The following is a 57,491-nucleotide window of genomic DNA, read 5'->3' on the forward strand; positions in this document are numbered from 1 at the left end:
CGGCGGCGGGAGCCGCGGCAGCGGCGGCCTTCGGGGCCTCGGCGACAGCGGCGGCGGGCGCGGCGGTCGGAGCCGGCGCGGGGCTCTCGCCCTCGCCCGCCAGCTTGGCGATCAGCGCGTTGACCTTGACGTTCTCGGTCCCGGCGTCGACCAGGATGGCTTCGATCACGCCCTCATCGACGGCTTCGACTTCCATGGTCGCCTTGTCGGTCTCGATCTCGGCGATGACGTCGCCGGCCTTGACGGTGTCGCCGACCTTGACGTGCCACTTGGCGAGGGTGCCCTCTTCCATGGTGGGCGACAGGGCGGGCATCAGGATGTCGATCGACATTTGAGCTCTTTCCTCAAGCGTTCGGAACGATGTCGGCCCCGATGGTGTGCCGGGCCGTCGTCCTCGATACCCCGCCCTGGGGCGGGATGAATTCGTTGACCGAGACGATGCGGCCCCCGCCCGTCAGGAGCGGGGGCCGCGCCGGTCTCAGCGGTAGCAGACCGTCTTGGCCGCCTTGACGATCTTGTCGACCGACGGCAGCGACAGGGCTTCCAGGTTGGCCGCATAGGGCAGCGGCACGTCTTCCTGGTGGACCCGCAGCGGCGGGGCGTCCAGGTAGTCGAAGCCGAACTCCGTGATGCGGGCGACGATCTCGGCGCCGACGCCCATCGGGCCCCAGCCTTCCTCGACCGTGACCAGGCGGTTGGTCTTCTTGACGCTTTCCAGGACCGTGGCGTGGTCCATCGGGCGGATCGTCCGCAGGTCGACGACCTCGGCCGAGATGCCTTCGGCGGCCAGCGCTTCAGCGGCCTGCAGGGCGAAGCCCACCATGCGGCTGTAGGCGACCAGGGTCACGTCCGTGCCCTGACGGCGGACCTTGGCCTTGCCGATCGGCACGACATAGTCCTCGACGTCCGGGATGTCGAACTCGTGCCCGTACATCATCTCGTGTTCGAGGAAGACGATCGGGTTCGGGTCGCGGATGGCGGCTTTCAGCAGGCCCTTGGCGTCGGCCGCGTCGTACGGCGCGATGACCTTCAGGCCCGGGATGTTGCCGTACCAGGCCGCGTAGTCCTGGCTGTGCTGGGCACCGACGCGCGAGGCCGCGCCGTTCGGACCACGGAACACGATCGACGACTTGATCTGGCCGCCCGACATGTACAGCGTCTTGGCCGCCGAGTTGATGATGTGGTCGATCGCCTGCATGGCGAAGTTCCAGGTCATGAACTCGACGATGGGCTTCAGACCCGCCATCGCCGCGCCGACGCCCATGCCGGCGAAGCCGTGCTCGGTGATCGGGGTGTCGATGACGCGCTTGTCGCCGAACTCCTGCAGGAGCTCGCGGCTGACCTTGTAGGCGCCCTGGTACTGGGCGACTTCCTCGCCCATCAGGAACACGCGGTCGTCGCGGCGCATCTCTTCGGCCATGGCGTCGCGCAGGGCGTCGCGCACGGTGATCTTCTTGGTCGGCGTGCCTTCCGGCAGTTCCGGGTCCGCGAAGTTCGAAGCGGCGGCGATCGGGGCCGGAGCCGTCGAGGCCACCGGGCCGGCTTCGGCGACGACCGGGGCGGCGGCGGGAGCGGCCGACGCCGAGGCGCCGTCTTCACCGGCCAGCTTGGCGATCAGGGTGTTGACCTTGACGTTCTCCGAGCCGGCGGGAACGAGGATGGCCTCGATCACGCCCTCGTCGACGGCTTCGACTTCCATCGTCGCCTTGTCGGTCTCGATTTCGGCGATCACGTCGCCGGCCTTGATGGTGTCGCCTTCCTTGACGAGCCATTTGGCCAGGGTGCCTTCCTCCATGGTGGGGGAAAGCGCGGGCATCAGGATGTCCGTCACTCGGCGGCCTCCAGGTATACGTCGGTGTAGAGTTCGGAGGGATCCGGCTCGGGGCTGGTGCGGGCGAACTCGGCCGCTTCGGCCACGATGCGCTTCACTTCGCCGTCGACGGTCTTCAGATCGTCCTCGGTGACGCCGGCCGCGGCCAGGCGTTCCTTGATGTGGTCGATCGGATCGCGGGTCGTCTTGACCTCGTCGACCTCTTCCTTGGTGCGGTACTTGGCCGGGTCGGACATCGAGTGGCCGCGATAGCGGTAGGTCTTCATCTCGAGGATGTAGGGACCCTGGCCGCTGCGGGCGTGCTCGCTGGCGCGGGCGCCGGCTTCACGCACGGCCACCACGTCCATGCCGTCGACTTCCTCGCCCGGAATCCGGAACGAGACGCCGCGCTTGTGGAAGGCGGTTTCCGACGCCGAACGCTCGACGCTGGTGCCCATGGCGTACTGGTTGTTCTCGATCACGTACACGACCGGCAGCTTCCACAGCTGGGCCATGTTGAAGCTCTCGTAGACCTGGCCCTGGTTGGCCGCGCCGTCGCCGAAGTAGGCGTAGGAGACGTTGCCGTTGTTCTTGTAGTGGTTGGCCAGCGCCAGGCCGGTGCCGAGCGCCACCTGGGCGCCGACGATGCCGTGGCCGCCGTAGAAGCCGGTCTCGATGTCGAACATGTGCATCGAGCCGCCCTTGCCGCGCGACGAACCGCCAGCGCGACCGGTCAGCTCGGCCATGACTTCCTTGGGGTCCATGCCGGCGGCCAGCATATGGCCGTGGTCACGGTAGCCCGTGATGATCTGGTCGCCCTTGTGCTGGATCGACTGCATGCCGACCGCGATGGCTTCCTGACCGATGTAGAGGTGGCAGAACCCGCCGATCAGGCCCATGCCGTACAGCTGGCCGGCGCGCTCTTCAAAGCGGCGGATCAGCAGCATGTCCTGATAGAATTTGAGAAGCTCTTCCTTGCCGACGAAGGCGTTGACACCGGTGTCGGCGCCCTTCTCCGTCGAGGCTTCACCCTTGCGCGTTCGCGCCATTAAACTCTCCCTGGCCAATCACCATAACGGCCTTCATCTCAGAGGCTTCCGTCGCCGCCGCTGTGCGGCTTTCCGGCGCAGGATAGCGCTCATGTTGACGCCGAGACCGCCCTCCAGGCCGCAACCTGAAGTGTGGTCTACAAGACAGCCTCGGACCGGTGTGAACCGACCCAGCTCAGCGCTTGGTGCGGATCACGTAGTCCTTGGGATCGGCGTATCCAAGGAGGGAACGCGCGCGTTCCTCCAGGAGATCGGCCGACAGGCTGCCGCTGCGTAATAGACGAGCCCGAGCCTCCAGGTCCATCCTCTCAGCGCGGATCTTCTTAAGTTCCATCGTCTTGGCGGCCAAGTCCGCGTTGCGTTGAGACGAGGAAAGCAGGCCTCTCTCGCCCGTCAGAGCGTGAAAGACGAAGTACGTGATCAGGAGAAGGAGCGCCGCGGTCGGCAGGTAGGGTTGCAGTCGAGCGAACATCGGCGAATCCCGGACAGGGAGGTTCAGGCTGCCAGAACGTGCTTAACACGGTCTAAATCCCCAACCCTGCAAGGGGCTTGCAAATAGCTCGCGAGCAGGCTCAAAATACTTTCAAATGAGACCGTTTCAGGGGCATCGAGATACCGCATCGCGGCATTTCGTTCGCAGCCGCGAGAACGGTTAAAACCTCTGTTTTTCTAAAGGCGGCCGAGCTTTTAGAAAAAATGTGGTCGGTCTTTTTTGATCGAACACCGGTCACGCCTGTTTTGAGGGCGCCCTCGCCTCAGAATCGCCGCTGTGACGCTTCTGACTTGCCACTTAAGATTGATGCGCCGCGCGCGCCGCGTGTGAAATCAGCGTCGGCAATGCGTCTTGAGGGGGAAGAAACGACATGCTTCGCAGACACGCTCTGGCGGGCCTCGCCATCACCGCCCTGGCGCTGCCGGCGGCGGCCCGACAGCGCAGCGACGACGGCGTCGTGAAGGGCCGCAAGGGCGGACCCAACATGATCAAGGGCGACCCGCCCAGGCTCGACTTCGGCGGCGGGCTGTTGATCCCGATGAACGCCTCGATCTTCAAGACCCTGTGGGAGGGCGAGGACCGCTGGGTGACCTATGGCCGATCGGTGGCTCGCCAGGAAACACGAGCCATGCAGCAGGCCGAAGTCGCCGCCACCGGCACGATGAAGCTGATGCTGCTGACCCAGGCCTTCGCGCCCGAACGCCTGGTGCGGTTCGAGACCTGCGGCTGGCGCGGCAGGACGGGCGACGCCAAGGACCTGGTGCTGGGCGAGATCGCCCTGCCCGGCCGTCCGGTGATGCCGACCACCGACCGCGTCAGCGGCGCGGCGACCGGCGCGGAGACCGACGGCCTGGGCGAGGACGCCTGGCACGCGGTGACCGGCTACATGGTCATGAAGAAGGACGTCACCCTGGCCGATGTGAAGGCCCGGGCGCAGCTGATCGAGGGTTGAGACGCTCGCCCTATCCCATGGTTGGAGACGCCTTGATGGACCGCGACTGGAATCGCCGCCGGCTGATGGCGGCCGGCGACGCGCTGGCCTTCGGCGCGGCAAGCGCGGCCAGAGCCGAGACCGCCCCGGAAGTCCTGCCCCTGTGGCCCGGCTCCGCGCCGGGTGGAGAGCGCGTGACGGGCGAAGAACGGCGCGTGGCCTACAACTGGCCTGATGGCCGCGTCGACTACAGCATCGAGGGCGTCACGCGCCCGACGCTGACGCTCTATCCGCCGGCCAGGACCGCCAAGCCGAAGGCGGCGGTGCTGGTCATTCCCGGCGGCGGGTTCAGCAAGGTGGTGGCCGACAAGGAGGGGCACGAGGTCGCCCGCTGGCTGGCCGCCAACGGCGTTTACGCCGGCGTACTGGTCTATCGGCTGCCGAAGGATCCGTGGGCGGCCCGCTTCGACGCCCCGTTGCAGGACGCCCAGCGCGCGCTGCGGCTGCTGAGAAGCCGGACCAGCGCTCCCATGGTCGGCGCGCTGGGCTTCTCGGCCGGCGGGACCCTGGCCGCGGCCCTGGCCTCGCGCGGAGCCGCCGCCCTCCATCCGCCGGTCGATGGCCTGGACGCGGCCCCTTCCCTGCCCGACTTCATCGGCCTGGGCTATCCGTGGCTGACCCGGCCCAAGGCCCCGCCGCAAGCGACGCCCTTCCACGGCTTCGACGGCCCCACGAGGGCCTTCCTGTTCCACGCCGAGGACGATCCCAAGGTCTCGGCGGACAACAGCCGGGACGCCGCTCGCGACATCGTCGCCCGGGGCGGGGCCGCCGAGCTGCACGTCTTCCCGACCGGCGGCCACGGCTTCGCCCTGCGCTCGCGCCCGCCGGCGCCGGAGACCGCCTGGGGCGGGCTGTTCCTGGCCTGGCTGGGCCGCCTGCCCGGCTGAAGCCTGTAGAGAGGCCTGTAGAAACGAAAAAGCGCGCCGGGCTGACCCGGCGCGCTCTTCTCGTTCAGTTGGACCGCGGTCCGCCCGATCAGCGGCCCTTGAGGGCGGCGCGACCGGCGTAGACGCCTTGGTCTTCCAGCTGCTGCTCGATGCGCAGCAGCTGGTTGTACTTGGCCAGCCGGTCCGAACGGGCCAGCGAGCCGGTCTTGATCTGACCGCAGTTCAGGGCCACGGCCAGGTCGGCGATGGTGCTGTCCTCGGTCTCGCCCGAGCGGTGGCTCATGACGCTGGTATAGCCATGGCGGTGAGCCAGATCGACGGCGTCGATGGTTTCCGACAGCGTGCCGATCTGGTTGACCTTGACCAGGATCGAGTTGGCCAGGCCCTGGTCGAGGCCGATCTGCAGGCGCTTGGGGTTGGTCACGAACAGGTCGTCGCCGACCAACTGGACCTTCTTGCCCAGGGTGTCGGTCAGCAGCTTCCAGCCGGCGAAATCGTCTTCGGCCATGCCGTCCTCGATCGAGGCGATCGGGAACTTGGAAACGAGGTCGGCCAGGTAGTCGACCATCTGCGACGGGTCGAGCGACTTGCCCTCGCCTTCCAGCTCGTACTTGCCGTTCTTGAAGAACTCGGTCGAGGCGACGTCGAGGCCCAGCAGGAAGTCGTCGCCGGCCTTGTAGCCCGCGGCTTCACCGGCCTTGACGATGAAGTCGAGCGCGGCTTCGGCCGAGGCGAGGTTCGGGGCGAAGCCGCCTTCGTCGCCGACGTTGGTGTTGTGGCCGGCGTCCTTCAGAGCCTTCTTCAGGCCGTGGAAGATCTCGGCGCCCATGCGCAGGGCTTCGGAGAAGCTGGCCGCGCCGGTGGGCAGGATCATGAATTCCTGGATGTCGATCGGATTGTCGGCGTGGGCGCCGCCGTTGATGATGTTCATCATCGGGGTCGGCAGGACGCGGGCGTTCACGCCGCCGATGTAGCGGTGCAGCGGCAGGCCGGCCGACTCGGCGGCGGCCTTGGCCACGGCGAGCGAGACGCCGAGGATGGCGTTGGCGCCCAGGCGGGCCTTGTTCGGCGTGCCGTCCAGGCCGATCAGGAGGCTGTCGATGCGGCGCTGGTCTTCGGCGTCAACGCCCGACAGGGCGTCGAAGATCTCGCCGTTGACGGTTTCCACGGCCTGGCGGACGCCCTTGCCGAGGTAGCGCGACTTGTCGCCGTCACGCTTTTCGACGGCTTCGTGGGCGCCGGTCGAGGCGCCCGACGGCACCGCGGCGCGACCGAAGGCGCCGTCCTCGAGGACGACGTCGACCTCGACCGTCGGATTGCCGCGGCTATCGAGGATTTCGCGGGCGATGATGTCGACGATCTCGGTCATGGGAGCTCCCGAAAGAAAAGGCGCTTCCCCTTAGCCGCGACGCCGCTTCGCCGCAACCAAGACCGGCGTTCGGCAGGATCGAAGTTCCGTTGCGTCAGCGCTTTGTCGTCACGCCCGCAGGACCGGCGGTCCGCCCGAACCGAGGCGGAACAGCAGTTGCTCCGCGCCGAAGTCGAGCTCGACCCGGGCGAACAGCTTCAGGACGTCCACCCCCAGCAGGAGCGCCGGCTTCTCGTTGATCTTCCAGTGATCGAAGATGTGCAGCTCGGCGAAGACCACGGCCAGGTTGGTCATCCGCAGGTCGCCCATGTTCATCGACCGCAGGACGCGGTACTCGCCGATCGTCTCGCCGCCCGCCACGCCCAGCAGGCGCACGGCTAGGGCCGGATCGGCGCCGCGCCGCTGCCTAGCCTGGATCGCTCGGGACAGGGCCATGTTGCCGATCGACGAGCCGGCGCCGGAATCGATGAAGGCCAGCGTTCGAATGTTGTTGACCCGGCAGTTGACCACGGTGAGCCGCCCGAAGCGCTGGTCGGCCTCGATCTGCACCTCCTGGTTCCGTCTGGAGAACCGATATTCCGGCGTGCTGTGACGGACCTCCAGACGCTTTCGCTTGAAGTCCATGACCACCGAGCGGTCCTGCAGGATGTCGATCCCCAGCAGGCCGTCTCCGCCGACCCGCTCGGCCGCCAGCACCGGCAGTTCGACATCGGCCAGGCGCGCGTCGCCGGTGGACAGGTGGGCGATGCGGGCCGTCGGGGTGATCGCCGAACCGCCGATGCCGTGGACGATGACGTCGCGACCACGCGGCAGGTCCAGGCGGGCGGCGAGCGTTTCGGAGATGACCGAGCGGTCGGCGCCGGAATCGACCACGAAGCGGTACTGGCCCTGGCCGTTGATCTGGGTCTCGACGGTCATCCGTTCCGATTCGTCGATGCCGGTGTCGATGACGTAGAGCGGCAAGGCGGGCGTCGCCGGGGGCGGGACGACGGTCGGAGAAGCCAGCGAAACGGCCTGCGGCGCCTGGCCGGGGGAGAAGGCGTGGACGAACGAGGGCGCGGCGGCGAACGATGCGCCGAGGCCGCACGCAAGGGTGCGACGCGTGAACATGGCGAACCTCCCAGTTCGCCCGAAGTCGAGCCGCGCCTTTGGCGCTGACCGCGCTCCTGGCTTGTTGGGACCGTCCCAGTGGCGGTCCGGAAGCCATGATAGCACCGCTTGGGGCGCCCCACGACGAAAAGCGCCGCCCAGGCGAGCTGGGCGGCGCTTTCGAAGCGTCAGACGCTAAATCCTGGAGCGCTCGCCGGTCTGGCGGGCGCGTCCGAGAAAGACCTTAGTCTTCCTTCGGGGTCAGAATCTGCTTGCCGTTGTACAGGCCGGTCTTCAGATCGACGTGGTGCGGACGACGCAGCTCGCCGGTGTCCTTGTCCTCGATGAACGAGTTAGCGCCCAGGGCGTGGTGCGACCGGCGCATGTTCCGGCGAGAAGGCGAAGTTTTTCTTTTGGGAACGGCCATCGAAGTGACTCTGCTCGCTGAGCGTGAAAATCGGAAGCGGCGACTCGGGAAAGCCCAGGTCGCCGCGTGAGGGCGCGCTTATGCCTGAATGTCGCTTTCAACGCAACAGGGTTAGAGCCGAGGTCCGTAATCGCTGCGTTCATCGAGAATTCTGACGATCACGACGCGTCCTGGCTCGTCGCGATAGAAGACGATGTGACGCCCCGATTTCACCCGCCTCATGCCCGGCCGCGACGCGCCGACCAGCGGGTGACGCTCGGGGTTCCTGCCGATGGCCAGCACCCGCCGCATGAGGTCGTCGAGATAGCGTCGATGGCGCTCCGGGCTCCAATCGGCGCCGCTCGCGCTTCGGACCGATTCGAGATCCGACCGCGCCAGGGCCGAGACGATGACCGGCTTCACAGGGCCTTGAAGAAGGCTTCGACCTCTTCGGCCGTCTTCAGTTCGGTGAAGCGGCCGTCGCGGATGTCGGCCTCGCCGGCGTCGAGCGCCCGCTGGACGTCTTCGGAAAGACCGCCGGAGCGCTCGTCCAGCAGGCTGATCGCGTCGGCGACCAGCTCGTTGGCGTCACGATAGCCGCGCTCGGCGACCTTCTCGCGGATCAGCGTTTCCAACTCGGGCGACAGGGAAAGGCTCATGAGGTGATGCTACCCCCTCGCCTTTCCCAAGCCAATGGCTGGAGCCCGAGGGGCTCAGACCAGTCGACCGTGCTCCTTGGCCGCCGCGATGAAGCTGGCGAACAGGGGGTGCGGGGCGAACGGACGGCTCTTCAGTTCCGGGTGGAACTGAACGCCGATGAACCACGGATGGTCGTCGCGCTCGACGATCTCGGGCAGCACGCCGTCCGGAGAACGGCCGGTGAGCTTGAGACCCGCCTCCTCCATCTTGTGGCTGTAGCCGATGTTGACCTCGTAGCGGTGACGATGGCGCTCGACGATGTCGGTCTCGCCATAGATCTCGGCGACCTTGGAGCCCTGCTGCAGGACGGCGTCGTAGGCGCCCAGGCGCATGGTGCCGCCCAGGTCGTCGCCGGCCTTGCGCGAGACCATCTCGTTGCCCTTGATCCACTCGGTCATCAGACCGACGACCGGGCGCTCGGTGGGACCGAACTCGCTGGATGAGGCGTCGGTGATGCCCGCGACGTTGCGCAGGGTCTCGATGACGGCCATCTGCATGCCGAAGCAGATGCCGAAGTACGGCACCTTGCGCTCGCGGGCGAACTGGGCCGCCCGGATCTTGCCTTCCGCGCCGCGCTCGCCGAAGCCGCCGGGCACCATGATGGCGTGGGCGTTCTCGAGACGGGCCGCGGCCGCGTTCTCGTCGCCCTCGAAGGTCTCGCTCTCGACCCAGTCGAGGTTGACCTTGACCTTGTTGGCCAGACCGCCGTGGTGCAGGGCCTCGATGAGGGACTTATAGGCGTCCTTCAGCACGGTGTACTTGCCGACGACGGCGATGGTCACCTCGCCGTCCGGATGCTGGACGGTGTGGTCGATGGCTTCCCAGCGCGACAGGTCGGGCTTGGGGGCGTCGTGCATGCCGAAGACGTCGAGCACTTCGGCGTCGAGGCCTTCCTTGTGATAGTCGATCGGCACCGCGTAGATCGAGGCGCTGTCCATGGCCTGGATCACGGCGCTGGGGCGCACGTTGCAGAACTGGGCGATCTTGCGCTTTTCCTCGACCGGGATGTCCTGCTCGCAGCGGCAGAGCAGGATGTCCGGCTGGATGCCGATGGAGCGCAGTTCCTTGACCGAGTGCTGGGTCGGCTTGGTCTTCATCTCGCCGGCCGTCTTGATGAACGGCAGCAGGGTGAGGTGGACGTAGCAGCTCTGGCCGCGCGGCAGGTCCTGGCGCAGTTGGCGGATGGCCTCGAAGAACGGCAGGCCCTCGATGTCGCCGACCGTGCCGCCGATCTCGACGAGCACGAAGTCGACGGCCTTCTGGCCGGTCTCGTCCATGGCGGGCGAGAGGACGAAGTCCTTGATCTCGTTGGTGACGTGCGGAATCACCTGGACGGTCGCGCCCAGATAGTCGCCGCGGCGCTCCTTCTCGATGATCGTCTTGTAGATCTGGCCGGTCGTGATGTTGTCGGCCTTCTTGGCCGACACGCCGGTGAAGCGCTCGTAGTGCCCCAGATCCAGGTCGGTCTCGGCCCCGTCGTCGGTGACGAACACCTCGCCGTGCTGATACGGGCTCATGGTGCCCGGATCGACGTTCAGATAGGGGTCGAGCTTGCGCAGGCGGACGGTGTAGCCGCGAGCCTGCAGGAGAGCGCCGAGCGCTGCGGAGGCGAGGCCTTTTCCAAGGGAGGAAACCACGCCGCCGGTGATGAAAATGTACCGCGTCATGGGCGCTCAGATTACCCGCGATTCGGCGATCGCGGCGAAAAGACCGACGTTCATAAACAAGTTTCGCTTCCGAGCCTGAGCCCCGCCCTTATTGGGCGGGGGTCTGAGCCGGAGCCGGAGCAGTCGTGACCGGAGCCGCAGGCGCCGGAGCGCCGAGCTGCGGGGTCGGAGCCTGGATCGGCGCCGGCGCGGTCGTGGCGGGAGCGGCCGGGGTCGCGGGCGCGTTCAGGGTCTTGGTGTCGAGATTGTCGATCTTCAGCTTATCGACGACCGAATCAGCGCTGCCGATGCGACCCGTCAGAATGGTCAGCACCAGGCTGATGACCAGAAACACCGAGAACAGGATCCAGGTCATCCGGGTCATGAAGTCGCCGGCCCCGCGGGCGGTCATGAAGCTGCCCGCCCCACCGCCGCCCATACCGAGCGCGCCGCCTTCCGAACGCTGGAGCAGCACGAAGCCGATCAGCGCGATGCAGACGATGATGTTGATGGCCAGCAGGATGGCGATGAGCATGACGAAACAGTTCTCGATTCAGTGCAGTCAGAGGACCGGCTGCGAAAAACGAAGCGGCCCCTCTACCACTACCGGCGCGCGCACGCCATAGGTGGGGCGACGGCCTGCCAACTCAAGTTCCCCAATCCAGTTTTAGGGCGCGCATGATTCTCGAGACCGAACGCCTCACCCTGAAGCCCCTGGTCGCCGAAGACGCCCCGCTGATCTATCCGTTCCTCAGCGATCCGGAACTGATGGCGCACTGGGACCGGGCGCCGCTGGAGGATCCCGACGAGGTCGCCGCCTGCGTGGTCGGCCAGGTCGAGGACATGCAGGCCGGGACCGCGCTCTACTGGACCATCCGCCTGACCGCGACCGGCGCCTTCGTCGGCGCCTGCGAGTTCGTCGAGATCGACGAGCGCCGCCACCGGGCCGAACTGCGCTTCATCGTGGCCCGCGAGGCCTGGGGCAACGGCTACGCCCAGGAGGCGGTCAGCGCCCTCCTCGCCCACGCCGCCGCCAGCGACCTCAAGCACGTGGTCGCCCGCACCCAGGTCGGCGACGCCCGCGCCGAGAAGCTGCTGGAACGCCTGGGCTTCAAGGGCGCGGCCTATCTGAAGGGCCAGGTGGATCGCGACGGCGAGCGCCGGGACGGAAGGCTGTACGGGTTGGAGCTGTAGGGTCCTTCTCCCCTTGCGGGAGAAGGTGGCGCCGACAGGCGTCGGATGGGGGGTCTCTCAGATGGGAGACGCCGCGCCCGGCCTGACCGCTGCACGCGGCTTTGAGGTTTGAGAGACCCCTCACCCGACCTCCCTCCGGGAGGCCACCCTCTCCCGCAAGGGGAGAGGGATCAGGCGGCCGCGCTTTCGCGGGGACTTTACGGGAGGGGGATGCGCAGAGCCCAGCCCCCCCTTTATCGCAAGCAGAAGCCTAGGCCGCCCGGATGATCGCCAGGAAGTCCGCGGCCTTCAGCGAGGCGCCGCCGACCAGGGCGCCGCCGACTTCCTCGGTGGCCAGGATCTCGGCGGCGTTGTCGGGCTTCACCGAGCCGCCATAGAGGATCGGCACGCTTGCGCCCTGGTCGCCGAAGCGCTCGACGAGGATGGCGCGGATGGCCTTGTGGATGGCGGTGATGTCGGCCGGGGTCGGGGTCAGGCCCGTGCCGATGGCCCAGACGGGCTCGTAGGCGACGGCGAAGGCCTGGCCCGCCAGACCGGCCGGCAGCGAGTTGCGAATCTGGCCGGTGACGATCGACTCGGCGTCGCCAGCCTCGCGCTGGGCTAGGGTCTCGCCGCAGCAGATGATCGGCTCCAGGCCGACCGCCAGGGCGGCCTCGACCTTGGCCGAGACCAGTTCACAGGTTTCTCCGTAGCCGCCGCGCCGCTCGGAGTGGCCGAGAATCACCAGCCGGGCGCCGGCGTCGACCAGCATCGCGGCCGAGACATCGCCGGTGTAGGCGCCCTGCGGGGCCGGATGGCAGTCCTGGCCGCCGACGATCACCGTTTCGCCCGAAAGCGTTTCGGCCATGCGGTGCAGCAAGGTGGCGGGCGGACAGATGGCGACACGGGCGGCCGGAGGGGCCTCGGCGACCGCCGCGGCCACGGCCCTGGCCTCGTCCAACGAGGCCTCGAGGCCGAACATCTTCCAATTTCCGGCGATCAACGGCCGGGGCGTCGTCAGAGAAACGGTCATGAGAGTGGCTTTGGGGACGTGGTCCCTTCGGAAGTCAAGTCCGCTTCGGCTTGCTCACTCGCCTTGGCCTCTACTATACCCGCTTGCTCGCATCGAGTGCGTCGCCGTGGCGGCCGTCCGTGCGAACGACATCGGGCGAAACTCAGAAGGTAGTTCCAACGTCATGCTCGCCGGTTTTCGCTCCCTCGCTAAATCGCCCTTCGCGGTCGTCCTGTTCGGCCTGCTGATCGTCAGCTTCGCCGTCTTCGGCATCAGCGACGTCTTCAAGCGCTCGCCCGCCGCCGACGTGGTCGATGTCGGCGCGCGCAAGGTCACGCCCGAGGACTTCAAGAGCCGCTTCGACACCTATCGCCGCCAACTCGAGAGCCAGGGCCAGAGCCTGACCCCCGACGAGGCCGTCGCGCGCGGCGTGGACCGCCAGATGGTCCAGGAACTGGCGCTGCAGGAATCGATGGCCGAGCTGATCGCCAAGATGGGCGTGCGCCCGTCCGAGACGCTGATCGCCACCACCCTGCACAAGCAGATGAGCGAGCTGCCGGCCGGCCAGCGCCCGTTCAACCCGATCACCGGCCAGTTCGACAAGGACGCCTATCAGCGCCTGCTGGCCGAGAACAACCTGACCCCGACCCGCTTCGAGGCCTCGCTGCGCGACGACATCGCCCAGTCGCAGTTCTACGCCAGCGTCGCCAACGGCCTGCGCACCCCGCGCATCTATTCGGCCCTGCAGGCCGTCTACGGCCTGGAAAGCCGCGACCTGGCCGCCTTCGCGATCAACCCGGCCAGCGTGCCCCAGCCGGCCGCGCCGACCGACGCCCAGCTGCAGGCCTTCATGAAGGAAAACGCCGCCGCCCTGACGCGTCCCGAGACGCGCCAGCTGGCGATCGTGCGCTTCAGCGCCAAGGCCCTGGAGCCGACCGTGAGCGTCGACCCGGCCGAGGTTCAGAAGACCTTCGACTTCCGCAAGGACACCCTGGCCGCGCCGGAAACCCGCTCGCTGATCCAGATCGTCGCCCCGGACGCCAAGGCCGCCGCCGCCATCGCCGAGCGCCTGCGCAAGGGCGAGGATCCGGCCGCCGTCGCCAAGGCCTATGGCAAGACCCCGGTGGTCATCGCCGACAAGCCCAAGACCGCCCTGCCCGACCGCAAGGTCGCCGACGCCGCCTTCTCGCTGGCCGAGGGCCAGGTCAGCCCGCCGATCGCCGGCGAGCTGGGCCAGTCGGTGATCAAGCTGACCAAGATCACCCCGGCCAAGGCCGCTTCGCTGGAAGCCGCCCGTCCGAAGATCGAGGCCGACCTGCGCGTCCAGAACGCCCAGGCCAAGGCCTATGAGCAGACCCAGACCTATCAGGACGCCCGCGACGCCGGCGCCAACGTCGTCGACGCCGCCGGCAAGGCCGCCGCCCTGGTGGTCACCAGCCCCCCGATCACGGCCCAGGGCACGGACCTGGCCGGCCAGCCCTTCGCCGGCCTGACGCCGGACGTGCTGAAGACCGCCTTCGCCCTGCCGAACGGCGGCGAGAGCGACCTGATCGAGGCCGAGAAGGGCGAGTACTTCGCCGTCCGCGTCGAGAAGGTGATCCCCGCCGCCCTGCCCCCGCTGGCCGAGATCAAGGGTCCGCTGGCCAATCAGTGGATGCTGCAGGAGCTGTCCAAGCGCCTGAAGGCCAAGGCCGACGAGCTGGCCGCGCGCGTCCGCAAGGGCGAGTCGCTGGACAGCGTCGCCGCCGCCGCCGGCTCGAAGGTGCAGAAGGTGGCCGGCCTGTCGCGCGAGAACGCCCGCCAGTACCAGGCTCTCGGCCGCGACCTGCTGATCGGCGCCTTCAACGCCAAGCCGGGCGAGGTGTTCACCGCCCGCGCCCCGGCCGCGCCGAACGCGCCGCAGCTGACCTATGTGGTCGGCCGCATCGAGGGCGTGCACACCGGCGACGCCGCCGAGATCGCCCGCGCCACCGAGACCCTGCGTCCGCAGACCAGCATGGCCTACATGCGCGACGTCGGTCAGGCCAGCCGCGTGGCCGCCATGGCCAAGCTGAAGCCGAAGACCAACCTGACCCTGGCTCGCCAGGCCCTCGGCGTCGACACCGACGCCCTGGCCAAGAGCGGCAAGGACACGGCCACGAAGCCGGGCGCGGCTCAATGAGCCTCGAGCCGGGCTACGACGCCTTCGCGGCCGGCTACGACGCCGGCCTCCCGCAGCTGGTCTGGACGCGACTGATCGACGACCTGGAGACCCCGGTCTCGGCCTATCTGAAGATCGGCCACGGCCGGCCCTACGCCTTCCTGTTCGAAAGCGTCGAGGGCGGCGCCTGGCGCGGCCGCTATTCGATCGTGGCCATGAAGCCGGACGTGGTGTGGCGCTGCCGCGGCGACCAGGCCGAGATCGCCCGCGACGGCGACATCGCCGCCGGCCGCTTCACGCCGCTGGAAGGCGGCGCGCTGGACAGCCTGCGCGACCTGATCGCCCAGTCGAAGATGGAGCTGCCGGCCGGCCTGCCGCCGATGGCGGCGGGGATCTTCGGCGCGCTGGGCTACGACACCGTGCGCCTGGTCGAGAAACTGCCGGACATCAATCCCGACAGCCTGGGCCTGCCCGATGGCATCATGACCCGGCCCTCGATCGTGGCCGTGTTCGACGCCATCGCCCAAGAGATCGTGCTGACCACGACGGCGCGTCCGACGCCCGGCGTGTCGGCCAAGGACGCCTATGCGGCGGCCCGCGAGCGCATCGAGACGGTGATGGTCGACCTGCGCCGTCCGCTGGCCCACGACGCTCCGCGCGTGCCGCAGGGCCCGATGGAGTTCACTACCCCGGTCAGCCGCGAGGACTATCGCGAGGTGGTCGAGAAGGCCAAGGAGTACATCCGGGCCGGCGACATCTTCCAGGTGGTGCCCAGCCACCGCTTCCGGGCCCCCTTCGGCCTGGACGCCTTCGCCCTCTACCGCTCGCTGCGCCGGACCAACCCGTCGCCGTTCCTGTTCTTCCTGGACCTGGACGGCTTCAACCTGGTGGGTTCCAGCCCCGAGATCCTGGTCCGCCTGCGCGACGGCAAGATCACCATCCGCCCGATCGCCGGCACCCGTCCGCGCGGCGCCACGCCGGAAGAGGACCTGGCGCTGGAGAAGGAACTGCTGGCCGATCCCAAGGAGCGGTCCGAGCACCTGATGCTGCTGGACCTGGGCCGCAACGACGTGGGCCGCGTGGCCATGCTCGGCCAGGCTGGCAGCAACAGCAGCTCCAAGGGCAAGCACGCCAACGTGCGCGTCACCGACAGCTTCACGATCGAGCGCTACAGCCACGTGATGCACATCGTCTCGAACGTCGAGGGCAATGCGCCCGAGAACGTCGATCCGGTGGACGTGCTGATGGCCGCCCTGCCCGCCGGCACGCTGTCGGGCGCGCCCAAGGTGCGGGCGATGGAGATCATCGACGAGCTGGAAGTCGAAAAGCGCGGCATCGGCTACGCCGGCGCTGTGGGCTACATCGGCGCCGACGGCTCGGTGGACACCTGCATCGTGCTGCGCACGGCCCTGGTCAAGGACGGCATGATGTACGTCCAGGCCGGCGGCGGGGTGGTGGCCGACAGCGACGCCGACGCCGAGTACGACGAGACCCTGCACAAGTCCCGCGCCCTCAAGCGCGCCGCCGAGGAAGCCTGGCGCTTCGCCTGACTTCCGGGTGTTCGGAAAAGACGAAGGCGGCGATCCTTTGCGGGTCGCCGCCTTTTTCTTGCGCACGTGGCCCTCATCCTTCGACGAGCTCAGGGTGAGGACCATTTCGCAGGCCGCGCAGTAGAACCCCTCATCCTTAGCCTGTCGAAGGACGAGGGTTTCCTTCCTCAGTGATCCATATGGCCCGGCGGGCGGGCCGCGCCTTCCGGCCCGGCGACGTCGGTGAGGCCATGGCCCAGGGCGATCGGCTTGCCGTCGGGACCGCGATCGGCCACGCGGACCATCTCCATCATGCCTTTGTCCTCGTGGTTGAGGATGTGGCAGTGCAGGACGAAGTCGCCGATGTAACGCGCGTAGTGGCTGCGCACCTTCACCACGACGCCCGGCTCGACGAACAGGGTGTCCTTGAAGACGCCCGTCAGGCCGAAATATTCCGAGTTCGGATCCTTGGTCAGGTCGACGCCGTCCTTGGTGGCCGATTCCAGCTCGAACGGATTGACGTGGATGTGGAACGGGTGGCCGACCTTGAAGTCGGTCTTCTGGACCGACAGCGTCCAGCGGTCGGTGTCGCCCAGCACCAGGGTGCGCGAGAAGTCGTTGGGATCGAAGCGCTTGACGTCGGTGTCGGTGCGGCCGATGCCCGGCCCCGACTTGCCGCCCGGCTTGGACGGCGGCGCCTGCAGCGAGAAGACCAGGGTCTGCTCGTTGTCGATCTTGTCGGCCAGCAGGGTCGGGTGCGGCGAGAACGACGTCAGGGTCAGGTCACGGCGCAGGTCGGCGACGACCTGCTCCTTAAGCGTCGCATCGGCGATGGGCAGGTTGCTGGCGGCGTTGACCAGCAGCGTCCTGACCTGGTCGGCCGGCGGCGCGACCGGACCGGCGCCCGGCGCGACTTCGACCACGAACAGCAGCTGACGACGCTCGGCGCTGCCCTCGACGCCCGACTGCTGGACGTTCACCAGCTCGTCGATGACGCAGTAGGAGCCGGGCTCGGCGAAGGCCACCAGCAGGTCGCTGCGATAGCCGGGCTGCATCACCGTGGACTTGCGCTCCAGCACCTTCTGGCGGGTCAGGCCGTCGGCGGCGATCTCGAATTGCGACACCGCCTCGCTGGAGGGCGCGCATTCCTTGGCGATCAGGGCGTCCTGGCCCAGTGGGCCGACCTTGGCCAGGGCGGCCAGCGGGCTGGTTCCGATGCGCTTGCGGATCGAGATCTTGACCGTGTCGGACACCCCGCCGTGGATGAACCGCCAGCGTTCCGGCGCGCCGGCCACGGCCTTCTGGTTCAGGGTCTCCAGCGTGGCGCCGTTGACGGTGGTGAAGCGGCCGGAGTTGGACCAGTTGCCGCCGCCGATGATGTCGTAGCTGTCGAGCACGCCGGTCTCGCCAGCGTCGCAGTACCAGTTCTTGCGCGTGGGCGCGACGATGCGGGCCTTGGGTTTGCCCTCGGCGTCACGGCAGGCGTACTGGATCTGCTGCAGCACGAAGACGTGGTCGGGCGACTTGGCCAGCAGCACGTCGATGTCGCCCGGAACCACCTTGCGGGCCGGCAGGTCGCCGCCGGCCTCGACCACGCGCGGCAGCCGGTCGCCCTTGATCACCAGCGCGCCGACCAGGCCGCTGGAGACCTGGATCGCCGTCGAGCCGTGGACGTGCGGGTGGTACCAGAAGGTCCCCGCCGGGTGGTCGCCGGGGATGTTGTACTCGTACTCATAGGTGAAGGTGGGATTGGGCGGCAGCTGGCGCAGGACGTTGTCGCTGATCCCCGCCGGGCTGACCCACAGGCCGTGGCTGTGCAGGTTGGTGGTGTTGAAGCAGTGCGGCTCATTGATGTCCTCGGGGTGGCCGGGACAGTTGGCCTCGGCCGGCAGCAGGTTGCGGATCTTGACCCGCACCGTCTGGCCCGGACGCGACACCAGGGCCGGCGCGACGTAGGGCCGGCCAGGCTGCGACGGATGCAGGCGGTCCTGATAGGCCCGCAACTCGACGTCGTCGAAGGCGCCCTCGTACTTGTCCTTGCCGATCTGTTTGCCGCTGTTGGGATTCCAGATCTTGGCCTTCAGCAGAACGATGTCGAGATTGGCCTCGACCTCGTCGCCCTTGGGAGGCGGGGCCGGCACGGCGCCGAACTGCTTCAGCGGCGACTCGGGCGGGGCTTCGCCCGGCGCGACCATGGTGAGGATCGGCGGATCGGAGACCGGCGCCGCCTGGCGGGCCAAGGCCGTTCCGGCCGGCAGGGCGAGGGCCAGCGCCGCTCCGCCCAAGAGTCCGAGTTGTCGCATGTGCACCCCCGTGCATCCCAAAGATGCGGGAGGCTGGGCGCATCGCTTCGGTAGATCAAGCCGGATTCACAACCTTGGGAACCCATTTTGAGCAGCCGAGGCCTTTAGTCGCCCAGGCGCTCCTTGGGCAGATGCTGGGTGACGGCCGGCGGGGCCAGGACCATCACGGCCGCGAAGCTGACGGCGGCGCTGGCCGCGAAGGCGGCGGCCATCAGCACGGGCATGATCCGCTGACGCCGGCGCGGCGCGCGCAGCAGGGCGCGGGCGTAGGACAGGGCGGCGGTGTCGAGGGCGGAATCAGCGACGGACATGCGGGAAATCATGCCCGATCGCGCCCCGGTGGCAACGGCCCGGCGGCGCGGCTGTTCGCCGCTGGGCCCCGAAAGAGAAAAACTCTCTCCGTAAAGGGATGACGCGCCGCCCCTGCCCGGACTAGAAGCGAGGCCTGAAAGGCGGCGTCATGATCCTGGTCATCGATAACTACGACAGCTTCACCTACAACCTCGTGCATTACCTGAACGAGCTGGGGGCCGAGACCGTCGTCCATCGCAACGACGACCTGACGGTGCAGGAGGCCCTGGGCCTGAAGCCGCAGGCGGTTCTGCTGTCGCCGGGGCCCAAGGCGCCCGACCAGGCCGGCATCTGCCTGCCGCTGCTGCGCGGCGCGCCCGACGACCTGGCGATCCTGGGCGTCTGCCTGGGCCACCAGGCCATCGGCCAGGCGTACGGCGGCGAAGTGGTGCGGGCCAAGGAGGTCATGCACGGCAAGACCAGCCCGATCCGCCACGCCAACAAGGGCATCTTCAAGGACCTGCCCGACCCGTTCACCGCCACCCGCTATCACAGCCTGGCCGTGCGCCGCGAAGACCTGCCGGCCGAGCTGGAGGTCACCGCCTGGACCGCCGACGGCGAGATCATGGGCGTGCAGCACCGCACCCGCCCGGTGCACGGCGTGCAGTTCCACCCCGAATCCATCGCCACCGAGGGCGGCCACCAGTTGCTGGCCAACTTCCTCGACCTGGCCGGCGTGCGCCGCGACGCCCAGATCTGGGTCTAGGACGGGGCCAAACAGATGTCCGACGCCTTCAAGCCCCTGCTGGCCAAGCTGGCCGACGGCCAGACCCTTTCGGAAGACGACGCCGAGGTCTTCTTCAGCGCCTGCCTGCGCGGCGAGCCGACCCCGGCCCAGGTGGCCGCGGCGGTGACCGCCATGCGCCTGCGCGGCGAGACCGTGGGCGAGATCGCCGCCTGCGCCCGCGCCATGCGCCGCGCCGCCGTGCACCTGGAACACCCCTATGACGTGGTCGATGTCTGCGGCACCGGGGGCGACGGCCTGCACACCCTGAACATCTCCACCGCCGTGGGCTTCGTCGCCGCCGGCGGGGGCCTCAAGGTCGCCAAGCACGGCAACCGCGCGGTGACGAGCAAGTCGGGCACCGCCGACGTGCTGGCGGCCCTGGGCGTCAATATCGACGCGACCCTGGCCCAACAGCGCGCCGCGCTCGACAGCGCCGGCATCTGCTTCCTGTTCGCCCAGTCGCACCACGGGGCGATGAAGCACGTGGCGCCGATCCGCCAGCAGCTGGGCTTCCGCACGATTTTCAACCTCTTGGGTCCGCTGACCAATCCGGCCGGCGCCAAGCGGCAGGTGGTGGGGGTTTCAGCCCCGCGCTTCGTCGAGCCGATCGCCCGCGCCCTGGGAGCCCTGGGCGCCGAGCGCGCCTGGTCGGTGCATGGCGGCGGCATGGATGAGCTGACCATCACCGGCGAGACCGAGGTGGCCGAATGGCGCGAGGGGGCGATCCGCCTCTTCACCATCACGCCCGAGGCCGTGGGCCTGCAGCGCGCCTCGCTGGCCGAGATCACCGGCGGCGATCCGGCCTTCAACGCCGCGGCCCTGACCCGCCTGCTCGACGGCGAGACCGGCGCCTATCGCGACATCGTGCTGCTCAACGCCGCCGCCGCCTTCCTGGTGGCCGACAAGGTCGAGACCCTGCGCGAAGGCGTGGAGCTGGCTGGGGCCGTGCTCGACGACGGCCGCGCCAAGGTCGCCCTCGCCGGCCTCGTGGCCGCCACCAATTCCGAAGTACAGCCAGCATGACCGACATTCTCGCCAAGATCGCCGACTACAAGCGCGAGGACGTCGCCGGCCGGAAGGCCGTGCGCTCGCAGGCCGAGGTCGAGGCCGCCGCCAAGACCGCTTCGGCGCCGCGCGGCTTCAAGGCGGCGCTGGAGGCCAAGCACGCGCCGGGCAAGCTCTCCTTGATCGCCGAGATCAAGAAGGCCTCGCCGTCCAAGGGCCTGATCCGCGCCGACTTCGATCCGCCCGTGCTGGCGAAAGCCTACGAGGACGGCGGCGCGGCCTGCCTTTCCGTGCTGACCGACGGCCCAAGCTTCCAGGGCGCCGACGAATACCTGGTGGCCGCCCGGGCGGCGACCGCCCTGCCCTGCATCCGCAAGGATTTCCTGGTCGACCCGTGGCAGGTGGCCGAGAGCCGCGCCCTGGGCGCCGACGCCATCCTGGTGATCCTGGCGATGATCGACGATGCGCTGGCCGCCGAACTGATGGCCGAGGCCGCGCGCCTGGGCATGGACGCCCTGGTCGAGGTGCACGACGAGGCCGAGACCGAGCGCGCTGGCCAGTTGGGCGCGACGCTGTTCGGCGTCAACAACCGCGACCTCAAGAGCTTCGTCGTTGACCTGGCCGTCACCGAGCGCCTGGCCAAGCTGGCCCCGGCCGGCTCGCTGCTGGTCACCGAGAGCGGCCTCTTCACCCATGCCGACGTGGTGCGGATGGAGGCCTGCGGGGCCACCGCCATGCTGGTCGGCGAAAGCCTGATGCGCCAGGCCGACGTCACGGCCGCGACCCGCGAGCTGATCGGCTAGACTTCCCATAACGGCGCTCGGCCACGTTTCGGCCAAGCTCGCGCTTCTCAATGCCCCTCGGTGTTCGACATCGAGGGGCTTTTCGCATGACCGCCGACAAGACGTCGCTTCGCGCGAAACTGGGCGCGCATCTGATCGACTGGGCCAGGACCCTGGCGCTGACGGCGGCCATCGTGCTCGTGCCGCGCACGGTGCTGTGCCAGCCGTTCGTGATCCCGTCGGGCTCGATGGAGCCGACCCTGCTGGTCGGCGACCGCATCCTGGTCAACAAGTTCGCCTATGGCTGGAGCCGCCATTCGGCGCCGTTCAGCCCGCAGATCGGCCATGGTCGGCTGATGGGGCGCGAGCCCCGGCGCGGCGACGTGGTGGTGTTCAAGAAGCCGGGCGATGGCCGCACCGACGTCATCAAGCGCCTGATCGGCCTGCCGGGCGACGAGCTGCAGGTGGTGGACGGGGTGCTGCGCATCAACGGCGCGCCAGTGGTTCAACAGCCCCTGGGGACGCGGATGGAGGACACCCCGTTCGGGGAGCTGCCCGCCGAGCGCTTCGTCGAGACCCTGCCGGGCGGCAAGACGCATCTGGCCAACAGCTACGGCCCGCGCACGGCGGCCGGCAACACCGCCGTCTATCGCGTGCCCGAGGGCTGCTACTTCATGATGGGCGACAATCGCGACAACTCGCTCGACAGCCGCTTCGACCCGGGCCCGATCCCGGCCGGCCAGGCCCGCTGCGCCTGGAACCCGGCGGTGGACGCCAATCTGCCGGCGCAGATCGGCATGGGCTTCGTGCCGTTCGAGAACCTGGTCGGTCGCGCCGAGATGGTGGTGTTCTCGTGGGAAAGCGGCGCCGGCCCGCGATGGAATCGGTCGTTCCAGCGGCTGTGAATCGGCGGTTGGGGTCCGGGAATCGCGGTCTCGGCGGCGATATTCTCGGAGCTTCCGGCGCGGCGCGATCGCACCGTCTACGGAAAATCGCGGCCCGGTCTGTTTTCACGGCAGCGTGCAGCCGACTGAGAACGGCGGACTTATCCGACGTAAAATCAGTCATTTAGGCCCCGCGTCCTGACATGAACGGCGCGAACGAACTGGCAGAACGCCGGTCGCCGTAATTCACTTGACCTTAACCAAGAACACCTAGAGAACATTCGCAAGGTTTGCGGTTTGTTCCGCGACGACTTGCGAGGCCGTCATGCTCACCCGCAAGCAGCACGAGCTGCTGATGTTCATCCACGAACGGATCAAGGAGACCGGCGTCTCCCCCTCCTTCGACGAGATGAAGGAGGCCCTGGACCTGGCGTCGAAGTCGGGCATCCACCGGCTGATCACCGCCCTGGAAGAGCGCGGCTTCATCCGCCGCCTGGCCCACCGGGCCCGGGCGCTGGAGGTGGTGAAGCTGCCGCAGCAGGCCACGACGGCCGCCCCGCCCAAGGGGCGCGGGGCGTTCCGGCCGCAGGTGCTGGAAGGCGGCGGCCCCGCCCCTTCGGCGCCCGCCCCGACCCTGCCGATCGCCAATGACAGCCGCGAGCTGCCGATCCTGGGCCGCATCGCCGCCGGTACGCCGATCGACGCCATCCAGCACGAGCGCGACCGCCTGCCGGTGCCCGAGAGCATGCTGGGCGGCGGCGAGCACTACGTTCTCGAGGTGCAGGGCGACTCGATGATCGAGGCCGGCATCCTGGACGGCGACTATGTGATCATCCGGAAGGGCGACACGGCCAACAGCGGCGAGATCGTCGTCGCCCTGGTCGGCGAGGAAGCCACGCTGAAGCGCCTGCGCAAGAAGGGCGGCTCGATCGCCCTCGAAGCGGCCAACCCCAAGTACGAGACCCGCATCTTCGGCCCCGACCAGGTCGAGGTGCAGGGCAAGCTGGTGGGACTGATCCGCCGCTATCACTGACGGTTAGGCCGGCACGACGGTTCGAGGGCGCGATCGCGAGGTCGCGCCCTTTTCCGTTTCGGGGGCGCGGCGATGGCCGCCCAATCGGCCAGTGTTGACTCAGTCAATAAATATCCAATATTGACACAATCAACATTGGAGGCCGCATGACCGATCGCCACGACACCGACGTCGCCACCCTGCGCGCCTTCAACCGCGTCTACACAAGCCGCCTGGGCCTGCTGGACGCCAGCTATGACGGCAGCCCGTTCACCCTGAGCGAGGCGCGGGTTCTCTACGAGCTGGCCAACCGGACCGACGCGATGGCCGCCGACATCGCCCGCGCCCTGCGGCTGGATCCGGCCCAGGTCAGCCGCACGATCAAGCGCTTCTCCGAACGGGGCCTGGTCACGGCGCGCGAGAACCCGGCCCACGGCCGCCACCAGCTGCTGAGCCTGACCAATGAGGGCCGCGCGACCTTCGCCGCTCTCGAAGCCAACACCCGCGCCAGCGTCGGCGCCCTGATCGAGGGACTGCATCCGCTGCAGCGGGCGCGCCTGCTCGAGGCGGCCGGCGCGATCAACGAGGTGTTCGAGGACGGCGCGCCCGAGGTCGTGCTGCGCGCCTTGCGCCCCGGCGACCTGGGCCTGGTCGCCTCGCGCCAGGCGGTGCTCTACGCCAGCGAATACGGCTGGGACGGCGACTACGAGGCCCTGGTGGCCGGCATCCTGGCCGACTTCCACCACAACTTCGATCCCGCCCGGGACGACGCCTGGATCGCGCAGGCCGGCGGCCGGATGGTCGGCTCGATCTTCCTGGTGCGCGGCGATGCGCCCGGCGTGGCCAAGCTGCGGCTGCTCTATGTGGAGGCGCAGGCCAGAGGCCTGGGCGTGGGCCGGCGGCTGGTCGAGACCTGCGTCGAACGCGCCCGGGCGCTGGGCTACCAGCGGCTCGACCTCTGGACCGTCAGCGTCCTGACCGCCGCGCGCCGGCTCTACGAGCAGGCCGGTTTCCAGCTGACCCACGAGGCGCCCGGCCGCCAGTTCGGCCACGACCTGATCGACCAGACCTGGTCGCTGGACCTCTAGACCGCCAGCGCTTTCGCCGCCGCGTCGAAGCCGGCCCAGGCCGCCGCGGCCAGGGCCGCGCCGGTGCTGGCGCGGCGCACGCCCAGGCCCGGCAGGTCGGCGAGCTTCATGTCCGGTCCCCACAGCAGCACGTTGACCGGCTTGGGCGCCACGGCCGCGACGATGGCGGCGATGTCGTCGTACTTCTTCACGCCCGGCGCATAGAGGCAGTCGGCGCCGGCCTCGGCATAGGCGACCAGGCGCTCGATGGTCGGGGCGAGGTCGTCGCGGCCGATCAGGAAGCCCTCGGTCCGGCCGACCAGGATCACGTCCTGGCCCGAGGCGTCGATGGCGGCGCGGGCGGCGGCGATGCGGGCGACGGCGTCGGGCAGGTCGTAGAGGTCCTTGCCGGTGCGATCCTCGATCGACAGGCCGGCGACGCCGGTTTCGACCGCGCGAGCGACATTGGCGGCGACGCCTTCGGGCGTGTCGGCGAACCCCGCCTCGAAGTCGGCGTTGACGGGCAGGTCGGTGGCGGCGACCAGCCCGCGCAGATGCTCAAGCACCTCGTCGACCGTGACCTCGCCGTCGGCCCGGCCCCAGGACCAGGCCATGCCGGCGCTGGTCGAGGCCAGGGCCTTGAAGCCCAGCTTCTGGAGCCGGACCGCGCCGCCGGCGTCCCACGGATTGGGCAGGGCGAAGAAGCCGTCGGCGTGCAGGGCGCGGAAGGCGGCTCGCCTTCCAGCGAACTTGGCGGCGAGCTCAGTGGCGTCGGTCATCGGGTCTTCCTTCAGTACGGGGCGCGAGTCCTTACGGCCGCCGGCCGCGACTATCCGCCCGGTTCTTGCGCATTCCTGTCAGCAGTCGCCACCCAGGGTCGCGCGCCGCGCAGGGGCTGGGCCCAGACGATCCACCAGCCGTCGCGGCGGCGCCAGAGCTCGGCCGAACCGCCAACCGCGAAATCCTCGCCCGCCAGCACGACGGCGTCGTGACAGGCCGCCGGCAGGACGGCGGGACGGGATCCGCGCACCACCACCACCTGGGCGCCGGCGCAGAGGCGCTGCAAACCCGCGAAGTCGGGCGCGCGGCGGGTCCAGGACAGGCTGACGGCGACAGGGGCGGACGGCAGCGGCGCGCAGGAGACGCGGTCGCAGGCGAAGTCCTTGCCGGCGATGGGCGTCAGACCCCGGCGGCGGGCCCAGAGATCGGCGCCGAAGCGGCGGGCGTCCGGGCGCAGCAGCACCGCCTCCCCGCCCCGGCGCGCGGCGGCCGTGGCGCCGTCGGCCGAAATCCACAGGTCGGGCGGCGCAGGGCGCGGCCAGAGGGCCACGGCCAGGGCCAGCGGGACGCCCAGCCAGCGCAGCCGGCCCTTCCACAGGCACAGCAGCATGATGCCGAGGAACGACAGGGCCAGGGTGAAGGGCGGGCCGCTGGCGACAACCTGCTGGGCGCCGTGGGCGCCGGCGAACCAGCGGGCGATGGCGGTCATGGCGTCGACGCCCCAGCCGGCCACGGCCAGGAACGGCGCGCCCAGACCCAGCGGCTCCAGCACGGCGCCGACCGCCAGGAACGGCATGATCACCAAGGACGACAGCGGCGAGACCGCCAGGTTGGCCGGCAGCCCCCAGACGGCGACGCGGTTGAAGTGCTGCATGGCGAACGGACCGGTGGCCATGCCGGCCACGAAGCTGGCGCCGACGCTGATGGCGAGCCAGCCCATGGCGGCCTGGGTGAAGCGGATCGGCCAGGGCACGGAGATCTCGCGCGGCTGGCGCGGCCAGGCCTCGGCCAAGGCGACCAGGGCGGCGGTGGCGGCGAACGACATCTGGAAGCCGGGCGCCCCGGCCGACTCGGGCTGGGCGACCAGGATGATCAGGGCCGCCAGGGCCAGGCCGTGCAGGCTGACAGCCTGGCGGTCGGCCAGGATCGCCAGGAAGGCCACGGCGGCCGTGATCGCCGCGCGCAGGGCCGGCGGCGGCGCGCCGGAGATGATCAGGTAGGCGCCGACGGCCGCGAGACCGGCGACGGCGGCGATCTTCTTGCCCGAGACCCGCAGGGCGACCCACGGCCAGGCGGCGATCAGCAGACGGACGGCCGCGAACACGAAGCCGCCGACGATGGCCATGTGCAGGCCGGATATGGAGAGGATGTGGGCCAGGCCCGAGGCGCGCATGGCCTCGGTCTGCTCCGGCGTCACCCAGGCCTCGTGGCCAGTGACCATGGCCGCGGCGATGCCGCCGCTCTCCGGTCCCAGCCGCTCGACGATGCGGGAGGCGAGATCCCAGCGCACGGCGTTGACCGCCATGGAGAGGCGCAGCCGCCAGGGCGGCGGGTCGAGCGCGGTCTCCTCGATCTGGCCGACCACGAAGCCGACGCCGCCCACGCCGTTGAACCAGGCGTCGCGGGCGAAGTCGTAGGCACCGGGCGCGGCCGGCGGCGGCGGGGCCGACAGCATGGCCTTCAGGCGCAGGGCAGAACCGGGCGGCGGCGCGACCTCGCCTTCGGCCAGGCTGACCCGGATTCGGGTGGGCGTCGCTTCTGGCGACAGCCGTGAGATCGACACCGGCGCGACCAGCAGGCGCGGTCCGGCGGCGCCGGGCGAGACCACATCGACGACGAAGCCGTCGATGACCCGCACGCTCCGCTCGACCGGCATGACCGGCGCGGCGACCCGGTCGCAGCGGACCTTTCCGGCCAAGGCTCCGCTGGCGGCGAAGGCGGCCAGGGTCAAGGGAATCGCCAGGCCGCTCCAGCGTGGCCAACCCCGGCTCCAGATGGCGAGCACGGCCAAGGCGAGCGCGACCAGGGCCAGCAGCGACCACGAAGGCTCGACCTTCAGCTCCAGATAGCCGGCCGCGCCCAGGCCGAAGGCGACCGGCGCCCACAGCATCCAGCGGCCCGCGTTGAGCCTTGCCTCATCGATCGCCTGTGAAGCGAGCGCTGCGGGACTAGGACACCTTCGAACGGCCGTGCTAAGACGCGCCGCCCAGCGGCCGGCGCCTGCGTCGCGCGCAGCCGCCGAGCCTCCCGCCGCCCCCGCGGCCTCCAGACCGTCAGCTTCGAAGCCTATGTCCAGTTCCTCCCCCGCCCCCAGCGGCGTCGTCACCCGCTTCGCCCCGTCGCCGACCGGCTTCCTGCATATCGGCGGCGCCCGAACGGCGCTGTTCAACTGGTTATATGCACGCCATACGGGTGGGAAGTTCCTTATTCGCGTCGAGGACACCGACCGCGAGCGTTCGACCGAAGCGGCCGTGGCCGCGATCTTCGAAGGCCTCGACTGGCTGGGCATGAAGTCCGACGAGGAAGTCGTCTTCCAGTACAGCCGCGCCGACCGCCATCGGGCCGTCGTCGAGGAGATGCTGGCGGCCGGCCGCGCCTATCGCTGCTGGATGACCGTCGAGGAGCTGGCCGCCGCGCGCGAACTGGCCCGAGCCGGCGGGCCGGCCCTGCGCTCGCCCTGGCGCGACGCCCCGCCGCCCAACGATCCCACCCTGCCGCACGTCATCCGTTTCAAGGGACCGACCGAGGGCACGACCCTGGTCGACGATCAGGTCAAGGGTCCGGTGACCTTCAACAACGCCGACCTGGACGACCTGGTCCTGCTGCGCGCTGACGGCGCCCCGACCTACAACCTGGCCGTGGTGGTCGACGACCACGACATGGGCGTCACCCACGTGATCCGCGGCGACGACCACCTGAACAACGCCGCCCGCCAGACCCTGATCTACCAGGCCAATGGCTGGACCGTGCCGGCCTTCGGCCACATCCCGCTGATTCACGGCCCCGACGGCGCCAAGCTCAGCAAGCGCCATGGCGCGCAAGCCGTCGGCGAGTTCGCCGACATGGGCTACATCCCCGAGGGCATGCGCAACTACCTGGCGCGCCTGGGCTGGGGCCACGGCGACGACGAGGTGTTCAACGACGAACAGGCGATCAGCTGGTTCGACATCAAGGACGTGGTCAAGGCCCCTGCCCGCCTGGACTGGGCCAAGCTGAACTTCATCAACGGCCAGCACCTGCGCCAGGCCGACGACGCCCGCCTGACCGCCCTGACGCTGAAGGCCCTGACCGCCGCCGGGACCGACCTGCCGGCCGACGCCGAAGCCCGCATCGCCGGCGCCGTTCCGCAGGTCAAGGAAGGCGCCAAGACCATCCTGGAGTTGGGTGAACACGTGGCGTTCGCGCTCAAGGTGCGCCCGCTGGTCCTCGAAGAAAAAACCGCCAAGCAGCTTTCCGAGGAAACGGTCGCGCGCCTCGCACGACTTCGTGACCAGTTGGCCGCCGCCCCGGCCTGGGGCGTTTCGGAGCTGGAGACGCTGTTGAAATCGTTCGCGGAATCGGAGGCTGTCGGCTTCGGCAAGTTCGGCCCGCCGCTGCGCGGAATCCTCACCGGCGGGGCCCAGGCGCCCGACCTGAACAAGATCATGACCGCCCTTGGTCGTGACGAGTCGCTGGGGCGTCTTGACGACGCGCTGGCGTCGCGCGCATGAGGCGCTATAACGCAGCCGCGAAATACAAAACTGGACTGATCGTTCCATTATTGAAAGGGTCTCTCGCATGACCGACAAAGCCACGCTGACGATCGGCGATAAGAGCTACGACCTGCCGATCCTCAAGGGCAGCACGGGTCCGGACGTTCTGGACATCCGCAAGGTCTATGGCGAAAGCGACCACTTCACCTTCGATCCGGGCTTCACCTCGACCGCGTCGTGCGAGAGCAAGATCACCTATATCGACGGCGACGCCGGCGTTTTGCTGCACCGCGGCTATCCGATCGACCAGCTGGCCGAGAAGTCGTCGTTCCTCGAAGTCTGCCACCTGCTGCTGAACGGCGAACTGCCGACGGCCGCCGAACTGGCCAAGTTCGAGAACAACATCACCTACCACACGATGCTGCACGCGCAGTTCGACCGGTTCTTCGAAGGCTTCCGTCGCGACGCCCACCCGATGGCCGTCATGACCGGCGCCGTGGGCGCCCTGTCGGCCTTCTACGCCGACAGCATGAACGTCGACGACGCCCGCGAGCGTGAGATCAGCGCTCATCGCCTGATCGCCAAGATGCCGACGATCGCCGCCCGCGCCTACAAGTACACGATCGGCCAGCCGTTCGTGTCGCCGCGCAACGACCTGTCGTACTCGGAAAACTTCCTGCGCATGTGCTTCTCGGTCCCGGCCGAGGACTGGAAGCCGAACCCGGTCCTGACCCGCGCCATGGACCGCATCTTCATCCTGCACGCCGACCACGAGCAGAACGCCTCGACCTCGACCGTCCGTCTGGCCGGTTCGTCGGGCGCTCACCCGTTCGCCTGCATCGCCGCCGGCATCGCCTGCCTGTGGGGCCCGTCGCACGGCGGCGCCAACCAGGAAGCCCTGGAGATGCTCGAGCAGATCGGCACGGTCGACAAGATCCCCGAGTTCATCGAGGGCGTGAAGGCGCGCAAGCACAAGCTGATGGGCTTCGGCCACCGCGTGTACAAGAACTTCGACCCGCGCGCGAAGGTCATGCAGAAGACCTGCCACGAGGTCCTCGGCCAGCTGGGCATCAACGACCCGCTGCTCGAAGTGGCCATGGAGCTGGAAAAGATCGCGCTCAGCGATCCGTTCTTCATCGAGCGCAAGCTGTACCCGAACATCGACTTCTACTCGGGCATCACCCTGCGAGCGATGGGCTTCCCGACCAACATGTTCACCGTGCTGTTCGCCCTGGCCCGCACCGTCGGCTGGATCAGCCAGTGGAAGGAAATGTTCGAGGATCCGACCCGCAAGATCGGTCGTCCGCGTCAGCTCTATACGGGCTCGACCCAGCGCGACTACATCGACGTCGAAAAGCGCGGCTAAGCGCTTCTTCCGACTTCGGAATTACGGAAAGGCCTCGCGAAAGCGAGGCCTTTTTGTTTGCGCGCCAGCATTGCGCCGCGTTGCGGACGCGAGTGCATGCGACTAAGCGTTGATTGTTGTAGCGCTTTGGAAGGGTCGCGTAATGTCTGGTTTCACGCCGCTGCGGCTGTGCGGCCTGGGCGTCTACGAACCCCGACAGGCCCTGGCCTCCGACGAGCTGGACGCCCGCTACGGGCGTGAGGCCGGCTTCACCCAATCGCAGTTCGGCCTGACCTCGCGCCGCTTCGCCTCGCCCGACGAGACCGCCTCGATGATGGGGGCCGCGGCGGCGCGCGACGCCCTGGCCGCGGCCGGCTGGGCCGATGGCGAGTTCGACGTGCTGATCGGGGCCGGCGGGGTGATGGAGCAGCCGATCCCTGGCACATCGATCCTGGTGCAGCAGGCCCTGGGCCTGGGCCGCTCGGGCATCAGCGCCTTCGACGTCAACCAGAGCTGCCTGTCGTTCCTGGCGGCGCTGGACGTGGCGGCCATGGGCTTCGCCACCAGGCGCTGGCGGCGGGCCCTGGTGGTCTCCAGCGACATCGCCTCGGCGGGGCTGGACTGGCGCCAGCCGACGGCCAGCGCGATCTTCGGCGACGGCGCGGCGGCGGCCTGCCTGGAGGCGGGCGAGGACCCGGACGGTCCCGCCCTGCTGGCCCGCCGGTTCGAGAGCTATGGCGAGGGCCGGGACCTGGCCACCCTGAAGGCCGGCGGCTCGCGCGTGCGGCTGGAGGACGGGCTGGAGGCCTTCGAGGACGCCGCCAAGTTCCACATGGACCCGTTCGGCATCTTCAAGGCCGCCGCCAAGCGCCTGCCGCCGGTGGTCGACAAGGTGCTGGAGGACGCCGGCCTCGACCGCGAAGGCGTCGACCTGATCGTGCCGCACCAGGCCAGCCGGCCGGGCCTGGATCACCTGCGCAAGCTGGTCGGCGGGGATCCGGCCCGGGTGGTCGATGTGTTCGGCGAGCACGGCAACCAGATCGCCGCCTCCATTCCAACGGCGCTGCACAGCGCCTGGCGCGACGGGCGGCTGACGCCGGGCTCGAGCGTGCTGCTGGTCGGCACGGCCGCCGGCATCAGCATCGGCGCGATGGTCCTGCGGGTCTGATGCGCCAGGCGCTCGTCACCGGCGCCACGGGCGGGCTGGGCCTGGCCCTGACCGCCGCCCTGCTGGCGCAAGGCTACGCCGTGCGCGCGACGGGGCGCGACGCCGTGGCCGCGCGACGGCTGCGGGCCATGGGCGTCGAGACGGTGGAGGCCGACCTGGTCGCCGATCCGGGCCGGGCCGCCGAGCTTTGCCGGGACATCGACGTGGTGTTCCACGCGGCGGCCCTGTCCAGCCCCTGGGGACCGGACGAGGCCTTCGACCGGGCCAATGTGGGCATGACCCGCGACCTGCTGGCCGCGGCCCGCGCCGCCGGCTGCGAGGGGCTGGTCTTCGTCTCCTCGCCCTCAATCTACACCGAACCGCGCGACCGGCTGAACCTGACCGAGGCCGACGCGCCAGCCGCGCGGCCGATGAACGCCTACGCCCGCACCAAGCTGGCGGCCGAGCGGCTGGTGCTGGCGGCCAACGGGTCGGACTTCTTCACGGTGTCGGTGCGGCCGCGCGCCCTGGTCGGTCCCGACGACAAGGTGCTGCTGCCGCGCCTGCTGGCGCTGGTCGCCCGGGGACGCGCACCGCTGCCGCGCGGCGGGCGGGCGCTGGTCGAGCTGACCGACGTGCGCGACGCGGCCCAGGCGCTGGTGCTGGCCGACCAGCGGCGCGACGCTGTCGGCGGCCGGGCGTTCAACGTCTCGGGCGGGACGGCGATCAGCGTGCGGGACTTCGCGCTGGAGCTCGCCGCGACGACCGGGCGATCGCTGAGGCTGGTGTCCGCGCCCTGGCCGCTGCTCTTCGCCGGAGCCGCCTTGGCCGAGGGCGTCGCGGCCCTGCTGCCCGGCCGGCCCGAGCCGCCGATCACCCGCTACGGCGCGGCGACCCTGGCCTTCTCCCAGACCTTCGACCTGACCGCCGCCCGGCGAGACCTCGGCTGGACGCCCCGCCACGACGCCCGCGCCGCCGCCCTTGAACTGGCCCGGCGCTGGGCCGAAGGATCGCGGGCATGAGCGCCGTGCGCTGCGAGATCCACCTGCTGAAGGCCGGCGCCTGCGTGCATCTGGAGGCCGCGGCCTTGCGCGGCGGCAGCCTGTGCCCGGTCGACTTCCCGGCCCTGACCGCCCTGATCCTGCACCCGACGGCGGGGCCGCTGCTATGGGACACCGGCTACGACCCGGCCTTCTTCCGCGCCACCCGCCGCTGGCCCGAGAAGCTCTATGCGCTGGCGACGCCCGTGACCCTGGGCGAGGACGAGCCCGCAGCCCGCCAGATCGCGCGTTTCGGCCTGACGCCGGACGACATCCAGGGCGTGATCGTCTCGCACTTCCACGGCGACCACGTGGCGGGACTGCCGGCTTTTCCAAACGCGAAGATCATATGCGCCCGCGCGGGACTGGAGCAGATCCAGGGGCTGGGACGGTTCGCCGGCGTGCGGCGGGGACTGCTGGCGGGGCTGCTGCCGGGCGATGTCGAGGCGCGGGCGGTGTTCTTCGAGGACCGGCCGCGCTGCGCCCTGCCCGCGCAGCTCGCCCCGTTCGAGACCGGCGCCGACCTGCTGGGCGACGGAAGCCTGATCGCCGTCGAGCTGCCCGGCCATTGCCCCGGCCACTGGGGGCTGGCGGCGCGGGGGAGCGACGATCGACTGTGGTTCTTCGTCGGCGATGCGGCCTGGTCGCTGAAGGCGATCCGCGAGAACCGCCCGCCCCCGGCCTTCACGACCGCCCTGCTGGGCCGCACCGACCGCTATCGCGCGACCCTGGCGGACCTGCACGCCCTGCACGCGCGGGCCCCCGAAGTGGTGCTGACCCCGTCGCACTGCCGGGAGGCGGCGGCGACCGCGGAGGCTCCTTGAGCCTGGCCCGCGCCGGCCGGATCGCCGCCGCCTATCTGGACGCGCGGCTGGCCGAGCGGTCGTTGCGCGACCGCGCGGCCCTGGAGCGGCGGCAGGCCCGGCTGTGGCGGCGTCTCGCGCCGGCCCTGGCCCGCACGCCGGCGCTGGCGTCCCTGGTCGGGCGTCCAGTGGAAGACTTTCCGGTGCGCGAGCCGGCGCAGGTGCGCGGCGACCTCTCGGCCTGGAACAGCCTGGGGCTGGATACGGCCTCGATCCTGGCTGCGGCGCAGGCGGCCGAGGATGGGCGCGAGATCGCCCTGCCCGGCGGCGCCCAGGCGGGCTTCTCGACCGGCAGCGAGGGCGCGCGCGGGGTGTTCCTGACCACCCCGGCCGAGCGCGACCACTACATCGGGACCCTGCTGGGCAAACTGGTCGCGCCGGGACGACTGCTGGCCCCGATCCGCGCCGCCCTGATCCTGCGGGCCAATAACAGGCTCTACGAGGATATCGGCGGCGCGGGGGCGGCCTTCGCCTTCATCGGTCTGGACGAGACCCCGCAGGCCCAGGCGGCCGCCCTGCGGGCCTTCGCGCCGACCCATCTGGTGGCCCCGCCGCACGTGCTGGCCGGACTGGCGCGGCTGGGCGAGACCGATGGCTGGGCCGATCGGCTGGAGGGCCTCTATTACGGGGCCGAGCCGATGGGCGAGCGCGAGGGCGAGGTCCTGGCCCGGACCTTCGGCCGCCATCCCGCGCCGCTCTACCAGGCAACCGAAGGCTTCCTCGGCGCGCCGTGCCGCATGGGGACCCTGCACCTCAACGAGGAGAACCTGATCGTCGAGCGCGATCCCCTGCCCGGCGGAACGCGCTTTCGGCCCATCGTCACCGACCTGCGCCGCACGGCCCAGCCGGTGGTGCGGGTGCGGCTGGACGACCTGATCGAACCCGCCCCGCCCTGCCCCTGCGGCTCGCCGCGGCTGGCGATCCGGCCGGTGGAGGGCCGGGTCGGCGACGTCTGGCGGGCGGGCGAGACGATGATCTTTCCGCGCGAGATCGAAGCGGCGCTCGAGGCCGCGTTGCCGCCGCTGGCGCCGTGGCGGGCCGAGGCTTCGCCGGGCGAGGTTCGGGTGCTGGTCGAAGAGGTCGCGCACGTCGCGCCGGCCCGCGCGGCGACCGAGGCGCTGCTGGCGGCGCATGGCGTGGACTGGCCGGTGACCACGGAAGTCTCGGCCCAGGTCGAGAACCGGCCCAAGCGGCGGCGCGTGCGGTGGCGGGCGTGAGCGGCGCGCCGCTGGTCCTGATCACCGGCGCGCGGGCCCCGGCGGCGCTGGACCTGGCCCGCGCGTTCCGGGCGGCCGGCGTCCGCGTGCGCATGGCCGATTGCAGCCGGTCACGGGCGGCGCGGCTGTCGAAGGCGCCCGAGGCGGTGCACGCCTACGCCTCGCCGGTGACGCGGCCCGAGGCCTTCGCCCACGACGTCGAGGACCTGATCGACACGCTGACGCCGACCCTGGTCATCCCGACATGCGAGGAGGTGTTCCACCTGGCCGCCCTGGCCGAGCGGCGCCCTACCCTGGCCGCGACGCTGTTCGCGCCGTCGCTTTCGACGCTGCGGAGGCTGCATTCCAAGCGGCTGTTCGCGGCGGCCTGCGTCGCCGAAGACTTGCCGGTTCCTCGCACCTGGAGCTTGACCAACCCGGCCGATCTGGCCGGCCTACCGCCGGCGGGCGAGCTTGTGTTCAAGCCGGAATATTCCCGCTTCGGCGTTCACGCCCTGATCCGGCCGATGGCGCAACAGGTCGCGGCCCTGCCGATATCACCCGAGCGGCCGTGGGTGGCGCAGGCCTGCGTGGTCGGGACCGAGGTGTCGTTCTACGCCGTGGCGCGAGGCGGACGGCTGGCGGCGTTTTCCGCCTACGGCTCGGCGTGGCGCGATCGGGGCGGCGCCAGCTACGCGTTCGTCGCGCCGCCGGCCAAGACGGTCGCGGTGCTGCGGGACCTGGCCGCCCGGCTGACTGAGCGGATCGTCGGCGACGGACAGTTCGCCTGCGACGTCATCCTCGACGCCGAGGGGCTGCCGTGGCTGCTGGAGTGCAATCCGCGCGCGACGAGCGGCGTGCACCTGTTCCAGCGCAGCGCGGCGTTCGGCCGGGCCTTCCTGGCGGACGGGCCGCTCGTCGAGCCGGACGCCCCGCCACCGCTGCACGTCGCGCCGGCTCTGTGGCTGCTGGGATTGCCGGCAGCGCTACGGGAACGACGTCTGACCGAATGGAACGCTCTGCGGCGCGACGGCCGGGACGTGCTGACCGCGCCGGGCGACCGGGCGCCGCTGCTTGGGGCGCTGGTCGACAGCGCCGCCTTCGGCCTGAAGGCCCTGGCGACCGGCCGTACGCTGGCCGCCGCCATGACGGCCGACATCGAGTGGAACGGAGACCCGGCGTGAGCGCGGTGCGGGTCGCGACCGTGGACGATCCGGCGCTGGATTGGGGCGATCCGACGGTCGGCGCCTATGCCCGCGCCCTGGCCGCTCTGGGACCCGACGGCGCGCTGGAGAACGCCCGCTTCCACCTGGCTTCGCTGCAGTTGCGCGACCGGGCGCTGGCCCTGGTCGTCCCGGAAGGACGGCAGGCCTGCTGGCTGACCGCGCCGACGGTGACCTACGGACGAACGCTGCGCGAGGAGATCGATCGCGAACTGAAGGGCGGCGAGGCCTTGGCGGCCAAGGCCGCGTCCTGGCTGGCCGAGGGCCTGCTGCGGATCACCCGAGCCGACGACGCCGTCCATGTGAACCACCTGCTGTTCTCGACCAGCCTGCACGGCGGCTGGGACGGCGCGGAACTGGGCGAGGCGCTGACGGCGCTGCGTGTGGCCTATCCCGGCCGGGCCATCGTCTGGCGCAGCCTGAACGCCGTGGATCACGCCGGCCTGCTGGCGCGGATGCAGGCGGCTGGCGGGCGGCGGCTGCTGAGCCGGCTGATCTGGCGCCTGCCCGATCCGGAGCGGCAATGGGCGCCGCGCCGCGACGTCCGGCGTGACCTGGCTCTGACGGCGGCCGGCGGCTTCACGGTCGAGACCGACGCCAGGCCGACACCGGAGGAGATCGAGCGGCTGCTGGCGCTCTATGCCGGCGTCTACATAGCCAAGTATTCCGGCGCCAATCCGCGTTACACGGCGGCGGCGCTGGCGGCCGGCATCACGTCGGGTGTGCTGCGCCTGTCGCTGGTGCGCGCGCCGTCGGGCGAGATCGTCGCCTTCGCCGCCGACCAGACCTGCGACGGCGAACTGGCCACGCCCATGCTGGGCCACGACCGAACGCGGCCCGAGACCGAAGGCCTGTTCCGGATCGCCATGGCGCTGGCGGTCCAGCACGCCGTCGAGCAGGGCCTGGCGGTCAACGGCTCGGCCGGCGCGGCGGCCTTCAAGCGTCACCGGGGCGCGACGCCGGCGCTGGAGCACCAGATGGTGTTCGACGACCATCTTCCCCCCTGGCGGCGGGCGGGCTACGCCTTGCTGGCCAAGGCCCTCGACGCCCTGACCCCGACCCTGGAAAGGATCGCCGCCGGATGACGCCCTTCCCCGCCGGCCTGACCCGAACCTGGCTGCCCGTCTGTCTGTCCCGCGAGCTGACGGCAAAGCCCCTGGCGCGCCAGCTGGCCGGCGTGCCGCTGGTGCTGTTCCGCGACGCCAAAGGCGCGGCCGCGGCGCTGGAGGATCGCTGCCCGCACCGCAACTATCCGCTGTCGGACGGCAAGGTGGTCGATGGCGCGATCCGCTGCCCCTATCACGGCTGGCGGTTCGACGGTTCGGGCGGCTGCGTGGAGATCCCCGGGACCAGCGAGGCGGTGAACGCGGAGCGCCTGGGCGCGCGGCGGATCGAGCTGGTCGAGCGGCACGGGGCGGTGTTCGTGCGGCTGGAGCCGGATCCGGAGCAACCGGACCTCGTGCTGCCGCCGCTGCTGGGCGACCCCGACCACGATCATTTCTGGTGGAGCCAGCCGCCGTGGAAGGCCCGCGCCCTCGACGCGCTGGAGAACATCCTCGACCCGTTCCACACCAACTTCGTCCACGACGGCCTGATCCGGGTCAGCGGCAAGCGGCAGGCCGTGCGCCAGACGGTGATCCAGCACACCGACGGCGTCGAGGTGGTCTACGAGCAGGACGAGCCCGACCGGGGCTGGATGTCGCGGCTGCTGGAGGGCGATCGCCAGCGCAGCGTCGGCCGCTACTATCCGCCGGTGACGTTCCAGGGGCGCTGGGAGAAGAAGGACAGCCTGACCCTGTGCGCCACGGCCTTCTTCGTGCCCGAGACGCAGGACCGCTTCCGGGGCTTCGGCTGCTGGACGACGCCGAAGGGCCGCGCGCCGGCCTGGCTGAAACGCCAGGCGATCATGGCCTTCGTGCGCCCGGTCGCGGTCCAGGATCGCCGCGCGCTGGAGCGGCAGTACGCAACCATCGCCGCCTTTGGAGGCCCCCGGTTCAAGTCCGGCCCGACCGACCGCGTCACCACGCCCCTGACCCGGCTCTATCAAGGCGAGGCGCTGGAGCCGTCGATCGACGGTCCCAACACCATCTGGCTCTGAGCCTCCTCGCGGAGCATTTCGCTCCGGACGCGGCGTAAATCCAATCCGCGCCTCAATGCTCTTGCGATTTAATCGCAACAATCATGCGAACTGGACCTGAGGTCTGGTTGGCGGCGTCTATCGCGATGATAGGAACAATCAATTTTACCTATCGGCGGATGCGCGTTGACTACGCGCCGGGGGCAAGCAGCAGACATAAGCCAGGGAGGAAGGCGACGATGGATGGGAATGTCGAGACCGGCGCGAAGGGCCAATGCCCCGTCGGACACGGCCGCGGCCACGGCAATCGTGACTGGTGGCCCCAGAGCCTTCGCCTCGAAGGCCTCAATGCGCATTCACCGCGGTCCAATCCCCTGGGCGAGGCCTTCGACTACGCCGAGGCCTTCAAGAGCCTGGACCTCGACGCGGTGGTCGCCGACCTGCACGCCCTGATGACCGACAGCCAGGACTGGTGGCCGGCCGACTTCGGGCATTATGGCGGCCTCTTCATCCGCCTGGCCTGGCACAGCGCCGGCACCTACCGGATCACCGACGGGCGCGGCGGGGCCGGCGGCGGCCAGCAGCGGTTCGCGCCGCTCAACAGCTGGCCGGACAACGCCAATCTGGACAAGGCCCGGCGCCTGCTGTGGCCGATCAAGCAGAAGTACGGCGCCAAGCTGTCCTGGGCCGACCTCTACGTGCTGGTCGGCAACGTCGCGCTGGAGTCGATGGGCTTCAAGACCTTCGGCTTCGGCGGCGGCCGGGCCGACCAATGGGAGCCCGAGGAGCTCTACTGGGGTCCCGAAGGCTCTTGGCTGGGCGACGAGCGCTACAGCGGCGAGCGGCAGCTGCACCCGGCCCTGGGCGCGGTGCAGATGGGCCTGATCTACGTCAATCCGGAAGGCCCGAACGGCAATCCCGACCCGAAGGCGGCGGCGCGCGACATCCGCGACACCTTCGCCCGCATGGCCATGAACGACGAGGAGACCGTCGCCCTGATCGCCGGCGGCCACAGCTTCGGCAAGACCCACGGCGCGGGCGACCCGTCCTTCGTCGGTGTCGAGCCCGAGGGCGGCGAGATCGAGGCGCAAGGGTTGGGTTGGGCCAGCAAGCACGGCACCGGCATCGGCGCCGACGCCATCACCGGCGGTCCGGAAGTGATCTGGACCCAGACCCCGACCAAGTGGAGCAACCACTTCTTCGAGAACCTCTTCAAGTTCGAGTGGGAGCTGCACCAAAGCCCGGCCGGCGCCAAGCAATGGCGGGCCAAGGACGCCCCGGCCGACATCCCCGACGCCTACGACGGGTCCAAGACCCACGTCCCGCGGATGCTGACCACGGACCTGGCCCTGCGGTTCGACCCGGAATACGAGAAGATCTCGCGCCGGTTCCTGGAGAACCCCGACCAGTTCGCCGACGCCTTCGCCCGCGCCTGGTTCAAGCTGACCCACCGCGACATGGGCCCCAAGCCCCGCTACCTCGGCAAGCTCGTGCCGGAAGAGACGCTGATCTGGCAGGACCCGATCCCGGCGCCCGACCATCCGCTGGTCGACGCTTCGGACATCGCGGCGCTGAAGCAGAAGATCCTCGCCTCGGGCCTGTCGGTGGGCGAACTGGTCTCGACGGCCTGGGCCTCGGCCTCGACCTATCGGGGCTCGGACAAGCGCGGCGGGGCCAACGGCGCCCGCATCCGCCTGGCGCCGCAGAAGGACTGGGAGGTCAATGATCCGCCGGTCCTGGCCAAGGTTCTCGGCGTGCTCGAAGGGATCAAGAACGAGTTCGACGGCTCGGGCGGCAAGAAGATCTCGCTGGCCGACCTGATCGTGCTGGGCGGGGCTGCGGCGGTCGAAAAGGCCGCCAAGGACGCCGGCACGCCGGTCGAGGTGCCGTTCGCCCCGGGACGCGGCGACGCCAGCGCCGAGCAGACCGACGCCGACTCCTTCGCGCCGCTGGAGCCGCTGTCGGACGGCTTCCGCAACTATCGGCGGTCGGGCGAGCAGTTCATGGCCCCGGAAGAGGCCCTGGTCGACCGGGCGCAGCTGCTGCGCCTTTCGGGACCGGAGCTGACGGCGCTGGTCGGCGGGCTGCGGGTGCTGGGCGCCAACGCCGGCGGCTCGAAGGCCGGGGTCTTCACCAACCGTCCGGGCCAGCTGACGAACGACTTCTTCGTCAACCTGCTGGACATGGGCACGACCTGGAGCCCGACGGCGGTCAACGCCTTCGCCGGGCACGGCCGCAAGGACAGCCAGCCGCGCTGGACCGCCACCCGCGTCGACCTGATCTTCGGCTCCCACGCCGAGCTTCGGGCCCTGGCCGAGGTCTATGGCAGCGCCGACGCGCAGGGCAAGTTCGTCAAGGACTTCGTGGCGGCCTGGAACAAGGTGATGAACGCCGACCGCCTGGACCTGAACTGATCCTGTGAAACGGCTTTAGACGACAGAAGGGGGCCGTCCGCGAGGACGGCGCCCTTCCCTTTTCTGGCTTCGGGCCTTTTCAGCCTCCGGCCTTTTAGCTTCCCGAGAGGCGCTTGGATTCCGCGAGGTCGCGCGCCGCGCCGGCCGTGTCGCCCTGGCTGGCCTTGACCTTGGACCGCCACTCCCAGGCGTCGGCATAGGTCGCATCGCCCGCGATGGCCGCGTCCAGTTCCTCGGTCGCCCGGCGATAGTCCGACAGGTACCAGTAGACCGCGCCCTTGCGGGTCAGGGTCATGACGTCGCCCGGCGACAGCTTCAGCGAGACGTTGAGATCGCGGATGGCGCGGTCGTAGCGATCCTGCCGGATGAAGACGTCGGCGCGATTGTAGTAGGCCGGCTCGTAGTCGGGCTTGGCCGCGATGGCCGCCTCATAGGCCGCCAGGGCCGCCGCGTCGTCCTTGGCGGCGAAATAGGCAAGGCCGCGGTTGTTGTGCACGTAGGCCGACTTCGGATCGACGGCCAGGGCCGCGTCGAGATCGGCCATGGCGCCGGCGAAGTCGTCCTGGTTCCGCAGCAGGCTGGCGCGGGTCACCCGCAGGTCGATGTCGTTCGGGGCCAGCTTCAGCGCCCGGGCATAGTCCGCCAGGGCTTCGCGCGGGCGTCCCTGGTCACGGTGATAGTCGGCCCGCGCGGCCCAGCTCGCGGCCCGGTCCGGGTTCAGAGCGATGGCCTTGTCGTAGAGCTTGCGGGCGCCCTTGTCGTCGCCCTGCCACGCCAGCAGCTCGGCGATCGCGACCTGCAGGTCCGGCCGCTTTGGCGCCAGCTTGGCGGCGTTGCGATAAGCGTCCAGCGACCGCGGCCAGTCCTGCCGTTCGTTGTAGGCGATGCCCAGGTTGACATAGGCCTGGACGTTGGCCGGATCGATACGCAGGGCGGCGGCGTAGGCGGCCAGCTCCTCGTCGCCGCGCTTCAGTTCGCCCAGGGCCTCGCCGGCGCCGTTGGGGGCGTCGGGGTCCTTCGGGTCCAGCTCGGCGGCCTTGCGGTAGTCGGCCAGGGCCGCCTCCCACTTGCCCTGATCCTTCAGCAGCAGGGCGCGGTTGTAGTAGGTGGCGGCGTGTTCGACCTTGTCGGCGACCAGCACGTCGTAGTCGGCCATCGCCTTGGCGGGCTCGCCCTTGGCGTTCAGCAGCAGCGCGCGCTGGAAGCGGGCGTCTGCGTCCTTGGCGTCCAGCTCGAGCGCCTTGTTCAGCACGACCAGGCCCTCGTCATAGGCCTTGTTCCGACGCAGCAGCTCGCCCAGGGCACGGAGCACCCGCGCATAGTCGGGATCGATCTTCAACGCCTCGCGATAGGCGTCGCGGGCGGACTCGAACTGGTCGAGCTGATCATAGGCGACCCCGAGGGCGTAGAAGCCGCGGGACTCCTTGGGATCCACCCGCACGGCCTCCTTGGCGTCGCTCAGGGCGCCGGACTTGTCGCCCCGCGATCCCCGCAGGATCGAACGATAGCTCAGCGCGTAGCCGTCCTTGGGATCGGCCTTGACCATGGCGTCATAGAGCTTGCGCGCCTCGGCGTAGCGTTCCTGGCCTTCGTAGAGTTCGCCCAGGCGCAGCTGGGCGCCGTATGGATCGTCGGTCACGCCGATTGCCGTCTTCAGGTCGCGCTCGGCGGCGGCCGGGTCCGTGCTTTCCAGCAGGTCGGCGCGCTGCAGATAGGCGCGGTAGAACCGGGGATCGGCGGCGATGGCCGCGTCGTAGTCGGCGCGGGCGCCGGCCGCGTCATGCTTGGTCCACTGCTTGACGCGGCCGCGATAGAGCAGCGCGTCGGTATGCGCCGGATGGGCCTTCAGCACGGCGTCGAAAATGGCCAGGGCCTCATCGTCGCGGTCGAGATGGAACAGGGCCGCGCCCCGCGCCACCTGGGCCTCGACATCGCCCGGCGACAGCTTCAGCGCGGCGTCGGCGTCGGCCAGCGCATCGGCGTCGCGGTCGAGCCGCCAGCGGGCCTTGCTGCGGGCCACCAGCAGGCGGGTCTTGACCGACGCGTCCTGGACGCCGGCGTCCAGCGCCGTGGTGCAGTCGGCCGCCACGACCTCGCGGTCGACGAGGCGCTTGGAGGTGTCGGCCGCCAGGCACGCCTCGCGCGGATCGGCGGCGGCATGGGCGACGCCGGTCGCGGCCAGGGCGATCAGCAGGGCGGCGGGATGAAGGGCGCGGCGGATCATCGAGCGGCTCCCGTCGAGACTTCGGCGGTCTTGGCGTTGGCGGCGGGATAGGCGAAGCCGACGATCGGCGGCCGCTTGAGCCAGGTTCGCGCGGCCGCGCGCAGATCCTCGACCGTCAGCGAGGTGACCAGGGGCTCGACCAGCAGGGCCTCCTGCAGAACGGCCGGATCGGTCGCCGAACCGGCCATGGCGCCGGCCCACCAGGCGGTGGTCTCGCGATTGGCGCGGATGGTGGCCAGGATCGGCTGGCGGGCGTCTGTCAGCATCTGCTCGGTGATCTCGCCGTTGCGCAGGCGCGCGGCCACGGCCTCGGCTTCGGTCGCCAGATTGGCCAGGTCCTTCGGATCGGCCTCGATCGAGACCTCCAGCACGCCCTGGTCGCCATGGTCGGGCGTGGCGGTCGAGACGACCGGGGCGTAGGTCTTGCCCAGTTCCTCGCGGATGCGCCGACGCAGCGCGGTGTCGAACACCGAGGCCAGGAGCTTCAGGGCGTACTCCTCCTTCCGGCGCTCGGGCGAGGCCACGTACAGCGGCCAGATCAGCGCCGCGGCGGCCTTGTCGGCCGAGCCGCCGTGCTCGACGCGGATCGGCGGCACGGGATCGTCCGGATAGCTCAGGAAGTGGACGTCCGGACGCGCGCGGTCGGTCACCGGGCGGGCCGGCAAGGCGCCGAAGGTGCGGGCGGCGGACCGGATGGCGGTGGCCTCGTCGACGTCGCCGGCGATGGTCAGCTCCAGCGGCGCGGTGGTCAGGATCGGACGCAGCACGCGGGAGAAGTCGGACGAGCGGATCGCCAGGAGCTCGGATTGCGGCGGCAGGCTGCTGGCGCCGGTGGGATCGAACCGCTTGGCGATGGCGTCCGACAACGTGGACGGCGGCATGCTGCGCATCGAACGATAGGCCAGGTCGGCCGCCGTCGGCAGGCGCGCGTCGAGCGTGCTGCGGAAGCCCGGATCGGTCACGAACGCGGCCAGAATCTCCAGTTCCCGGCCCAGCGAGTCGCCGAAGATCGAGGTGTCGATCGAGAAGGTCGTGACCCCGAGATTGGTGTCGAAATTCACCAGGCCGCCGGTCGGGAACAGCGTCTCCAGGTCTTCGGCGCTGTGCTTGCCGAGACCCCCGCTGCTCATCATCGCCAGGCCGAACTCGGCGATGGTGTTGTCCTTGTCGGCGATCTCGCGGCGGCCCGCCCCGAAGTTGAGGCGCACCTCGATCTTGTGGGGCTGGACGTCGGTCTGCTTGAAGTTCAGCACGAGGCCATTGGCGAAGGTCAGCCGCACGAAGCCCGGATCGGCGATGGTCTCGCGCCGGACGACCTGCCCCGCCGGACCAAAGTCGCCATAGGCCCAGACGGCGTTGGAGGCCGGCTTGACGAGCGGCGCGTCGCTGACCGCGTCGCCGTTGCGGGTCCAGGCGGCCAGCAGGGCCTCGCGGGTCGGCGGCTTGGCGCCGGTGACCGACAGCAGCGGCCCGGTTCCCGACCAGTCCTCGGCCATGGCGGCGCGCATGTCGTCGACCGTGGCGTCTTCGACCGCGCGGTCGAAGACGTAGAGGGAGTCGGCCGGCGAGCGGGCGACCTGTCCGGCCAGGGCCTTGCTCAGCAGCCCGGACGCCAGGTCCGGCGACTTGCGCGAAGCGGCGTTGGTGCTGGCGCCGCGCACCAGCGAGCGGATCTTCTCGACGGCGGTTTCGAACTCGATGTCGGTCGGCGGCGTCTTGGCCAGGCGGTTGAACTCGGCCTGGCTCTCGGCCAGGGCGGCCTCCCAGGAGTCGTTGGTGGGCATGGCGACCATGCAGGTCGCCGACATTTCGCGGGTCTGGGCCCCGAACGCGAGGGCGCCCAGCAGGTGGGTCTCGCCGCCGGAGACCCGGCGGGCCAGGCGCAGGTTGAAGATCGTCTGCCAGACCTGGGACATGATCTCGCGACGCTGGAACTCGACGGTGTCGATCTGCGGCGGAACGCCCGGCCGCAGGCGGCAGACGCTGATCGCCGTCGGCAGGCTTTCGTGGCCGATGGCGAAGGCGTCCAGGTCACGCTTGGCGGGCGTGATCGTCACCGGGACCCGGACCGGCTTGGGCCCGCGCCCGCTCCAGTCGGAGAAGGTCTCGCGGACCAGCGCCTCCAGGGCCTCGACCGGCCGGTCGCCGACCACCGTGACCACGGCGTGCTCGGGCCGGTACCAGGCGTCGTAGAATTTCTTGAGGCTGACGGGCGTGGCCGCGTCCAGCGTCTTGCGCGTGCCGATCGGCATCCGCTGCACCGAGCGCGACTCCGGGGCCTGGAAGCGCGAGATCGCCTGCTGGGCGTCCATCTGCGGCCCGCCGCGCGTCTCCATCTCGGCCAGCACGACGCCGCGCTCGCGGGTCACGCCGTCGGTGGTGAAGATCACGCCGTCGGCCACGTCGCGCAGCCAGCCCAGGCCCGTCTTCAGTTGGGCGTCGTCCGGCTTGGGCATGTCGAGCATGTAGGAGGTCGAGAAGTAGTCGGTGACCGCGTTCTGGTCGCGGCCGAACACCACGCCCCACGGCGCGAACACCCGGTCGGGGCCGCCTTCCGGATAGCGGCGGGTGGAGCGGAAGGCCATGTGCTCGACGAAGTGGGCCGTGCCGCGCTCGGCGTCGCTCTCTTCCAGGCTGCCGACGTCGACGGCCAGGCGCAGCGACACCGCCCCGCTCGGCACGGCGTTGCGCATGACCAGGTAGCGCAGGCCGTTGGGCAGCACGCCCTGGCGGACGGCGGGATCGGGCGCGATGGTCGGGTCGACCGCCTTCTGCGCCGACTTGGCCTTGCTGGCGTCAGCCTTGTTCGCGTCCGCCTGGACGACCTGAGCCTTGGCCGGCTCCTCGCCGATGGCCGGCCCGCCCAGCAGAGCAGCCCCCATCACCAACGCCGCCCCCGCGACGCCTCCGTATCTCGACACTTTCACGCCCCCAAGACGCCCCGAAACGCTCACGAGAGCATACACGCTCACGCAACTCTGCGTGCTTATCGGTTGTGGGAGGTTTCGGCTAGCCGCCTCTTGCGTGACGGATCTCGCGCCGCTCAGGCCGCCTGCGAAGCGACCTCGGCCGAGAGCAAGGGCCGGGCTTGCGGCTGAAGAACCGGCAGGATCAGGGCGAGGAAGCGCCAGGCGGCCTCGTCGTGATCAAGATGGTGGGTCAGCAGCCCGATGGGCTCGTTCCAGGCCCGCTTGCGACGGCGCTCGGCCAGCAGGCGGCGGGCGCGATCCAGGAACCGGCGTGCGCCCCGGAACCGGGCCGTCGGCTTCCAGCGCATGATGTCCAGGTGGGCGTCGATACGCGGCGGCAGCGCCTCGGGCGCCAGCATCCCGTCATAGCCCGACAGGCCGACGCCACGGACGGCCAGGGCCGTCTCCAGGGTGCGGTGAACGTTGTTCCAGGGCGGCACGAACAGCGAGGGCCTGACCCCGGCTTTCGCGAAGGCGGCCAGCGCTGTATCGAGCGACGCTAGCACATCGGCGAGGCTGTCGCCGTCGATCACCTCGCCCGAAGCGCGTCCCGGCGAGGCGCGGTTCTCGTGCCGGAAGCCGTGGATGGCCAGCTCGACGCCCGGCGTCACGCCGCAGGCGCCGACCAGGGCCGGAAGGTCGCCGTCGGGGATCGCCGCCACGGTCAGGGGCGCCGAATAGCGGGCCGACATGCCCAGCAGCAGCGTCAGCGCCGGCCCGGTATGGCGAGCGTCGTCGTCGCGCCACCAGACCACGGGGCGGCGTCCGGCGCGGCGCCACAGCGCCAGCTCCGGGCCGAGCATGGCCAGGATGAGCAGACGATCGATCATCCGGCCGATCACCCGGCCTGGCCGAGAACCAGTTCGGACGCCGAGGCGCCGTTCGGCTCGGCGCTGATCACCAGGGTGCGGCGGGAAGCCATCAGTTCGCGCGCCTTCAGGTTCGACAGCAGCGGATAGAGGCCGGCCATCACGGCGATCGCAAAGCCGTAGTCGCCTTCCTTGTAGCCCTGGCGCGAGACGTAGCACTTGAAGAACCGGCGCACGCCGCGGAAGGCGTCGTCGGCCAGCCCCTTGACCTTGCCCTTGTCGGCCAGGTCCTGGGCGCGCAGGTCGGTGTAGCGGTTCAGGCGCTGGATCATGTCGGGAAGGTCGTCGTCGACCTTGTGGACGATGGCGGCGTGCAGGCGACCGCCGCATTCGCCGGTGAACACGGTGCCGGGGTGCACCCGGTCGTTCTTCCAGGTCTTGACGCCCTTGCGGAACAGGCGGGCCACCGACGAGGCGCCGAACGAGCCGCCCCAGCCGCGACGGACCAGGCGCTCGCCGATGTAGTTGTCGACCGGAACCTGGTACCAGTCAGCGCTGTCGGCGGCATTGACCAGGGTGCGGATCTCGCGGGCCAGTTCGGGGGGCACGCCCTCGTCGGCGTCCAGCTCGAACACCCATTGACCACGGCAGGCCGCCACGCCGGCCGTCTTGCGCACGCCTTCCACCGGGAAGATGCCCGAGACCACTCGCGCGCCCATGCGGCGGGCGATGGCTTCGGTGCGGTCCGAGCAGCGGTCCGCCACCACGACGATCTCGTCGCAGAACGACAAGGCGGCCAGGCAGTCGGCCAGGCGCGCTTCCTCGTTGTGAGCGCAGACCAGGCCCGAGAGTACGGTCATCGGCAGTTCCCCCGATAGACCCGCGTGTCGCGGATCCGTCATGGGTCAGACGGCGCCGAAAAGGCGCCCCCTCAAGGAAAACGCACGATAACCATACACAACGTCAGAAGGCCTTGGCGAGTTCCATGGTCCAGGTGCGCGGACGCAACGGCGTGACCTGGCGCACCTGGCCGAAATAGAAGGGATTGCCGTAGGCGAAGGTGTCGCCCGAGGTGTTGGCCGGATTGGTCACCGCCAGGCCCAGGCTCCAGTCGTCGCCGCGCAGCTGGCCGCTCAGCCGGCCGGTGACGTAGCCGCCCATCTCGGGCGAATAGCGCGGATCGAAGGTCATGCGCGATCGGCCGACATAGTTGACGTCGGTCGTCAGCACGATCCGTCGCGTTCCCCAGGGCCGCTCATAGCGAAGGGTGGCGCCCGCCGACAGGTCGGGCACACCCGGCAGGGCCGCGTCATTGACCGAAGCGAAGCTGGGCGCGATCCGCACCATCCGCGGCCGATTGAGCAGGGCGTTGCCCTGCAGCTGCCAGCGCTGGCCCAACCGCACGAGGCCTTCCAGCTCCAGGCCGGTGTTGCGGGCGTCGCCGACATTGGCGGTGTAGGACAGGCCCGAGCTCAGGTACTGGTCGGTCTGGATGTCGCGCCAGACGTCGTGGAACAGCGCCGCGCGCAGGGTCAGCCTGCCGGCCAGGGGGCGCAGGCTGGCGCCGATCTCGTAGTTGCGCAGGTGATCGGGCGAGAAGTGGTCGAGGCTCGACGACGGCGGGGTCAGGCCGCCGGAGTTGAACCCGCCCGAACGGTAGCCCTCGGAGGTCAGGGCGTAGACCATCCCTCCCCCGCTCAGGCTCTTCTGGATCGACAGCTTGGTCGAGACGCCCGAGAAGCTGGCTTCCTTGTCGAAGTCGCGTGATCGCCCTGGCGACGGCGCGATGATCGACGAGACGGTCCGCACGCGGCTGTCGGAGGCCCGCGCCCCGGCGCTGGCCGACCAGCCCGCGCCGATGGCCCAGGTCGTCTCGCCATAGAGCGCGCCTTCGCGGCGGCGATCGACGCGGGTCTCGTCGTAGTACAGCCGCAAGCTCTGGCGCGAGGTGCTGCCCCGCAATTCGCCCCGGCTGCGCTCCTCGCCGACCAGGCCGTAGATGCCCAGCAGCCAGGTCAGCCGCCGGTCGGACGGCGAGGTCCAGGTCATGTCCTCGACCCACAGGCGCACGTCGCTGCCTTCGTCGAACAGACCCAGGTCCACGGCCGTGTCGCTCATCTGCTCGACTGCGGCGGTGGCGTCGTAGCGGCTGGCGTAGCGGTGGCGCACGAAGCCGGTGGACGACTCGAACTGCCCCCAAGGGCCCGACCCCGTCACGATGGCGGCGGCTTCGCGGAAGCGGTTGCCGTGCGTCTCGCGCACCTGGTTGGCGCGGCGATGGCCGCCAAGATCCGGGGTCGTGTACTGGGTGTCGTTCGAGGCCAGGTCCTGGGCGGCGGTCGACAGGTCGAGCGTCCAGTTGTCGCTGAGCCGGGTCGCCAGCGCCAGGCGTCCGCCCTTGCGGGTGGTCCGGTCGACGTTCGACAGGCGCAGGTTCACGTCGTCGACATAGCCGCCGTCCACATCGTCGAAGAGCGCCAGGCGCATGGCTGCGCGGTCGGCGACCAGGGGGACGTTGAGCACGCCCTCGATCTTGCCGCTAGCCGAGCCGGATTCGGTCGAGGCTCCGACCGCCCGCGCCTCAAGCGACCAATGGTTCAGCTCGGGCCGGCGCGTGACGATGCGGTAGATGCCGCTCAGCGAACCGCCGCCGTAGAGCGCGCCCTGCGGCCCGCGCAGCACCTCGACCCGCTCGACGTCGATCAGCCGCAGGTCGGGGTCCGGCGCGTTGTAGGTCAGGGGGACGTCGTCGAGATAGGTGCCCACCGTCTGCTGGGTGCGCCCGGTGAAGGCGCCGTCCGACAGGCCGCGCAGCATGATCTTGTTGCGGGCCGCGCCGAGGTTGGTGGTCAGGAAGCCGGCCGTGCGCAGGGAAACGCCGGTGGTGTCGACGGCGTCGAGCTCCCGCAGGCGCTCGCCCCGCACGACGCTGACCCCGCCGGGCGCGGCGTTCAACGGCGCGCCGCGCTTGGTGGCGCTGACGACGACGCTGTCTACCTGGGTCGAGGCTTCGGTCGACGCCGGGGCCCGCGGCGCCGCGACGGACAGCGGCGCGGCGCGGGCCACGATCTTGACCGTGACCGCGTCGATGATCTGGAAATCGCAGCCGCCGCCGGCCGTCAGGCTTTCGAGCGCCTTGCGCAGCGACATGCGGCCTTCGAGGGCCGGCGCGCGGCCGCCGCAGTTGGAAGCGCCGCCCAGGCTGACCCCGGCCTGGACGCCCAGGTCGATCAACGCGTCCTTGCGGCTCTTGGCGGGGATGTGGAGCGTAATGTCGGCGGCCGCGGCGGAACCGGCGGCCAGGCCAGAGACAGCAGCCGACGCCAGCAGGACGCGAGCGAGTCGCGACGGCCAGGGCGGCCGCGCCATTCGTCCCCCTGCCCGCTGCATGGCCCCCGCCGCACCCCTGGCCCGCAAAGGCCCGCCTAGAAAATTCTGGCGGCGCTAGCGCGCGCGGAGTTCGATCGCGTCATCCGCGACCGCCACTTCCAGCGGCAAGAGCTTAGCCAAGCGCGAGACCATCGCATCCTGGCCATCAACGATCAACACGCCGGAAAGTCGCATCCCCCCGGCTTTCCCGTCCACGATGCGCACGGGCTTGTCGAACAGGCGGTTCAGATCGCCCGCAACCTCGGTCAAAGGCCTGTCGCGATAGATCAATCGCCCGTTCCGCCAGGCCGTGGCCTCGCCCGGCGCCAGATCGGCGAGCTTGGCGTCATTGGCGCCTTCGACATGCGTCAGGCCGCGTCCGGGCGGCAGACGATAGGTCTTCGAGTCGCCCGGCGACACCTCGACCAGGCCGCGCTCGACGCCCACCGAGACCCGTCCGTCGCGATGACGCACGTCGAATCGGGTGCCGACCACGCGCACCCGCGTGTCGCCGGCCGCGATGACGAAGGGGCGCGACGGATCCTTGGTGACGTCGAAGATCGCCTGGGCGTCGCCCAGGTCGACGTGGCGCTCGCCGTGCGTGAACCGCACGACCATGCGCGAGCCGGGCGCGAGATCGACGTGCGAGCCGTCTTCGAGCGCGATCGTCCGACGCTCGCCCTTGCCCGTGGAATAGATCGTCTCGGCCGGCGAATTCAGCAGGCCCGGACCCAGCACCGCCGCCGCGACGAAGGCGGCGGCCAGCGCCGCGCCGCCGCTCCACAGCCACGCGCGGCGCGACGGCCGCGGGCGAAGCGGGGTCACCACGGCCGACGGCGAGACGGCCGACAGCCGCTTGAGTTCCTCATCCTGGGCGGCGACGACGTCATAGGCCTCGCCGTGCTCCGGCGCGGCGTTCAACCAGGCGTCGAAGGCAAGCCAATCGTCGGCGGTGACCGTTTCGCCTTGCAGGCGAACCAGCCAATCGACGGCTTCATCCATGTTCCTTCGCGAAAGGCTCATGCCACCCTGTCCCCGCGCCCATCGACGCTCGCCCATACAGTAGACGTCGCCGACGAACGATCCCCTCCAGAAAGTTCGTCAAAAAACCCGCAAGCCGCGTCACGACTCGTCATGCAGCCTCCTGGCGACGGCTTTCAAGGCCGAGCTTACGTACTTTTCCACCGAACTGCGGCTCACGCCCATGGCCGTGGCGGTTTCCGAATGGCTGAGGCCCTCCAGCTTGTGCAGGCGGAAGGCGCGCGCGACCGGCGGCGACAGCTCTTCGAGCACGTTCAGCACGATGGCCAGCCGCTGGCGGCTCTCGACCACGGCCTCGGCCGAGGGCGCGTCGGCGGGCTGATCGCCGTCCACCAGGCCTTCGCCGCCCTGGGTGCGCCGCCAGTGCTCGTCGCGCGCCTGGCCGCGCTGGGCGCTGCGAAGGCGATCCAGCATCAGGTTTTCGGCCATGCGGTAAAGCAGGGCCGAGCCGCCGCCGGCCGACGCGGTGTCGCCCTCGATGGCCGTGACCTTGAAATAGAGTTCCTGGACGAGATCTTCGGCCTCGGCGCGCGAACGCAGCCGCGCGGTGAACAGGCGTACGAGGCTCAGGCGCTTTTCTTCATAAAGCGCCAGCAAAGACGGCGCTTGCTGGACCCCCGACAGCCTCGACCTCCCCTACGCATTACCGGACGCGCCCGACTGGCGCTGATCCGCTCGACTTGGCCAGCGGACCTGACCAGCGAACCTGAATTGTCACCACCATATCCCGGCGACGGACGCAAATACGATATTGCCGGCAGGCGACAGGAACCTGGGGAATTTCGCCTGACACGAGCGTATCTCGCGTCTGAGCCTTACCCCAGGTCGGCCGGATCGAGCACCAGGGACGTGCGCTCGGCCAGGTCGCCGATTCTCGCCAGATAGGCCGCGAAGTGCGGGCTGGCCCGGTGAGCCGCCACCGCTGCGTTGTCGACATAGAGTTCGTCGAGCACGAAACGGGTCGGATCGGCCTGGTCGCGCCAGACGTCCCAGCGCAGATTGCCCGGCTCGGCCCGGCAGGCCTCGGCCATGCCCAGCAACAGCGCCTCCAGCGCCGCGCCCTTGCCCTCGCGGGCGGCCAGCACGGCCACGATCTTCACGCCTGCGCTCATGACCTCACGCCGCTCCCTTGGCCGCGCCTAGCACGGCGCCGCGCCCCCTGCCCGCTCGCGAGCGCGCGGCCTTGGCGTAGGCCACACCGAACGCGGCGGCCAGGATGTAGGCCATCGTGTCCTCGTCGATCCCCTTGAGCCAGACCAGGGTGACGCCGGAGCCGCGCGGGCGCTTCGGCTCGATCGCCACCGCGTCGCTCATCGCCAGGGCCGCGGCCTGGTCCTTCAGGCTGAGTTTGACCACGGCCCAGCCGGCTTCCGGCCACCCCAGGGTCGCGAACGCGCGGCCGCCCACACGGAACTGGACGGTGTCGAGCACGGGCCGCACCTGCACGGCCGCGCCCAGACGGGCGGCCAGGGTCGAAAAGGCCTCAGGGGTCATGATGAATCCTCGCGCGGTGCGACGCCCTACAGACCGCGAGTCGCCGCTCGGTGGCAAAGCTGCCTTCGAGTGACGTCAGGATCGGTCGTACTCCACGCGGCGGCGCTAATGTAGCAAAGCCACCGTCGCGGGCAGCGGCGGACAGCCTTCGCCCGGGCAGCCGCCCCCTGGGTCTCCAGCTTGAGCTCGGGATCCCAGTCCAAAGTGAAGTCCGGCGAGGCGTTGAGATGCTTGAGCGTCGTCGAGGCGTTCTGCTCGGCGGGCGGCAGCGGATCGATCGTGAACACCGCGCCGGTGAAGGTCAGGTCGTAGTTGGCCGACAAACCCAGGGTTCCGCGCGTGATCGCATAGGCGCCGGCCGTCTCGCCGGCGTCTCGGGCCGGGCCGCCCGTGAAGGCGTCTCCCGCCACGAGGTCGCCCACCGTGATGCGATAGGTCAGGGTCGGGTCGAAATGGCCCTGAACCTTGAACGTGTCGTCGGCGGACACCGTCACCGACCGGCGCAGGATGTCGGCCAGACCGGCGCTGACGCCGCTCAGGCTATAGTTGGCCGCGTCGAGCCCGGCCAGGGTCGCGCCCGACACCGTCACGGTCTTGCCCGCGCCCGCGTTCCTGTCGGCGAAGGCGTAGACGCCGGCGGCCGAGACGGTGTCGCCCGCCACGACGCCGGTCAGGCCGATCGTCCCGCTGGCGGTCGTCGCGCCGTCATAGGTCTTGTTGCTGGCGATCAAGGCGCCGGTGATGGTCTTCTTGAAGATGTCGGCAGTGTCGGACGACACCGTACCCAGGCTGTAGTTGCCGGCGTCGCCGCCCGACAGGGTGACGGCCGAGGCGGTGACCGTCTTGCCCGTGCCGGCGTTCCAGTCGCCGAACGCGTAGGTCCCGGCGGCCCCAACCGTGTCGCCCGAGATCACCCCGGCCAGGGTGACCACGCCCGTGGCGGCGGTGCTGCGGTCGTAGGTCTTGTCGTTCGCCGTCAGGGCGCCGGCGATCGCCTTCTTGAAGATGTCGGCCGTGTCGGACGACACCGTACCCAGGCTGTAGTTGCCGGCGTCGCCGCCCGACAGGGTCACGCCCGAGGCGGTGACGGTCTTGCCCGTTCCGGCGTTCCAGTCGCCGAACGCATAGGTCCCAGCGGCCCCGACCGTGTCCCCCGAGATCACCCCGGCAAGGGTCACCACGCCGGTGGCGACGGTGCTGCGGTCATAGGTCTTGTCGTTCGCCGTCAGGGCGCCGGTCACAGCCTTCTTGAAGATGTCGGCCGTGTCGGACGACACCGCGCCGAGGCTGTAGTTGCCGGCGTCTCCACCCGACAGGGTCACGCCCGAGGCGGTGACCGTCTTGCCCGTTCCGGCGTTCCAGTCGCCGAACGCATAGGTCCCGGCGGCCCCGACCGTGTCGCCCGAGACCACCCCGGCCAGGGTGACCACGCCGGTGGCGACGGTGCTGCGGTCGTAGGTCTTGTCGTTGGCCGCGAGGGCCCCGGTGATCGCCTTCTTGAAGATGTCGGCCATGTCGGACGACACCACGCCCAGGCTGTAGTTGCCGGCGTCGCCGCCCGACAGGGTCACCCCCGAGGCGGTGACCGTCTTGTCCGTTCCGGCGTTCCAGTCGTCGAACGCATAGGTTCCGGCGGCCCCGACCGTGTCGCCCGAGATCACCCCGACCAGGGTCACCACGCCCGTGGCGTCCGTGCTTCGATCATAGATCTTGTCGTCGGCCGTCAGGACGCCGGTCAGAACCTTGGGATCGATGCGCAGCGAACCGGTCCCGTAGGCAAAGGCGTAGTTGAGGTCGGAGGCCAGGGTCCCTGCCCCGGCGGTCAGGACGTAGGTCCCGACGTTCCTGCTGGTCGCGCCCGAAACCGTGGCCGCGCCCGACCAGGCGTCGGACGCCAGGTCGCCGTTGACCAGGCCGGTGATCGTCGCCGAGGTGCTCGGAACGCTGCCGTCATAGGTCACGGTCTGGCTGACCGGCGTCACCGTCAGGGTCGGCTGGTAGGCGTAGACGAAGCGGTTGCCGGCGTTGGGGGCGACGGCGAGGGTCTCGTTGGAGAAGTCGTAGGCCGAGCCGTAGAAGCTCTTGCCCGCCAGGCCATTGAAGCTGTTGGCCGCCGTCGAGCCGGACGCGTTGCCGACCGCCTGGGTGTAGATCAGCCAGCGGCCGGCGGCGTTGGTTGCGGTCACCGCGTCGGCGCCGCGCGCATTGGTGAAGGTTCCGTCCGAAGCCAGCACGATCGCGTCGCCCGCCCCGTCGGCCGTCACCTTGCCGGTGCTGGCGAAGGTCATGCCGGCATGCGAGGTCAGGGCCAGCGTCCCCGTGCTCAGCACGGTTCCGGTGATGGTCAGCGAGCGGCCGTCGAGCAGCTTCAGCAGGCCGCCGGTGTTGGTGAAATCGCCCAGCTGCGCCACCTGATTGGCGGCGCCGAAGTTCGCCCCGCCGACCGACGACCCGGTCAGGGTCTGGGCGGTGATGATCCCGGTCGAGACCTGGCCGATGGCGTGGGCCGAACGCAGGTCCACCGTCTGGCCGATCGCGGTGATCGGACCGTAGAGGTCGAAGGCCAGGGTGTCGTTGAAGGCGAAACCGCCGGCCGTGACGCTGACCGCGTCCAGGTAGGAGACCTCGTTGGCGCCGAGCAGGACGACGCCCGTTCCCGAGGTCACGCCCAGCGAATTGGCCTTCAGCACGCCCTGCTGGGCGATGTCGGTGGCCGCCTCCAGGGTCAGGGCGCCGCTGACGTCGATCACGCGGCCGGGTACCGCGTCGCCGAAGCGCAGATTGCCGGTGGCCGAGGTCACCGTCAGGTCGCCATCGACGAGGGCCGAGACGAGCCGCGTGTCGCCGCCGCCGTTCACCTGAGAGTCCGCGTTCGCGGTCAGTCCGTCGATCGTCAAGGCGCCGCTGGGGCCGTCGATGTTCACGGCTCCGGTGATCGACCGCGCGGCGATGATCCGCTGCGAACCGTTGAGCACCGTGATGTTGACCGCGTTCAGCGCGTCGATCGTGGTCAGGTCGGCCGTGGTCGTATGGTCCAGGTTGACATCGACCGCGCCGGTGTTGGTCGAGGCCTCGACGATCGTGCCAGACCCCGCCGATGTGACGATGTTGGCCGTGGTGATCGCGCCCGGCGTCGCCGCGCCCAGCACCACGTCGCCGTTCGTGGCGGTGACCAGCAGGCTGTTGGTTCCCGTCCCCGTCAGTATCGCCGAGCCCAGCTTGGCGTCACCCAGATTGGCGGTGACGATGATCTGGTCGCCGGCCGTGGCCGAGCCGATCAGGGCGTCGCCGAAATAGCCGTGTGCAGTGACCTGGCCGTTCGCCGCGCTAAGGGTTTCGACCTGAACGTTGTTGGCCTCGAGATAGACATCGCCTGTATCGCTGGTGACGTCGCCGCCGGTGACGTCGCCATTGACCATCTCGACGCCGATCCCGCCCACATAGTGCAGGTCGCGCCCCGTGAAGTCGAAGTCGTAGCCGCTCGGAACCTTGATGAACCAGCTGCCGGTCTGGGTCCCCGTCGGCGACAGGGCGTTGGCCGAGAAGCTGGCGCCCGTCAGATGATAGTTGTAGCCGGCCGTGACGCTGGTCCCCACGGTCACCGCGCCGGTTCCGGCGTTCAGGTCCACGTCGTAGTCGGCTTCGGCCGTATCCAGCGAGACGCCCTGGCCGGTCACGCGGACCTCGCCGTCGCCCACGCCCGTACCGGCCAGCAGTTGCGCCGAACCCAGCACCGCGCCGGCCTGGCTGGTGACGGTCAGCTTGCGGCCGGCGTAGAGCGACAGGCTTCCCAGGTCGAGGTCGCCCAGGGTGTCGGTGATGGTGACGTCGCGGATGTCGCCGTTGAACAGATAGGGCGTCAGGCTGTCGCCCACGAAATCCTGGGCGGTGACCGTGTAGTCGCCGCCGCTGCTGATGGCGCTGACATCCAGTGTGCCAGCCATGGCCTCGATCGTGATGTCGTAGGCCGCCAGCTCGCCGATCACCAGATCGCCGGTCTTCTGGACGACAGTCGCGCTGCCGTCGATCGCCGCCCCGACCAGGGTGATCCCGTTGCTGGCCGAGTCGATGTTGACCACGACGTCGCCGTCATAGGACAGGATCTGCAGGCCGTCCGTGCCGCAGCCGCAGCTGGGATTGGTGACCGCGTAGTTGGCGGCGGTGATCGAGGCCTTGTCGTCGGCCCCAAAGGTGGCCTTGTTCATGGCCAGCACCGTGACGCCGTCCGGCCCCTCGGCGCCGCGCAGCGTCGCGTCGCCATTGATCGCGGCCACCACGACGGTCTCGCCGGCCACGGCCTTTTGGACAACGATATTTCCGGTCGCGGCGGTGGCGTCCAGCGCCAGAGCGGCCGTCACCTCGCCCACGTCGACGCTGCCGCCGATCAGGGTCAGGTCGTCGCCGCTGGAGATCAGCGTCGCCGCCGTTCCGTCCAGCAGCCCGTCGGTCTCCAGATGGGTGGCGCCGCCGCCGTGGACCGAGCCGGTGATCGTCAGGTCGCCGCCGGCGACATAGAGCGCCAGCGTGCCGCTGCTGGCCGTGGCCGAACCGACGGTCAGGCAGCCGTCGTAGGTCTCGGCGTAGAGGTTGCCGGTCAGGGCGGTGATCGTGCCGAAGCTCGCCAGGCCGCTGGCGACGGTCACGTCGACATCGGCGCCCTCCAGGGTGTCGATCAGGGCGCTGGTGTCGAGGTGGACCATGGCGACGCCGCCCGTCGACTTGACGCTGGCCGTGCCGGTGTTGCCGCCCGTGCGGCTGAAGAGGTTGGCCGTCGTGATCGCCGTATAGTCCGGATCGCCCAGCACCGCGTTGCCGACCGCCGTGATCGACAGATCATGGCCGGAGCCTGAACCCGTCAGCGTCGCGGCGCGCAGGATCGCCTGGCCGCCGTTGGAGGTGATGGTGATGTCGCGGTCGGACGTGGCCGAAGTCACGTCGATATCGCCCGCCGCGACCGCCTTCACGTCGCGCGTCGCCGTCAGCGAACCGGCGGTGATCGTTCCGCCCGCGTCAAGGGTGACGTCGCCCGCCGTCGCGCCCGCGCCCTGGGTGATGGCCGCACCGACATTGACCGCGCCGTCGCTCGACCTGGCCAGCACGTGGGCGTCGTCGGTCGCCCCGGCGCCGGTCGACTTCAGCGTCGCGCCGCTGGCCAGGACGTCGCCCGAGGTGGTCGTGACCTCGACGTCGTCGCCGGCCGTGGCCGCGGTGACGACGGTAGCGTTTCCGGTCGTCGCGTCGACGAAGAGGTCGCGCGCCGCCGAGCCGTTGCTCAGGCTGGCGGAGGTTCCGCTGACCTTGATGTCGCGCGTCGAGGTGGCCGTGCCCAGGCTCGCGGTCGTCGCCGCCTGGATGGTGATGTCGCCGGCCTGCGCGCCGGTTCC

At 70.0% G+C, this 57,491-nt stretch carries 47 protein-coding genes (1 of these 47 running past the window's edge); 21 read left to right on the forward strand and 26 right to left on the reverse strand.

Going from position 1 to position 57,491, the window contains the following annotated elements; all coding sequences use genetic code 11:
- The 4 genes from AC1RRS_RS16710 to AC1RRS_RS16725 all read right to left on the reverse strand — a co-directional run.
- On the reverse strand, nt 1-331 hold a 331-nt coding region (locus tag AC1RRS_RS16710; RefSeq protein WP_492856094.1), incomplete at its 3' end, for a biotin/lipoyl-containing protein.
- A 147-nt stretch (nt 332-478) separates the two neighbouring features.
- A complete protein-coding gene (locus AC1RRS_RS16715) occupies nt 479-1,831 on the reverse strand; it encodes a pyruvate dehydrogenase complex E1 component subunit beta (protein WP_492856095.1) in 1,353 nt (450 codons plus the stop codon).
- Nucleotides 1,828-2,859, reverse strand: coding sequence for a pyruvate dehydrogenase (acetyl-transferring) E1 component subunit alpha (pdhA, locus tag AC1RRS_RS16720; RefSeq protein ID WP_492856096.1), 1,032 nt, complete (start codon nt 2,857-2,859; stop codon nt 1,828-1,830). The genes AC1RRS_RS16715 and pdhA overlap by 4 nt, the downstream gene beginning before the upstream one ends.
- Nucleotides 2,860-3,034: 175 nt before the next feature.
- Nucleotides 3,035-3,331, reverse strand: coding sequence for an FtsB family cell division protein (locus tag AC1RRS_RS16725; RefSeq protein WP_058348879.1), 297 nt, complete (start codon nt 3,329-3,331; stop codon nt 3,035-3,037).
- 391 nt (nt 3,332-3,722) lie between these two features.
- On the opposite strand from AC1RRS_RS16725, the gene AC1RRS_RS16730 reads away from it, so the two are divergent.
- Entirely contained in the window at nt 3,723-4,304 is a 582-nt protein-coding gene (locus AC1RRS_RS16730; RefSeq protein WP_492856097.1) for a hypothetical protein, read from the forward strand.
- Between the two features lie 35 nt (nt 4,305-4,339).
- Nucleotides 4,340-5,230, forward strand: a complete 891-nt coding sequence (locus tag AC1RRS_RS16735) for an alpha/beta hydrolase (protein WP_492856098.1) — start codon at nt 4,340-4,342, stop codon at nt 5,228-5,230.
- Nucleotides 5,231-5,318: 88 nt separating this feature from the next.
- Here the strand turns inward: AC1RRS_RS16735 and eno are convergent, their stop codons facing one another.
- From eno to secG, 7 genes are all read right to left on the reverse strand, one after another.
- Complete coding sequence (gene eno / locus AC1RRS_RS16740; RefSeq protein ID WP_492856099.1) at nt 5,319-6,599, reverse strand: phosphopyruvate hydratase; 1,281 nt, start codon at nt 6,597-6,599, stop codon at nt 5,319-5,321.
- A gap of 108 nt (nt 6,600-6,707) precedes the next feature.
- Nucleotides 6,708-7,709, reverse strand: a complete 1,002-nt coding sequence (locus AC1RRS_RS16745) for a retroviral-like aspartic protease family protein (RefSeq protein ID WP_492856100.1) — start codon at nt 7,707-7,709, stop codon at nt 6,708-6,710.
- A gap of 223 nt (nt 7,710-7,932) precedes the next feature.
- On the reverse strand, nt 7,933-8,115 hold the full coding sequence (gene rpmF, locus AC1RRS_RS16750) for a 50S ribosomal protein L32 (protein WP_110122084.1): 183 nt from the start codon (nt 8,113-8,115) through the stop codon (nt 7,933-7,935).
- A 111-nt stretch (nt 8,116-8,226) separates the two neighbouring features.
- On the reverse strand, nt 8,227-8,517 hold the full coding sequence (locus AC1RRS_RS16755; protein ID WP_492856101.1) for a type II toxin-antitoxin system RelE/ParE family toxin: 291 nt from the start codon (nt 8,515-8,517) through the stop codon (nt 8,227-8,229).
- A complete protein-coding gene (locus tag AC1RRS_RS16760) occupies nt 8,514-8,753 on the reverse strand; it encodes a hypothetical protein (RefSeq protein ID WP_492856102.1) in 240 nt (79 codons plus the stop codon). Before AC1RRS_RS16760 ends, AC1RRS_RS16755 begins: the two co-directional genes overlap by 4 nt.
- Nucleotides 8,754-8,807: 54 nt before the next feature.
- Entirely contained in the window at nt 8,808-10,460 is a 1,653-nt protein-coding gene (gene pyrG / locus AC1RRS_RS16765; RefSeq protein ID WP_110122085.1) for a CTP synthase, read from the reverse strand.
- A gap of 88 nt (nt 10,461-10,548) precedes the next feature.
- The gene (gene secG, locus AC1RRS_RS16770) at nt 10,549-10,974 is read right to left on the reverse strand and encodes a preprotein translocase subunit SecG (protein WP_487289424.1); all 426 of its coding nucleotides are present in this window, start codon (nt 10,972-10,974) and stop codon (nt 10,549-10,551) included.
- Nucleotides 10,975-11,117: 143 nt separating this feature from the next.
- Here secG and AC1RRS_RS16775 point away from each other — a divergent pair, with 143 nt between their 5' ends.
- On the forward strand, nt 11,118-11,633 hold the full coding sequence (locus tag AC1RRS_RS16775; protein ID WP_487289425.1) for a GNAT family N-acetyltransferase: 516 nt from the start codon (nt 11,118-11,120) through the stop codon (nt 11,631-11,633).
- A 250-nt stretch (nt 11,634-11,883) separates the two neighbouring features.
- On the opposite strand, the gene tpiA is transcribed toward AC1RRS_RS16775, so the two are convergent.
- On the reverse strand, nt 11,884-12,645 hold the full coding sequence (gene tpiA, locus AC1RRS_RS16780; protein ID WP_492856103.1) for a triose-phosphate isomerase: 762 nt from the start codon (nt 12,643-12,645) through the stop codon (nt 11,884-11,886).
- A 163-nt stretch (nt 12,646-12,808) separates the two neighbouring features.
- Between tpiA and AC1RRS_RS16785 the strand changes: the two genes are divergently transcribed.
- Together AC1RRS_RS16785 and trpE are read left to right on the forward strand one after the other, a co-directional pair.
- Nucleotides 12,809-14,785, forward strand: a complete 1,977-nt coding sequence (locus AC1RRS_RS16785) for a peptidylprolyl isomerase (protein ID WP_492856104.1) — start codon at nt 12,809-12,811, stop codon at nt 14,783-14,785.
- Entirely contained in the window at nt 14,782-16,314 is a 1,533-nt protein-coding gene (trpE, locus tag AC1RRS_RS16790) for an anthranilate synthase component I (RefSeq protein ID WP_492856105.1), read from the forward strand. Before AC1RRS_RS16785 ends, trpE begins: the two co-directional genes overlap by 4 nt.
- Before the next feature lie 167 nt (nt 16,315-16,481).
- On the opposite strand, the gene AC1RRS_RS16795 is transcribed toward trpE, so the two are convergent.
- Together AC1RRS_RS16795 and AC1RRS_RS16800 are read right to left on the reverse strand one after the other, a co-directional pair.
- Nucleotides 16,482-18,596, reverse strand: coding sequence for a multicopper oxidase family protein (locus AC1RRS_RS16795; RefSeq protein ID WP_492856106.1), 2,115 nt, complete (start codon nt 18,594-18,596; stop codon nt 16,482-16,484).
- Between the two features lie 104 nt (nt 18,597-18,700).
- The gene (locus tag AC1RRS_RS16800; protein ID WP_199228632.1) at nt 18,701-18,907 is read right to left on the reverse strand and encodes a hypothetical protein; all 207 of its coding nucleotides are present in this window, start codon (nt 18,905-18,907) and stop codon (nt 18,701-18,703) included.
- 149 nt (nt 18,908-19,056) lie between these two features.
- Here AC1RRS_RS16800 and AC1RRS_RS16805 point away from each other — a divergent pair, with 149 nt between their 5' ends.
- The 6 genes from AC1RRS_RS16805 (at nt 19,057) to AC1RRS_RS16830 (ending at nt 24,445) form a co-directional block, all read left to right on the forward strand.
- Nucleotides 19,057-19,653 carry an anthranilate synthase component II gene (locus tag AC1RRS_RS16805; protein WP_110122092.1) on the forward strand — a complete coding sequence of 199 codons (597 nt, stop codon included), beginning with the start codon at nt 19,057-19,059 and terminating at the stop codon, nt 19,651-19,653.
- Nucleotides 19,654-19,668: 15 nt separating this feature from the next.
- The gene (gene trpD / locus AC1RRS_RS16810; protein WP_492856107.1) at nt 19,669-20,697 is read left to right on the forward strand and encodes an anthranilate phosphoribosyltransferase; all 1,029 of its coding nucleotides are present in this window, start codon (nt 19,669-19,671) and stop codon (nt 20,695-20,697) included.
- Entirely contained in the window at nt 20,694-21,482 is a 789-nt protein-coding gene (trpC, locus tag AC1RRS_RS16815) for an indole-3-glycerol phosphate synthase TrpC (protein ID WP_492856108.1), read from the forward strand. Before trpD ends, trpC begins: the two co-directional genes overlap by 4 nt.
- A gap of 86 nt (nt 21,483-21,568) precedes the next feature.
- Nucleotides 21,569-22,366: a signal peptidase I gene (gene lepB, locus AC1RRS_RS16820; protein ID WP_492856109.1), complete on the forward strand. Its 798-nt coding sequence runs from the start codon at nt 21,569-21,571 to the stop codon at nt 22,364-22,366.
- Nucleotides 22,367-22,670: 304 nt separating this feature from the next.
- The gene (gene lexA, locus AC1RRS_RS16825; RefSeq protein WP_492856110.1) at nt 22,671-23,378 is read left to right on the forward strand and encodes a transcriptional repressor LexA; all 708 of its coding nucleotides are present in this window, start codon (nt 22,671-22,673) and stop codon (nt 23,376-23,378) included.
- Between the two features lie 146 nt (nt 23,379-23,524).
- The gene (locus AC1RRS_RS16830) at nt 23,525-24,445 is read left to right on the forward strand and encodes a bifunctional helix-turn-helix transcriptional regulator/GNAT family N-acetyltransferase (protein WP_492856111.1); all 921 of its coding nucleotides are present in this window, start codon (nt 23,525-23,527) and stop codon (nt 24,443-24,445) included.
- Here the strand turns inward: AC1RRS_RS16830 and AC1RRS_RS16835 are convergent.
- Both AC1RRS_RS16835 and AC1RRS_RS16840 read right to left on the reverse strand, forming a co-directional pair.
- Nucleotides 24,442-25,203, reverse strand: a complete 762-nt coding sequence (locus AC1RRS_RS16835; protein ID WP_492856112.1) for an isocitrate lyase/PEP mutase family protein — start codon at nt 25,201-25,203, stop codon at nt 24,442-24,444. The two genes, AC1RRS_RS16830 and AC1RRS_RS16835, sit on opposite strands and share 4 nt — an antisense overlap.
- A gap of 50 nt (nt 25,204-25,253) precedes the next feature.
- A complete protein-coding gene (locus AC1RRS_RS16840; RefSeq protein WP_492856113.1) occupies nt 25,254-27,314 on the reverse strand; it encodes a ComEC/Rec2 family competence protein in 2,061 nt (686 codons plus the stop codon).
- Nucleotides 27,315-27,492: 178 nt separating this feature from the next.
- On the opposite strand from AC1RRS_RS16840, the gene gltX reads away from it, so the two are divergent.
- From gltX to katG, 10 genes are all read left to right on the forward strand, one after another.
- Complete coding sequence (gltX, locus tag AC1RRS_RS16845) at nt 27,493-28,914, forward strand: glutamate--tRNA ligase (protein WP_492856114.1); 1,422 nt, start codon at nt 27,493-27,495, stop codon at nt 28,912-28,914.
- Between the two features lie 67 nt (nt 28,915-28,981).
- Nucleotides 28,982-30,262 (forward strand): citrate synthase, encoded by a 1,281-nt coding sequence (gene gltA / locus AC1RRS_RS16850; protein ID WP_109102818.1) that lies wholly within the window; start codon nt 28,982-28,984, stop codon nt 30,260-30,262.
- A 142-nt stretch (nt 30,263-30,404) separates the two neighbouring features.
- Nucleotides 30,405-31,409, forward strand: a complete 1,005-nt coding sequence (locus AC1RRS_RS16855; RefSeq protein WP_492856115.1) for a 3-oxoacyl-[acyl-carrier-protein] synthase III C-terminal domain-containing protein — start codon at nt 30,405-30,407, stop codon at nt 31,407-31,409.
- Nucleotides 31,409-32,410, forward strand: coding sequence for an NAD-dependent epimerase/dehydratase family protein (locus AC1RRS_RS16860; RefSeq protein WP_492856116.1), 1,002 nt, complete (start codon nt 31,409-31,411; stop codon nt 32,408-32,410). Before AC1RRS_RS16855 ends, AC1RRS_RS16860 begins: the two co-directional genes overlap by 1 nt.
- The gene (locus AC1RRS_RS16865; protein WP_492856117.1) at nt 32,407-33,252 is read left to right on the forward strand and encodes an MBL fold metallo-hydrolase; all 846 of its coding nucleotides are present in this window, start codon (nt 32,407-32,409) and stop codon (nt 33,250-33,252) included. The genes AC1RRS_RS16860 and AC1RRS_RS16865 overlap by 4 nt, the downstream gene beginning before the upstream one ends.
- Nucleotides 33,249-34,508, forward strand: coding sequence for a cell division protein FtsA (locus AC1RRS_RS16870; protein ID WP_492856118.1), 1,260 nt, complete (start codon nt 33,249-33,251; stop codon nt 34,506-34,508). Before AC1RRS_RS16865 ends, AC1RRS_RS16870 begins: the two co-directional genes overlap by 4 nt.
- The gene (locus AC1RRS_RS16875) at nt 34,496-35,671 is read left to right on the forward strand and encodes an ATP-grasp domain-containing protein (protein ID WP_492856119.1); all 1,176 of its coding nucleotides are present in this window, start codon (nt 34,496-34,498) and stop codon (nt 35,669-35,671) included. Before AC1RRS_RS16870 ends, AC1RRS_RS16875 begins: the two co-directional genes overlap by 13 nt.
- Nucleotides 35,668-36,795 (forward strand): hypothetical protein, encoded by a 1,128-nt coding sequence (locus AC1RRS_RS16880; RefSeq protein WP_492856120.1) that lies wholly within the window; start codon nt 35,668-35,670, stop codon nt 36,793-36,795. Before AC1RRS_RS16875 ends, AC1RRS_RS16880 begins: the two co-directional genes overlap by 4 nt.
- Nucleotides 36,792-37,808 (forward strand): Rieske 2Fe-2S domain-containing protein, encoded by a 1,017-nt coding sequence (locus tag AC1RRS_RS16885; RefSeq protein ID WP_492856121.1) that lies wholly within the window; start codon nt 36,792-36,794, stop codon nt 37,806-37,808. The genes AC1RRS_RS16880 and AC1RRS_RS16885 overlap by 4 nt, the downstream gene beginning before the upstream one ends.
- Nucleotides 37,809-37,966: 158 nt before the next feature.
- Entirely contained in the window at nt 37,967-40,201 is a 2,235-nt protein-coding gene (katG, locus tag AC1RRS_RS16890) for a catalase/peroxidase HPI (protein WP_492856122.1), read from the forward strand.
- A 94-nt stretch (nt 40,202-40,295) separates the two neighbouring features.
- Here the strand turns inward: katG and AC1RRS_RS16895 are convergent, their stop codons facing one another.
- From AC1RRS_RS16895 to AC1RRS_RS16940, 10 genes are all read right to left on the reverse strand, one after another.
- Nucleotides 40,296-42,425 carry a tetratricopeptide repeat protein gene (locus tag AC1RRS_RS16895; protein WP_492856123.1) on the reverse strand — a complete coding sequence of 710 codons (2,130 nt, stop codon included), beginning with the start codon at nt 42,423-42,425 and terminating at the stop codon, nt 40,296-40,298.
- Complete coding sequence (locus AC1RRS_RS16900; protein ID WP_492856124.1) at nt 42,422-45,346, reverse strand: M16 family metallopeptidase; 2,925 nt, start codon at nt 45,344-45,346, stop codon at nt 42,422-42,424. The genes AC1RRS_RS16895 and AC1RRS_RS16900 overlap by 4 nt, the downstream gene beginning before the upstream one ends.
- 122 nt (nt 45,347-45,468) lie before the next feature.
- The gene (locus AC1RRS_RS16905) at nt 45,469-46,224 is read right to left on the reverse strand and encodes a DUF2334 domain-containing protein (protein ID WP_492856125.1); all 756 of its coding nucleotides are present in this window, start codon (nt 46,222-46,224) and stop codon (nt 45,469-45,471) included.
- A gap of 8 nt (nt 46,225-46,232) precedes the next feature.
- Nucleotides 46,233-47,063: a glycosyltransferase family 2 protein gene (locus AC1RRS_RS16910; RefSeq protein ID WP_492856126.1), complete on the reverse strand. Its 831-nt coding sequence runs from the start codon at nt 47,061-47,063 to the stop codon at nt 46,233-46,235.
- 103 nt (nt 47,064-47,166) lie between these two features.
- Entirely contained in the window at nt 47,167-49,572 is a 2,406-nt protein-coding gene (locus tag AC1RRS_RS16915; protein ID WP_492856127.1) for a TonB-dependent receptor, read from the reverse strand.
- A 75-nt stretch (nt 49,573-49,647) separates the two neighbouring features.
- Entirely contained in the window at nt 49,648-50,595 is a 948-nt protein-coding gene (locus tag AC1RRS_RS16920) for a FecR family protein (RefSeq protein WP_492856128.1), read from the reverse strand.
- 99 nt (nt 50,596-50,694) lie between these two features.
- Nucleotides 50,695-51,210 carry an RNA polymerase sigma factor gene (locus AC1RRS_RS16925; protein WP_492856129.1) on the reverse strand — a complete coding sequence of 172 codons (516 nt, stop codon included), beginning with the start codon at nt 51,208-51,210 and terminating at the stop codon, nt 50,695-50,697.
- A 218-nt stretch (nt 51,211-51,428) separates the two neighbouring features.
- Nucleotides 51,429-51,725: a putative quinol monooxygenase gene (locus AC1RRS_RS16930; protein WP_492856130.1), complete on the reverse strand. Its 297-nt coding sequence runs from the start codon at nt 51,723-51,725 to the stop codon at nt 51,429-51,431.
- A gap of 4 nt (nt 51,726-51,729) precedes the next feature.
- On the reverse strand, nt 51,730-52,107 hold the full coding sequence (locus tag AC1RRS_RS16935; RefSeq protein ID WP_492856131.1) for an MmcQ/YjbR family DNA-binding protein: 378 nt from the start codon (nt 52,105-52,107) through the stop codon (nt 51,730-51,732).
- Nucleotides 52,108-52,133: 26 nt separating this feature from the next.
- On the reverse strand, nt 52,134-57,491 hold the 3' portion of the coding sequence (locus AC1RRS_RS16940; RefSeq protein WP_492856132.1) for a YDG domain-containing protein. The gene runs 1,191 nt beyond the window's last position; 5,358 of the gene's 6,549 nt are visible here — the last part of the coding sequence; its start codon lies off the right edge, out of view; the stop codon is at nt 52,134-52,136.

It is taken from the genome of Caulobacter sp. GW821-FHT12A07 (genome assembly GCF_058807655.1).

Excerpts from the sequence above, each read along its gene's own strand:
- pdhA (WP_492856096.1), bottom strand. The coding sequence starts at position 2,859 with ATGGCGCGAACGCGCAAGGGTGAAGCCTCGACGGAGAAGGGCGCCGAC.
- AC1RRS_RS16725 (WP_058348879.1), bottom strand. The coding sequence starts at position 3,331 with ATGTTCGCTCGACTGCAACCCTACCTGCCGACCGCGGCGCTCCTTCTC.
- AC1RRS_RS16730 (WP_492856097.1), top strand. The coding sequence starts at position 3,723 with ATGCTTCGCAGACACGCTCTGGCGGGCCTCGCCATCACCGCCCTGGCG.
- AC1RRS_RS16735 (WP_492856098.1), top strand. The coding sequence starts at position 4,340 with ATGGACCGCGACTGGAATCGCCGCCGGCTGATGGCGGCCGGCGACGCG.
- eno (WP_492856099.1), bottom strand. The coding sequence starts at position 6,599 with ATGACCGAGATCGTCGACATCATCGCCCGCGAAATCCTCGATAGCCGC.
- AC1RRS_RS16745 (WP_492856100.1), bottom strand. The coding sequence starts at position 7,709 with ATGTTCACGCGTCGCACCCTTGCGTGCGGCCTCGGCGCATCGTTCGCC.
- rpmF (WP_110122084.1), bottom strand. The coding sequence starts at position 8,115 with ATGGCCGTTCCCAAAAGAAAAACTTCGCCTTCTCGCCGGAACATGCGC.
- AC1RRS_RS16760 (WP_492856102.1), bottom strand. The coding sequence starts at position 8,753 with ATGAGCCTTTCCCTGTCGCCCGAGTTGGAAACGCTGATCCGCGAGAAG.
- pyrG (WP_110122085.1), bottom strand. The coding sequence starts at position 10,460 with ATGACGCGGTACATTTTCATCACCGGCGGCGTGGTTTCCTCCCTTGGA.
- secG (WP_487289424.1), bottom strand. The coding sequence starts at position 10,974 with ATGCTCATCGCCATCCTGCTGGCCATCAACATCATCGTCTGCATCGCG.
- AC1RRS_RS16775 (WP_487289425.1), top strand. The coding sequence starts at position 11,118 with ATGATTCTCGAGACCGAACGCCTCACCCTGAAGCCCCTGGTCGCCGAA.
- tpiA (WP_492856103.1), bottom strand. The coding sequence starts at position 12,645 with ATGACCGTTTCTCTGACGACGCCCCGGCCGTTGATCGCCGGAAATTGG.
- AC1RRS_RS16785 (WP_492856104.1), top strand. The coding sequence starts at position 12,809 with ATGCTCGCCGGTTTTCGCTCCCTCGCTAAATCGCCCTTCGCGGTCGTC.
- trpE (WP_492856105.1), top strand. The coding sequence starts at position 14,782 with ATGAGCCTCGAGCCGGGCTACGACGCCTTCGCGGCCGGCTACGACGCC.
- AC1RRS_RS16795 (WP_492856106.1), bottom strand. The coding sequence starts at position 18,596 with ATGCGACAACTCGGACTCTTGGGCGGAGCGGCGCTGGCCCTCGCCCTG.
- AC1RRS_RS16800 (WP_199228632.1), bottom strand. The coding sequence starts at position 18,907 with ATGTCCGTCGCTGATTCCGCCCTCGACACCGCCGCCCTGTCCTACGCC.
- AC1RRS_RS16805 (WP_110122092.1), top strand. The coding sequence starts at position 19,057 with ATGATCCTGGTCATCGATAACTACGACAGCTTCACCTACAACCTCGTG.
- trpD (WP_492856107.1), top strand. The coding sequence starts at position 19,669 with ATGTCCGACGCCTTCAAGCCCCTGCTGGCCAAGCTGGCCGACGGCCAG.
- trpC (WP_492856108.1), top strand. The coding sequence starts at position 20,694 with ATGACCGACATTCTCGCCAAGATCGCCGACTACAAGCGCGAGGACGTC.
- lepB (WP_492856109.1), top strand. The coding sequence starts at position 21,569 with ATGACCGCCGACAAGACGTCGCTTCGCGCGAAACTGGGCGCGCATCTG.
- lexA (WP_492856110.1), top strand. The coding sequence starts at position 22,671 with ATGCTCACCCGCAAGCAGCACGAGCTGCTGATGTTCATCCACGAACGG.
- AC1RRS_RS16830 (WP_492856111.1), top strand. The coding sequence starts at position 23,525 with ATGACCGATCGCCACGACACCGACGTCGCCACCCTGCGCGCCTTCAAC.
- AC1RRS_RS16835 (WP_492856112.1), bottom strand. The coding sequence starts at position 25,203 with ATGACCGACGCCACTGAGCTCGCCGCCAAGTTCGCTGGAAGGCGAGCC.
- AC1RRS_RS16840 (WP_492856113.1), bottom strand. The coding sequence starts at position 27,314 with ATGCTGTGGGCGCCGGTCGCCTTCGGCCTGGGCGCGGCCGGCTATCTG.
- gltX (WP_492856114.1), top strand. The coding sequence starts at position 27,493 with ATGTCCAGTTCCTCCCCCGCCCCCAGCGGCGTCGTCACCCGCTTCGCC.
- gltA (WP_109102818.1), top strand. The coding sequence starts at position 28,982 with ATGACCGACAAAGCCACGCTGACGATCGGCGATAAGAGCTACGACCTG.
- AC1RRS_RS16855 (WP_492856115.1), top strand. The coding sequence starts at position 30,405 with ATGTCTGGTTTCACGCCGCTGCGGCTGTGCGGCCTGGGCGTCTACGAA.
- AC1RRS_RS16860 (WP_492856116.1), top strand. The coding sequence starts at position 31,409 with ATGCGCCAGGCGCTCGTCACCGGCGCCACGGGCGGGCTGGGCCTGGCC.
- AC1RRS_RS16865 (WP_492856117.1), top strand. The coding sequence starts at position 32,407 with ATGAGCGCCGTGCGCTGCGAGATCCACCTGCTGAAGGCCGGCGCCTGC.
- AC1RRS_RS16885 (WP_492856121.1), top strand. The coding sequence starts at position 36,792 with ATGACGCCCTTCCCCGCCGGCCTGACCCGAACCTGGCTGCCCGTCTGT.
- katG (WP_492856122.1), top strand. The coding sequence starts at position 37,967 with ATGCGCGTTGACTACGCGCCGGGGGCAAGCAGCAGACATAAGCCAGGG.
- AC1RRS_RS16895 (WP_492856123.1), bottom strand. The coding sequence starts at position 42,425 with ATGATCCGCCGCGCCCTTCATCCCGCCGCCCTGCTGATCGCCCTGGCC.
- AC1RRS_RS16905 (WP_492856125.1), bottom strand. The coding sequence starts at position 46,224 with ATGATCGATCGTCTGCTCATCCTGGCCATGCTCGGCCCGGAGCTGGCG.
- AC1RRS_RS16910 (WP_492856126.1), bottom strand. The coding sequence starts at position 47,063 with ATGACCGTACTCTCGGGCCTGGTCTGCGCTCACAACGAGGAAGCGCGC.
- AC1RRS_RS16915 (WP_492856127.1), bottom strand. The coding sequence starts at position 49,572 with ATGGCGCGGCCGCCCTGGCCGTCGCGACTCGCTCGCGTCCTGCTGGCG.
- AC1RRS_RS16920 (WP_492856128.1), bottom strand. The coding sequence starts at position 50,595 with ATGAGCCTTTCGCGAAGGAACATGGATGAAGCCGTCGATTGGCTGGTT.
- AC1RRS_RS16930 (WP_492856130.1), bottom strand. The coding sequence starts at position 51,725 with ATGAGCGCAGGCGTGAAGATCGTGGCCGTGCTGGCCGCCCGCGAGGGC.
- AC1RRS_RS16935 (WP_492856131.1), bottom strand. The coding sequence starts at position 52,107 with ATGACCCCTGAGGCCTTTTCGACCCTGGCCGCCCGTCTGGGCGCGGCC.